General features: G+C 32.6%; 49 protein-coding genes, 6 tRNA genes, 1 pseudogene and 1 riboswitch (1 of these 57 running past the window's edge). Of the genes and pseudogenes, 15 read left to right on the forward strand and 41 right to left on the reverse strand.

The window, feature by feature from the left end; all coding sequences use genetic code 11:
• Positions 1–170 precede the first annotated feature (170 nt).
• The 5 genes from ACYSNM_RS05600 to ACYSNM_RS05620 form a co-directional block, all read right to left on the reverse strand.
• Entirely contained in the window at positions 171–575 is a 405-nt protein-coding gene (locus ACYSNM_RS05600) for a methylglyoxal synthase (protein ID WP_461755989.1), read from the reverse strand.
• A gap of 10 nt (positions 576–585) precedes the next feature.
• Positions 586–1,431 (reverse strand): N-acetylglucosamine kinase, encoded by an 846-nt coding sequence (locus ACYSNM_RS05605; RefSeq protein WP_461755990.1) that lies wholly within the window; start codon positions 1,429–1,431, stop codon positions 586–588.
• A gap of 15 nt (positions 1,432–1,446) precedes the next feature.
• Positions 1,447–2,448, reverse strand: a complete 1,002-nt coding sequence (gene gap / locus ACYSNM_RS05610) for a type I glyceraldehyde-3-phosphate dehydrogenase (RefSeq protein WP_461755991.1) — start codon at positions 2,446–2,448, stop codon at positions 1,447–1,449.
• Between the two features lie 46 nt (positions 2,449–2,494).
• Positions 2,495–3,481, reverse strand: coding sequence for a 6-phosphofructokinase (gene pfkA, locus ACYSNM_RS05615; protein WP_461755992.1), 987 nt, complete (start codon positions 3,479–3,481; stop codon positions 2,495–2,497).
• Positions 3,482–3,589: 108 nt separating this feature from the next.
• Positions 3,590–7,942 (reverse strand): translocation/assembly module TamB domain-containing protein, encoded by a 4,353-nt coding sequence (locus tag ACYSNM_RS05620; protein ID WP_461755993.1) that lies wholly within the window; start codon positions 7,940–7,942, stop codon positions 3,590–3,592.
• A 270-nt stretch (positions 7,943–8,212) separates the two neighbouring features.
• Between ACYSNM_RS05620 and tsaD the strand changes: the two genes are divergently transcribed.
• The 5 genes from tsaD to punC all read left to right on the forward strand — a co-directional run bounded on the left by tsaD (position 8,213) and on the right by punC (position 13,525).
• Positions 8,213–9,235: a tRNA (adenosine(37)-N6)-threonylcarbamoyltransferase complex transferase subunit TsaD gene (gene tsaD / locus ACYSNM_RS05625; protein WP_461755994.1), complete on the forward strand. Its 1,023-nt coding sequence runs from the start codon at positions 8,213–8,215 to the stop codon at positions 9,233–9,235.
• Positions 9,236–9,251: 16 nt separating this feature from the next.
• The gene (locus tag ACYSNM_RS05630; protein ID WP_461755995.1) at positions 9,252–9,959 is read left to right on the forward strand and encodes a 16S rRNA (uracil(1498)-N(3))-methyltransferase; all 708 of its coding nucleotides are present in this window, start codon (positions 9,252–9,254) and stop codon (positions 9,957–9,959) included.
• Positions 9,960–9,976: 17 nt separating this feature from the next.
• Complete coding sequence (locus ACYSNM_RS05635; protein ID WP_461755996.1) at positions 9,977–11,068, forward strand: AI-2E family transporter; 1,092 nt, start codon at positions 9,977–9,979, stop codon at positions 11,066–11,068.
• Positions 11,069–12,244 (forward strand): THUMP-like domain-containing protein, encoded by a 1,176-nt coding sequence (locus ACYSNM_RS05640; RefSeq protein ID WP_461755997.1) that lies wholly within the window; start codon positions 11,069–11,071, stop codon positions 12,242–12,244.
• Between the two features lie 111 nt (positions 12,245–12,355).
• Positions 12,356–13,525, forward strand: a complete 1,170-nt coding sequence (punC, locus tag ACYSNM_RS05645) for a purine nucleoside transporter PunC (RefSeq protein ID WP_461755998.1) — start codon at positions 12,356–12,358, stop codon at positions 13,523–13,525.
• 55 nt (positions 13,526–13,580) lie between these two features.
• Here the strand turns inward: punC and ACYSNM_RS05650 are convergent, their stop codons facing one another.
• From ACYSNM_RS05650 to ACYSNM_RS05665, 4 genes are all read right to left on the reverse strand, one after another.
• A complete protein-coding gene (locus ACYSNM_RS05650; protein WP_461755999.1) occupies positions 13,581–14,846 on the reverse strand; it encodes an aminotransferase class I/II-fold pyridoxal phosphate-dependent enzyme in 1,266 nt (421 codons plus the stop codon).
• Positions 14,847–15,094: 248 nt separating this feature from the next.
• Positions 15,095–17,500, reverse strand: coding sequence for an alpha-ketoacid dehydrogenase subunit alpha/beta (locus ACYSNM_RS05655; RefSeq protein WP_461756000.1), 2,406 nt, complete (start codon positions 17,498–17,500; stop codon positions 15,095–15,097).
• A 266-nt stretch (positions 17,501–17,766) separates the two neighbouring features.
• Positions 17,767–18,402 (reverse strand): nitroreductase family protein, encoded by a 636-nt coding sequence (locus ACYSNM_RS05660; protein WP_461756001.1) that lies wholly within the window; start codon positions 18,400–18,402, stop codon positions 17,767–17,769.
• A 19-nt stretch (positions 18,403–18,421) separates the two neighbouring features.
• The gene (locus ACYSNM_RS05665) at positions 18,422–19,387 is read right to left on the reverse strand and encodes a phosphoribosylaminoimidazolesuccinocarboxamide synthase (RefSeq protein WP_461756002.1); all 966 of its coding nucleotides are present in this window, start codon (positions 19,385–19,387) and stop codon (positions 18,422–18,424) included.
• Positions 19,388–19,863: 476 nt separating this feature from the next.
• Positions 19,864–19,959, forward strand: a riboswitch (adenosylcobalamin-variant (AdoCbl-variant) riboswitch).
• 147 nt (positions 19,960–20,106) lie between these two features.
• Here ACYSNM_RS05665 and ACYSNM_RS05670 point away from each other — a divergent pair.
• Complete coding sequence (locus tag ACYSNM_RS05670) at positions 20,107–20,529, forward strand: acyl-CoA thioesterase (RefSeq protein ID WP_461754520.1); 423 nt, start codon at positions 20,107–20,109, stop codon at positions 20,527–20,529.
• A 72-nt stretch (positions 20,530–20,601) separates the two neighbouring features.
• On the opposite strand, the gene ACYSNM_RS05675 is transcribed toward ACYSNM_RS05670, so the two are convergent.
• From ACYSNM_RS05675 to ACYSNM_RS05700, 6 genes are all read right to left on the reverse strand, one after another.
• The gene (locus ACYSNM_RS05675) at positions 20,602–21,534 is read right to left on the reverse strand and encodes a siderophore ABC transporter substrate-binding protein (protein ID WP_461756003.1); all 933 of its coding nucleotides are present in this window, start codon (positions 21,532–21,534) and stop codon (positions 20,602–20,604) included.
• A gap of 20 nt (positions 21,535–21,554) precedes the next feature.
• A complete protein-coding gene (locus tag ACYSNM_RS05680; RefSeq protein ID WP_461754518.1) occupies positions 21,555–22,313 on the reverse strand; it encodes an iron ABC transporter ATP-binding protein in 759 nt (252 codons plus the stop codon).
• A complete protein-coding gene (locus tag ACYSNM_RS05685; protein WP_461756004.1) occupies positions 22,310–23,257 on the reverse strand; it encodes an iron chelate uptake ABC transporter family permease subunit in 948 nt (315 codons plus the stop codon). The genes ACYSNM_RS05680 and ACYSNM_RS05685 overlap by 4 nt, the downstream gene beginning before the upstream one ends.
• Positions 23,250–24,200 (reverse strand): ABC transporter permease, encoded by a 951-nt coding sequence (locus tag ACYSNM_RS05690; RefSeq protein WP_461756005.1) that lies wholly within the window; start codon positions 24,198–24,200, stop codon positions 23,250–23,252. The genes ACYSNM_RS05685 and ACYSNM_RS05690 overlap by 8 nt, the downstream gene beginning before the upstream one ends.
• A 399-nt stretch (positions 24,201–24,599) precedes the next feature.
• Complete coding sequence (locus ACYSNM_RS05695; RefSeq protein WP_461756006.1) at positions 24,600–25,070, reverse strand: hypothetical protein; 471 nt, start codon at positions 25,068–25,070, stop codon at positions 24,600–24,602.
• Between the two features lie 254 nt (positions 25,071–25,324).
• Positions 25,325–27,178 carry a M1 family metallopeptidase gene (locus ACYSNM_RS05700; protein WP_461756007.1) on the reverse strand — a complete coding sequence of 618 codons (1,854 nt, stop codon included), beginning with the start codon at positions 27,176–27,178 and terminating at the stop codon, positions 25,325–25,327.
• A 422-nt stretch (positions 27,179–27,600) separates the two neighbouring features.
• On the opposite strand from ACYSNM_RS05700, the gene ACYSNM_RS05705 reads away from it, so the two are divergent.
• A complete protein-coding gene (locus ACYSNM_RS05705; RefSeq protein ID WP_461756008.1) occupies positions 27,601–28,164 on the forward strand; it encodes a Crp/Fnr family transcriptional regulator in 564 nt (187 codons plus the stop codon).
• Positions 28,165–28,266: 102 nt separating this feature from the next.
• Here the strand turns inward: ACYSNM_RS05705 and ACYSNM_RS05710 are convergent, their stop codons facing one another.
• The 4 genes from ACYSNM_RS05710 to ACYSNM_RS05725 form a co-directional block, all read right to left on the reverse strand.
• Positions 28,267–28,497, reverse strand: a complete 231-nt coding sequence (locus ACYSNM_RS05710; protein WP_461756009.1) for a hypothetical protein — start codon at positions 28,495–28,497, stop codon at positions 28,267–28,269.
• Positions 28,498–29,011: 514 nt separating this feature from the next.
• Entirely contained in the window at positions 29,012–29,536 is a 525-nt protein-coding gene (locus ACYSNM_RS05715; protein ID WP_461756010.1) for a hypothetical protein, read from the reverse strand.
• 408 nt (positions 29,537–29,944) lie between these two features.
• Positions 29,945–31,072, reverse strand: a complete 1,128-nt coding sequence (locus tag ACYSNM_RS05720; protein ID WP_461756011.1) for a GNAT family N-acetyltransferase — start codon at positions 31,070–31,072, stop codon at positions 29,945–29,947.
• A 62-nt stretch (positions 31,073–31,134) separates the two neighbouring features.
• Positions 31,135–31,665, reverse strand: coding sequence for a GNAT family N-acetyltransferase (locus tag ACYSNM_RS05725; RefSeq protein WP_461756012.1), 531 nt, complete (start codon positions 31,663–31,665; stop codon positions 31,135–31,137).
• Positions 31,666–32,065: 400 nt separating this feature from the next.
• On the opposite strand from ACYSNM_RS05725, the gene ACYSNM_RS05730 reads away from it, so the two are divergent.
• The 3 genes from ACYSNM_RS05730 to ACYSNM_RS05740 all read left to right on the forward strand — a co-directional run bounded on the left by ACYSNM_RS05730 (position 32,066) and on the right by ACYSNM_RS05740 (position 32,340).
• Positions 32,066–32,149, forward strand: a tRNA-Ser gene (locus tag ACYSNM_RS05730).
• Between the two features lie 7 nt (positions 32,150–32,156).
• Positions 32,157–32,231 (forward strand) — tRNA-Pro (locus ACYSNM_RS05735).
• A gap of 34 nt (positions 32,232–32,265) precedes the next feature.
• Positions 32,266–32,340 (forward strand) — tRNA-Pro (locus ACYSNM_RS05740).
• 539 nt (positions 32,341–32,879) lie between these two features.
• Here the strand turns inward: ACYSNM_RS05740 and ACYSNM_RS05745 are convergent.
• A complete protein-coding gene (locus tag ACYSNM_RS05745) occupies positions 32,880–33,344 on the reverse strand; it encodes a lipocalin family protein (RefSeq protein WP_461756013.1) in 465 nt (154 codons plus the stop codon).
• A 360-nt stretch (positions 33,345–33,704) separates the two neighbouring features.
• Here ACYSNM_RS05745 and ACYSNM_RS05750 point away from each other — a divergent pair, with 360 nt between their 5' ends.
• Entirely contained in the window at positions 33,705–34,388 is a 684-nt protein-coding gene (locus ACYSNM_RS05750; protein WP_461756014.1) for a hypothetical protein, read from the forward strand.
• A 227-nt stretch (positions 34,389–34,615) separates the two neighbouring features.
• Here the strand turns inward: ACYSNM_RS05750 and ACYSNM_RS05755 are convergent, their stop codons facing one another.
• The 7 genes and pseudogenes from ACYSNM_RS05755 to ACYSNM_RS05785 form a co-directional block, all read right to left on the reverse strand.
• On the reverse strand, positions 34,616–35,083 hold the full coding sequence (locus ACYSNM_RS05755) for a hypothetical protein (protein ID WP_461756015.1): 468 nt from the start codon (positions 35,081–35,083) through the stop codon (positions 34,616–34,618).
• 41 nt (positions 35,084–35,124) lie between these two features.
• On the reverse strand, positions 35,125–35,340 hold the full coding sequence (locus tag ACYSNM_RS05760) for a hypothetical protein (protein WP_461756016.1): 216 nt from the start codon (positions 35,338–35,340) through the stop codon (positions 35,125–35,127).
• Between the two features lie 922 nt (positions 35,341–36,262).
• Positions 36,263–36,469, reverse strand: coding sequence for a hypothetical protein (locus tag ACYSNM_RS05765; protein WP_461756017.1), 207 nt, complete (start codon positions 36,467–36,469; stop codon positions 36,263–36,265).
• A pseudogene (locus ACYSNM_RS05770) lies at positions 36,429–37,013 on the reverse strand (Panacea domain-containing protein). The gene ACYSNM_RS05765 and the pseudogene ACYSNM_RS05770 overlap by 41 nt, the downstream one beginning before the upstream one ends.
• 431 nt (positions 37,014–37,444) lie before the next feature.
• A tRNA-Arg gene (locus ACYSNM_RS05775) sits at positions 37,445–37,518 on the reverse strand.
• A gap of 636 nt (positions 37,519–38,154) precedes the next feature.
• Positions 38,155–38,228, reverse strand: a tRNA-Arg gene (locus ACYSNM_RS05780).
• 228 nt (positions 38,229–38,456) lie between these two features.
• Positions 38,457–39,008: a GNAT family N-acetyltransferase gene (locus ACYSNM_RS05785; protein WP_461756018.1), complete on the reverse strand. Its 552-nt coding sequence runs from the start codon at positions 39,006–39,008 to the stop codon at positions 38,457–38,459.
• Between the two features lie 340 nt (positions 39,009–39,348).
• On the opposite strand from ACYSNM_RS05785, the gene ACYSNM_RS05790 reads away from it, so the two are divergent.
• The 3 genes from ACYSNM_RS05790 (at position 39,349) to ACYSNM_RS05800 (ending at position 43,027) form a co-directional block, all read left to right on the forward strand.
• Complete coding sequence (locus tag ACYSNM_RS05790) at positions 39,349–41,370, forward strand: hypothetical protein (RefSeq protein ID WP_461756019.1); 2,022 nt, start codon at positions 39,349–39,351, stop codon at positions 41,368–41,370.
• Positions 41,371–41,630: 260 nt separating this feature from the next.
• Positions 41,631–41,715 (forward strand) — tRNA-Ser (locus tag ACYSNM_RS05795).
• 583 nt (positions 41,716–42,298) lie between these two features.
• Complete coding sequence (locus ACYSNM_RS05800) at positions 42,299–43,027, forward strand: PA3715 family protein (RefSeq protein ID WP_461756020.1); 729 nt, start codon at positions 42,299–42,301, stop codon at positions 43,025–43,027.
• Between the two features lie 80 nt (positions 43,028–43,107).
• On the opposite strand, the gene ACYSNM_RS05805 is transcribed toward ACYSNM_RS05800, so the two are convergent.
• The 9 genes from ACYSNM_RS05805 to ACYSNM_RS05845 all read right to left on the reverse strand — a co-directional run bounded on the left by ACYSNM_RS05805 (position 43,108) and on the right by ACYSNM_RS05845 (position 54,355).
• Positions 43,108–43,758 carry a helix-turn-helix domain-containing protein gene (locus ACYSNM_RS05805; RefSeq protein ID WP_461756021.1) on the reverse strand — a complete coding sequence of 217 codons (651 nt, stop codon included), beginning with the start codon at positions 43,756–43,758 and terminating at the stop codon, positions 43,108–43,110.
• Positions 43,759–43,983: 225 nt separating this feature from the next.
• Entirely contained in the window at positions 43,984–45,009 is a 1,026-nt protein-coding gene (galE, locus tag ACYSNM_RS05810; RefSeq protein ID WP_461756022.1) for a UDP-glucose 4-epimerase GalE, read from the reverse strand.
• A gap of 11 nt (positions 45,010–45,020) precedes the next feature.
• The gene (locus ACYSNM_RS05815; RefSeq protein WP_461756023.1) at positions 45,021–45,527 is read right to left on the reverse strand and encodes a DUF1573 domain-containing protein; all 507 of its coding nucleotides are present in this window, start codon (positions 45,525–45,527) and stop codon (positions 45,021–45,023) included.
• A 1-nt stretch (position 45,528) separates the two neighbouring features.
• Positions 45,529–47,616, reverse strand: a complete 2,088-nt coding sequence (locus ACYSNM_RS05820; RefSeq protein WP_461756024.1) for a DUF4838 domain-containing protein — start codon at positions 47,614–47,616, stop codon at positions 45,529–45,531.
• 40 nt (positions 47,617–47,656) lie between these two features.
• Positions 47,657–50,452, reverse strand: a complete 2,796-nt coding sequence (locus tag ACYSNM_RS05825) for a tetratricopeptide repeat protein (protein WP_461756025.1) — start codon at positions 50,450–50,452, stop codon at positions 47,657–47,659.
• Positions 50,453–50,483: 31 nt separating this feature from the next.
• Positions 50,484–51,929: a glycosyltransferase family 2 protein gene (locus ACYSNM_RS05830; protein ID WP_461756026.1), complete on the reverse strand. Its 1,446-nt coding sequence runs from the start codon at positions 51,927–51,929 to the stop codon at positions 50,484–50,486.
• A 3-nt stretch (positions 51,930–51,932) separates the two neighbouring features.
• Complete coding sequence (locus ACYSNM_RS05835; protein ID WP_461756027.1) at positions 51,933–52,748, reverse strand: HEAT repeat domain-containing protein; 816 nt, start codon at positions 52,746–52,748, stop codon at positions 51,933–51,935.
• A complete protein-coding gene (locus tag ACYSNM_RS05840) occupies positions 52,745–53,089 on the reverse strand; it encodes a hypothetical protein (protein ID WP_461756028.1) in 345 nt (114 codons plus the stop codon). Before ACYSNM_RS05840 ends, ACYSNM_RS05835 begins: the two co-directional genes overlap by 4 nt.
• Before the next feature lie 606 nt (positions 53,090–53,695).
• A complete protein-coding gene (locus ACYSNM_RS05845; protein WP_461756029.1) occupies positions 53,696–54,355 on the reverse strand; it encodes a TetR/AcrR family transcriptional regulator in 660 nt (219 codons plus the stop codon).
• 435 nt (positions 54,356–54,790) lie between these two features.
• Here ACYSNM_RS05845 and ACYSNM_RS05850 point away from each other — a divergent pair, with 435 nt between their 5' ends.
• Positions 54,791–55,174 carry a nuclear transport factor 2-like protein gene (locus ACYSNM_RS05850; RefSeq protein ID WP_461756030.1) on the forward strand — a complete coding sequence of 128 codons (384 nt, stop codon included), beginning with the start codon at positions 54,791–54,793 and terminating at the stop codon, positions 55,172–55,174.
• Between the two features lie 15 nt (positions 55,175–55,189).
• Here ACYSNM_RS05850 and ACYSNM_RS05855 read toward each other — a convergent pair whose 3' ends face one another.
• The 5 genes from ACYSNM_RS05855 to ACYSNM_RS05875 all read right to left on the reverse strand — a co-directional run.
• The gene (locus ACYSNM_RS05855; protein ID WP_461756031.1) at positions 55,190–55,795 is read right to left on the reverse strand and encodes a rhomboid family intramembrane serine protease; all 606 of its coding nucleotides are present in this window, start codon (positions 55,793–55,795) and stop codon (positions 55,190–55,192) included.
• Between the two features lie 10 nt (positions 55,796–55,805).
• The gene (locus ACYSNM_RS05860) at positions 55,806–56,258 is read right to left on the reverse strand and encodes a DUF7832 domain-containing protein (RefSeq protein ID WP_461756032.1); all 453 of its coding nucleotides are present in this window, start codon (positions 56,256–56,258) and stop codon (positions 55,806–55,808) included.
• 143 nt (positions 56,259–56,401) lie between these two features.
• Positions 56,402–56,920, reverse strand: coding sequence for a macro domain-containing protein (locus ACYSNM_RS05865; RefSeq protein ID WP_461756033.1), 519 nt, complete (start codon positions 56,918–56,920; stop codon positions 56,402–56,404).
• Between the two features lie 12 nt (positions 56,921–56,932).
• Positions 56,933–57,352: a hypothetical protein gene (locus ACYSNM_RS05870; RefSeq protein ID WP_461756034.1), complete on the reverse strand. Its 420-nt coding sequence runs from the start codon at positions 57,350–57,352 to the stop codon at positions 56,933–56,935.
• A gap of 156 nt (positions 57,353–57,508) precedes the next feature.
• Positions 57,509–57,671 carry the final stretch of a HutD family protein gene (locus ACYSNM_RS05875; protein ID WP_461756035.1) on the reverse strand. The gene runs 383 nt beyond the window's last position, so 163 of the gene's 546 nt are visible here — the last part of the coding sequence; its start codon lies beyond the right edge, outside the window — the gene reads right to left on this strand; its stop codon occupies positions 57,509–57,511.

The following is a 57,671-nucleotide window of genomic DNA, read 5'->3' on the forward strand; positions in this document are numbered from 1 at the left end:
CCCTTTTATACTATTCTCCCCATTTGAAATTATAGTTACTAAACGCAACTTAAATTCATAATTATATATCTGTTTTTTACTCATAAAAAATGCCCCAAAAAGTGTCTAACTTTTTGGGGCATGTCTAAATTGATAGGGTCTTTTTTTATAGGCTGTTTTTGCTCTTTAAACTATAGATTCTCTTTTGCTATTGCTTTATCCTCTAAACTACAAGCTAAAGCATCTAATAGCAATTGAGCTGTTGCTCTATTGGTACCTAAGGCGATATTGTGTACATCACATACCCTTAAAAGCATATTGATATCTGGCTCATGAGGATGCTTTCCAAGAGGATCCTTGAAAAACAAAACCATCTGGGTTTGTCCCTGTGCTACACGAGCTGCAATTTGAGCATCTCCTCCCAAGGGTCCAGATAACATACAATTTACCTCTAAACCTTGCTCTTGCACAAGTCCACCTGTGGTTCCTGTAGCCACTAGGGTAATTCCCTTACTAGCTAAGATCTGCTTATTTTGCACTACAAAACTCAGCATTTCTTTCTTTTTGGCATCATGGGCAATAATTGCTATTTCCATTATTCTAATTTTATTGGTGAAATTCAATAAGCCCATCCAAAGGCTTTTGGACAAACTTACCTATTTGAATTTGTTTTTGTTCTAGCGCTTTTTTAAACTCTTCTTGTAAGAGAAAAGCTACTGACCCTACAAAATTCACTTTACAATCTTTTGTAAACGGATGGTCTTTTAAGTAATCTTTTATAAAGTAATCCAATTCCTTTTCAATCATTTCTACAAAAAAAGGATGGTCCTTATGCTTTATTAAAAATGGCAAAAAACTAGCCATATAAGCATTTGGATTTTCTTGTTTATAGAAGTTATACTTCACTTTATCGGCATCTAACCCATACTCCTTATCAAAGTCCAAGGACAATTGTTTAGGCATTACTTCTAGAAAGTAACTCTTTAAGATTTGTCTACCAAAAGAGCTTCCACTACAATCATCCATAGCCATATAGCCTAAAGATTCAATTAGCGGAGTCACTTGATGACCGTCAAAATAACTCACATTAGAACCTGTACCATTTATACAAACAATCCCCTTGTCCCCTTTTCCAAGCAAAGCGTAGATAGCAGCATAAGTATCCTCGTGAACTTCTATTGTTTTACAATTAACAAAGAAGCTACTTAAAAGACGTTTAACCATCGACTTTGTTCGCAAAGAACCGCAACCAGCTCCATAGAAATAGATACTAGTGACCTTTGAGCTAATTTGCTCTAGTTGTTGATTTTGCTCTAAACGAGAAGTGAATTCGCGATCTGTGAGGACCTCAGGATTTAACCCTAAAGTTGCAATAGGTTCCGATACAAAGCCAACAGAATCTAATGCAATCCAGTCTGCTTTAGTAGAACCACTGTCTACAATTAATTTCATGTATTTTTAAACGTGTTATTTTACCTGGTTTAGAACAATTGCCATATCAATCATCTTTGCAGAATAACCGTACTCATTGTCATACCAACCAACAAATTTAAAAAAAGTATCATTTAATGCAATACCTGCCTTAGCATCTATTATACAAGTATGAGGATCCGATACAAAGTCTTGACTCACTACATCTTCTTCCACAAAAGCCAAAATTCCTTTTAAATGCGTCTGACTAGCTTGTTTGAAAACATCCATCACTTCTTGGTAAGATGTTTTCTTAGCCAATTTAACGGTTAAATCCACCACAGATACATCCGCAGTTGGAACCCTCATGGACATACCAGTCAATTTTCCTTCTATCTCAGGAATTACTTTACCTACAGCTTTTGCAGCTCCAGTGGAGGCAGGAATAATATTTACAAGAGCAGATCTTCCTCCTCTAAAATCTTTTTTAGAGGGTCCATCTACTGTATATTGAGTAGCAGTTGCAGCGTGAATAGTAGTCATCAATCCTTCTACAATTCCAAAGTTATCCTCTAATACCTTAGCCATTGGTGCTAAACAGTTTGTAGTACAAGAAGCATTAGATATAATAACATCCTTCGGAGTTATTTTATGCTCATTTACTCCCATTACAAACATTGGAGCATCTTGAGAAGGAGAAGATATCAGTACCTTTTTAGCTCCTGCATCTATATGGGCTTGGGCTGTGTCTAAGTCTTTAAATATTCCTGTACAATCTGCAACTACATCCGCCTTTACCTTATCCCATTGCAATTGTAAAGGATCCTTTAAGTTTGTCACTCGGATTCTATTTCCGTTGACAATCAAATCTCCGTTATCAATGTGTACTTCTCCTTGGAATCGTCCATGTACGGAATCGTATTTTAGCAAGTAAGCCAACTGCTCTACACTCATTAAATCATTTACAGCAACAATTTCAACATCTTGTCTTTTTACTGCTTCTCTTAACATTAAGCGTCCAATACGCCCAAATCCATTAATTCCTATTCTTGTTTTCATATATTTTTTATTTTTTTTTGGAAAATTGTCTATTTTACTCTTTACACTAGATGGTGATTATATCTGATACGCGAAGTAATTCTTGGTCAATAGGAGAATGTCCTTTTACTGCCTTTTTAAGTGGAGTTAAAGCTACTTGGTCATTGATAAGCCCGACCATTACATTAGCCTTTCCTTCTAGTAGAGTTTCTACGGCCTTCACGCTTAATCGAGAAGCCAATACTCTATCAAAACACGAAGGAGCTCCTCCCCTTTGCATATGACCTAAAACGGATACTCTCACCTCATAATCCGGTAGATTATCCTCTACATATTGTCCTAACTCAAAAACATTCTTACCCAGTTTTTCACCTTCGGCAACAATTACAATACTAGAGGATTTACCGCTCTTTTTACTTCGAGCTAAAGATTCTAATAAGCGCTCCATACCTAGGTTTTCTTCAGGAACAATAATTTCCTCTGCTCCAGCTCCTATACCGGCATTTAAAGCAATATGTCCAGCATCTCTTCCCATTACCTCTACAAAGAATAAACGTTTATGAGAACTAGCTGTATCGCGAATCTTATCCACTACATCCACCACTGTATTACAAGCTGTATCAAAACCAATGGTATGACTCGTTCCAAAAATATCATTATCTATAGTTCCTGGGATACCAATAACAGGTAAATCAAATTCCTTACTAAGCGCCATTCCTCCATTAAAGCTTCCATCTCCTCCTATGATAATTAAAGCATCTATTTGGGCAGCTTTTAAATTATCATATGCTTTTTGACGGCCTTCTTTTGTTCTGAATTCTTGGCAGCGGGCTGTTTTTAAAATAGTACCTCCCTTATTTAAGATATAATGCACATCTCTAGGTCCTAAAGGTTCAAAATCTGCATCAATCAAACCTTGGAAACCTCTATAGATTCCAGCACACTCCACATTATGGTAACTACAAGCTCTTACAATTGCTCTAATAGAAGCGTTCATACCTGGGGCATCCCCCCCGCTTGTTAATACACCTATCTTTTTAATTTCTTTACTCATACATTCATGCTTTTGAGTAAATTTAATAAAAAATACTTTCTTTAACAATAAAAGCCCTCTTAAATACCATGACTTAAGAGGGCTTTTATTGCATTTTCTGTAATATTTTTACCTAGAATTGTTTTTATTTCGATTTTCATAAAACTGAATGAAATCCCGATTAAATCCAGAATCCGGTAATTCTTGGGTTCGATTCTTTTCTGGCTCCTTTTTCTTAGATTTTTTATCCTTTTCTCTTTTATCAGCTTGCTTTAAAATCGTTGCCAATAGCTCCTTAAAGGTATCAAAGTCTACTTCATAAGTTAATCCGACCCCTTGGGTATAACCTATACCTTCTCCAATATAGTTAATATCATTTTCTCTATTGAAAAACCTAGCATTTAAGTTTCCTTCTTCGGTAATACGCAAAAGCACCTCTACATCCCCAACAATAACGGATTGTTCTTCTCCCCCAACAGGAACTCCAAGTTTTCCATTCACGCTAATGCGATCGTTTACCTTAGTGGAGAAAGTAACTCCTAAACGCCCTTCTGTTTGTGTATAAGGGTTTCTTTCCCCTTGAGCATAATTTAGCCCTACTTTAAACTTATCATCCTCATCACTAAATAAATCATCAAAGATACTAGAAGCTCTTTCAAATAAACTTCCTGCTAGTGCAGTAGAAGAATTATCCGAAGAGAAGAAAGAACCTGTAGCCAATAAGGCCATCGCTTGTCTTTCCCTCATATCTCTATCACTTAAACGGTAGTCTAGTTCTGATTTTACCACGGAGGTAACCGTTGGAAAATAAATCTCAAAATCTACCTCTGGATTACTTAAACTTCCATTTAGAACAATAGCTACATCGGTAGGTACTTTTCTATTGATAATGGAGTTATCAATAATTACACTAGGATTGGCCTCAGTATGATAAATGGCTTGTAAATCTAAAATGGCATTCATCGGGTCTCCATCCCAGCGTATAGTTCCATACCTTTTTACCACGAATTTCTTATCAATCAGTCCTCCGTATTTAAAATTATACTCTCCTTCATAGGCTTGGAAGTCACCCCACATATTGAACTTACCAAGAGTGTTGATTTCCATGGTGATAAATCCTGCTCCTCTACCCTTCATAGCATGACCTGATTCTCTGTCTAATATAATTTCGATTTCCGCATCAGGAGTAATTACAAACTCAAAGTCGAGTTCTATACCACTGTTTTGATATCTATAATAATCATTACCTCCTTCTTTTTTCCTTCTAGCTTTTTCCTGTGGAGAAATAAAATGAATATAATTATTCTCTCCATTGCTTTGAGCCTCTTTCAAAGGAATTTTAATAAAAGTTCCCTTATTAGAAGTAGCAGCAATATTAATACGAAGCATATTAACTGGCCCGGTTAAACTAGCGCTACCATTTATGTAAGCTGTTCCATAATAGATACTCCCTTGTGAAAAATTAGTATCTAAGGCTAAAAGGTTCGCAGAGGACATACTTAAGTTTAATACCCAGTCCTTAAACATTTTATGGCTCACATCTCCTTCAATAATTCCCTGGGTTTGAAATTTTGTATCGGAAATACGAGCTCGCCTGAAAATGAATTGTTTTTCTGTTATATCTAAAGGAGTATTCTGCTCAAAGGCATAATCTACTCCTGTAAACTTAGAAGTCATTCCCGCATTATTCAAATACACTCTACCATTGACCTCGGGATCAGAAGGTGTTCCTTGAATACTTATTTTACCTGAAGCATCTCCCCTTAGATTAGATAAAACACTAGACAATAAAGGTCCTATAGGTTGCATGGTAAAATCATCAAAACCAGCCTCTAAATTAAAATAGGTTTTCTTTTGAAATAAATTAATGTCCCCTCTTAAAAAGAAATGCTCTTTATCTTTATGCAAGATATTGGCATCCACCACAAAGTTATCCAAGCGTTGATTTCCATCGACATTAAAGTTCATATCCCCTAAAAGAAACTTATTGATAGCTAAAGAGTCTATTTGCAGGTTTACACTTGGGTGATAAAGTTCTTTTTGCTGAGAGAAATGAACCTCTCCATCGATTTTACCAGAGAAAGCAATGTTTTCTATCTCCGGAGTAATCTTAGCTAAATCTACTTTATCAAAGGCTAAATCCAAATGCTTATAAGTGGAATCTCTCATCACTCCAGCAAAACTAACTTTTTGATTACCATGGGAGAAATTAATTTCCTCAATGGTAAAGTCGGTTAATTTTTTATTGAAGACCACTTTATTTAAAGTGTCTTGATGCTGATTTATAGTCCATAAAAAGTCTTTAAAAACTACTTGACTCTCTTTGAATCCAACCACAGATAAATTCTGATCATTAATGGTGTGGTATAAGTTTAACTTATAGTCATCCTTACTGTTTTTACCTCCTTTAAACTCAGAACGAACAAATAAAGTATCGTTATAGGTTACATTTAATAAATTAAAGTCAGCAATTTTATAAGAACTATTCCTAACACTATCGATGCTGATAAAAGTATTGTATAAAGGATTATTGTTGTTGACATTTAGGTTGGTATTATAAAAGGTAATACCGCTTAAGGCAAAATTAGACGAGTTGAATTTTAATTTAAATTGCTTTAAATCATTATTGATTACCCCCTCTAAATGACTCTTATCTGCCACTGTTAACTGAGGTAAGAAAACTTCGATTAAACTATTATGTACAGAAATATCAAAATCAATATACTGTCCTTGAGCGATAGGATAAGGGTTGTAGTTTGTATACAAACTACCTAGTGCATTGGTAAACAATGCCTTTAAATCTTTAAACTTATACTTTCCTATAATATATCCTTCAATTGCCTTAGTAGAATGTATAGAAATACTTCTTTCTTGATTTTCATTAAAAAAGGAGTTTACCTTAAAATTGTCAAATACATAATTATCTTTAGTATTGTTGTAAAGGGCAGAGTTTACACTAAACTCCCCTTGTAGATCATCTATGGTATTTCCACTAGCCTTTAATTTAAAGTCTCCCCTAAACATAGAAATACTGTCATTTACTAGCTTTAAGGCAAATAAGTCCGCATACTTTACATCTGCAACAAAATCATAATTCTTCTCAAGAGTACTAAGGTCAATTTTACCATTAAAATCCATTTGTAGATTTGGATCACTTAAATGTAATAACCCGTGAAAGGTTGGCATTTTCATGGTCCCATCTACTGCTATCTTGGTATAGCGATAATCTCCAAATTGAAACGAATACACATCTCCTTTTACACTAGTATTTAAAGCCTCTTGGTTAAAGCCTACTCCATCTACTAAAAGGTCTAAAGAAGTTAATCCTACCTGTTTCTGCTGTAAAAACGTACCTAAATCAAATTTATCTAATATAATATTACCTTTATACTGAGCAGTATAAGGATCATCTAAATTTACAATATCCAACACTGCCGAGGCCTTACCAATATTACTTAAGATGCGAATATCTGACTCTAAAGTTCGCTTGGTAAGGGTTATATCTCCTCTTAGATCCACTAGTCCCATATGTTGTAATTGCTCTGGGAGTAAACCACTTAAAGTTTTAGGCATTAGAGTCACTAAGTTACTCCTTGTAGTTTGTAGGCGGTCCAGGCTAGTAGTCATCCAAAATGGTGCAATAGGATCAAAGACATTTTTAAAGGCGAAATAACCTTGAATCTGAGAGTTATTTTGATCAATTACCCTAGCATTAGATAAAGTGAAATTATTCATTGGACCTTTCATGGTTCCACTGATATATAACATCTTATTTGGAGAAAACTCATTGGCGAAAACGTTGATATCCGAAGTATTTACGTTGGCTTTTTCAATGTAAAAATCCCAATTCACCTTATCGGTGAAATACTTCATATCTCCTGGATTAAAGCTAAATAGCAAATCTCCTTTAATAAAGGATTTATCGGTTTGAATAAACATATTATCCACTGAAATCGAGGTCTTACTCAGACCAAAGTCTCCTTTAAGATCTCTAATATTCATTCCCCAATTATCCTTAAAATCCCCCGAATCAATATGAGCATAAATATTAGGACCATGGATTTTAAAGTCTTTTACTAAACCATCTAAAGACTGAAAATCAATAGCTACTACCTCCTTGGCATTATCATCCGATATAATCAGATGTCCATTTTTTAAAGCAATACTCTTAGCCTCTAACTTAAAACTTCCATCTCCAGGCTTTCCATTATCAAAAGCATTGATTAAATAATCAATATTGGAAAATTCTTCTTCTTTATATTTATGGATATTTAAAAATAAATCTTCAATACTAGAATCATCTAAGAAAATTTGCCCAGTCTTTAAAGCCTCGTAGTTGGCAATTTTGGTAGATACTTTTCCAATCTCAATAAATTTCAAATCGTGATTATCCGTAGCACTCACCCCTTTTAAAGTGATATTTCCAAACAAGTCTATAGCGATTCCATCAATTCCTATATTGGTAGAAAAGGTAGTATTCACTTTTTCAACTGCAATTCGAGCTAAAAAACTTTGTACCCAAGGCAAAGTTAGCCCCAGGGATAAAACCACCGCTAAAGTTAGAATAGCAAGTATAGTGCGAAAAACTATTTTTTTAAATTTTTTGATAACGTATAATGTTTTAAATTTGCGCTTAAAATGCGCCCAATTTTCTGGGGTCTGCAATTAGCAAATTTAGTTATTTTAAAGACTTGTATGCAATAATTCAGCAGATATAATTTTTCATTACAAACAATTACATTACCATATAAAATGTCCACAAAACCTACTTATATTCTAGCCATTGAAAGCTCTTGCGATGATACATCGGCAGCTGTGATGCAAGATAACAAAGTTCTTTCAAATGTAGTAGCACAACAACAAATCCATGAGCAATATGGAGGAGTAGTTCCTGAGCTAGCCTCTAGAGCTCACCAGCAAAACATTGTACCTGTGGTAGATGTAGCTTTACAAAAGGCAGGAATAACTAAAAATGATTTAAGTGGTATTGCCTTTACCCAAGGTCCAGGACTAATGGGTTCTTTATTAGTAGGAGGCTCTTTTGCTAAGTCCATGTCCCTAGCACTAGGTATTCCTTTACTTGCTGTAAATCATATGCATGCTCATATTTTATGCCACTTTATAGAAGAAGAAGAATTTGACAAGCCAACTTTTCCTTTTTTAGCTCTTACTATCTCAGGTGGACATACCCAAATTGTTCAAGTAAATAGTTTCTTTGATTTAGAAATATTAGGACAAACAACAGATGATGCTGTAGGAGAAGCTTTTGATAAAACAGCTAAAATCCTTGGTTTTCCTTACCCTGGAGGTCCGCTTATCGACAAATGGGCGCAACAAGGAAATCCTAAGGCCTTTACTTTTACAAAGCCAAAAGTGGATGGTTTAAACTTTAGTTTTAGCGGACTAAAGACACAAATCCTATACTTCATTCAGAAAAACCAAGCAGCTAACCCAGATTTTATTGAGCAAAACAAAGCCGATATCTGCGCAAGTATTCAACATACCATAGTTGAGATCCTTATGGATAAGGTGAAATTAGCTATAAAGCAAACTGGCATTAAGCAAGTTGCCATAGGCGGAGGAGTTTCAGCAAACTCAGGAATTAGACAAGCCTTACTTTTAGCACAAAAAAAGCACCATTGGAAAGTGTATATCCCTAAATTTGAATATACCACCGACAATGCTGCAATGATTGGAATTGTAGGATATTACCGTTTTAAAGAATCTCTATTTGCAGATTCTTCCGTAGTATCTAAAGCTAGAATTGAATTTTAACAAAAAAAGCCTGATTATGCAATTATTTTATTCCCCTGATATAAGTCAAGACCAAGATACTTTTACTTTTGACAAAGAAGAAAGCAAACATATTGTTCGTGTATTGAGAAAGAAAAGTGGCGACATCCTACACGTAAGTGATGGAAAAGGAACCTTATTCACTACTCAAATTACCCTTGAATCGGATAAAAAATGTGTTACGAAAATCATTGATTTTCAAAAGGACCCCCTTACAAAACACCGTATTCACATTGCTGTAGCTCCTACAAAAATGAATGAAAGGTATGAGTGGTTCTTAGAAAAAGCTACAGAAATTGGCGTAAATGAAATAACACCAATTATTTGTGAGCATTCGGAAAGAAAGATAGTGAAAATGGAAAGGTTTGAAAAGATAGTACAATCGGCAATGAAACAATCTTTGCAGAATTACCTACCAAAACTCAATGAACCAATTTCCTTAAAAGATTTTCTAAACCAAGAATTTTCAGGCGATTTATATATTGCACACTGCGAAGAGGATAAAGAAAAAACTTTATTGAAAAACGCTATCACACCAGATAAAAATTACTTACTTTTAATAGGTCCAGAGGGAGACTTCTCGACAAAGGAAATTAAACAAGCAATAGAAAAAGGTTTTACACCTGTTTCTCTTGGACACACGCGATTAAGAACTGAAACAGCAGCCGTTGTAGGTGTGCACAGTTTTGTTTTCGCTAACCAATAAATTTATTTTTAAACACTATGGTAACTTCCAAAATTATTTCTAAAGGTATTGTAAGGGCGGTATTAGTCCTTTTTGCAATTGCAGCTCTGGGCTGTTTACTTTACGTAATAACACCTTTATTTATATACATGGGATTTGCCTTTGTACTGGCTTTAATTGGAAACCCAATTGTAGTATTACTAAGGAAAAGATGTAAATTCTCCAAAATATTATCCGTAAGTATTACTATACTTATTTTTCTGGCCTTTTTTGTTGGATTTATTTTTATGTTTATCCCACTGTTTACTACCCAGGCACATAATTTATCGGTACTAAACAACTCTCACCTTCAAGAAGACTTTAATGGTCTAGTTAGTAAAATAGACTTTTACTTCTCTACCAAGGGAGTAAATCTGAATCAGGTTATAGAAAATAGTAATTTGCGATCTCCTTTTAAATTGGATTTCGTACCTGATTTATTTAATACCCTTTTAGGAGCTATTAGCCAGTTTGGAATCGGTGTATTTGCTATTTTATTTATTGCTTTCTTTTTCCTAAAAGACAAAGTAGTACTAGAATACCAATTCAAAAAAGCCTTCCCCTTAAAGCATGAGAACAAAGTGATTAGCTCCATAGATAAGATAAACACTTTATTATCTAGGTACTTTATTGGGTTATTAACCCAAACCTGTATAATTTTCATTTTATCTTTTATCCTACTGGCATCCGTTGGGGTGAATGGCTCTTTAATGATTGCCTTTTTATGTGCACTTTTAAATCTAATACCTTATATAGGCCCTTTAATTGGAAATGGTCTAGCCATTATATTTACCATGTTGAGTTTCTTGGGAGATAACTTCACAGAAGTTACTTTACCAAAAGCACTAACGGTATTGATTGGCTTTTTAATTATTCAATTAATTGACAATGTCATCAACCAACCTTTAATATTCTCGAATAGCGTAAAATCACACCCTCTAGAAATTTTCTTTGTGATTTTAGCCTGTGGTATGCTTGGTGGAATATTTGGAATGATAGCCGCAGTTCCTTTTTATACTTGTCTAAAGGTGATTGGAAAAGAATTCCTGCCCAATGTGCGCTTTATACAAATACTAACAAAAAAATTATAATTGAAAACAGCACTTTTACAACAAGAAGTACAAGAATTTATAGAGCAAAATTTAGCCTCGAATGTGCAGAAATTGGCTTTAAAAAAAAGCCCTTTCTCCCATCTATCTATGGCAGATTTACTGCCACAAATAGAGTCTAAACAAAGAGCTAAAAATAAGCTACCATTATGGTATGCTACCAAAAATATTTTATTTCCAAGTAAATTATCTATCGAACAAACCTCCTCTGAACCATGTGCTCAATACAAAGCTAGCTTAGTAAAGGGAGATTCATTAGTTGATTTAACAGGAGGATTTGGTATAGATAGTTACTATTTCTCTAAAAACATACAAAAGCTAACCCATATTGAAATGCAAGAGGAGTTAAGTCAAATTGCTCAGCATAACTTTAAGGAGTTTGTCCAAACAAACATTGAATGTATCTGTGCAAATAGCATAGAATACATCCGAGATGCAGATCAAAAATGGGATTATATTTACCTGGATCCAGCACGAAGAAATGATGCAAAACAAAAGGTTTTTCTTCTAAGTGACTGTACTCCTAATGTAGTAGAACATCTAGATCTATTGTTTTCTAAAACCAATACTATACTGGTAAAAACCGCGCCTCTTTTAGATATACAAGCCGGTTTAAAAGAACTTTCTAATGTAAAGCAAGTACATATAGTTGCCTTAAACAACGAAGTAAAAGAACTACTTTGGGTAATAGAAAAAGACTACACACAAGAAGTAGAATTAATCGCTGTAAATATTCAAAAGGACAAAACAGATAGTTTCACAGTTAGCCTTTCCCAAGAGTGTAATGCAAAATTTAGAGATCTGTCCCTTTATCTTTATGAGCCTAATGCTGCTTTATTAAAAACAGGGAAGTTTGATTGTATTTCAGCAATTTTCGACATTGGCAAACTACACCAACACTCCCATTTATATACCAGTAGTGAGTTAATATCCTTTCCAGGTAGAAGTTTTAAAGTTCTTTCCACTCACCTTTATAATAAAGCAAATACAAAAGAACACTTACAGGGAATCAAAGCAAATTTAACCACGCGTAACTTCCCTTTAAAAGTAGAGGAAATACGAAAAAAATGGAAAGTAAAAGAAGGTGGAGATATCTATATCTTTTTCACCACCTTGCGTAATGAACAGAAAGTTTTCATTATTTGTCAAAAAATATAATGTACAAAAGGCTAAAGAAAACTCTTTAGCTTTTTTGTTTACACAACATTAGGTAAGTCCTTTAACACAAAGCTTATCAAAACATATTATCCAATTAAAATTATAAACTAAATGAATAAAATTAAAAATAATACATTTTTTTTAATCTACTTAACCGGACTAAGTATTATAGGCTTCCTTGCCACAGATATGTACTTACCTGCCTTTGATACCATGAAAAATGACCTTGGTACAGAAAAGTCGCTTATTGGGGCAAGTTTAACCTTATTTTTAGGAGGGTATGCTTTAGCCCAATTATTCTGGGGACCTCTTTCGGATAAAATAGGGAAACCAAGAGTTATCTTAATTGGCCTTAGTATCTTTGCCATAGCTAGTATTGCTATCTTTTTCAGCACTAACATCTATACTTTATTAATCTTTAGATTATTACAGGCCTTTGGAGTTTGTGCAGGAGCTGTTTCCTGGCAAGCATTGGTTATAGAAAAATACCCAAAGGAACAAACCAATAGGGTATTTGCTACTATTATGCCACTTGTAGCATTATCACCTGCTTTAGCACCTCTATTAGGAGTGTATATATTACAGTATTTTGGTTGGGAGTATATCTTTATATTTTTAGCTATACTTGCTATTGCCCTAATGTTTTACACATTAACTCTAGGGAATGACACCCCAAAACAACAACCAAAAGACACCCAACAGGGCTACTACCCTATCTTAAAAAATACTGATTTTTTGGGTAATGTTCTAATTTATGCAGTTTGTTCAGGTACCTTTTTTGCATGGCTTACCGGTTCTCCTTTCTTTTTAAAAGAATTAGGTTATAACGAAGCTGAAATAGGTCTTAGTTTTATTCCACAAACAATTGCATTCTTACTAGGAGGATATGGATATAGAAGTATTTCTCAAAAGGTAGAAGCAAAAAAGCTAATGCCTTATTTACTAACCACCTACAGTCTGTGTGTTATTGCTCTTTTAGCCCTAGCCTTATTTACCACACCAACTTTACTTACCCTTATGATTCCATTTTGTTTAATGGCCTTGGTAAATGGAGCTAGCTACCCCATTGCAGTTGCTCAGGCATTACAACCCTTTAAACAAAACTCAGGAAAAGCCTCTGCATTACAAAATACCATTCAACTTGGAACTTGTTTCATTGCCAGTGCGATAGTGTCTGTATTCTCTCAAAATGCCCTGCTAACAACGTGTATTGTAATGGCTAGTACAGTCTTTTTCGTTTATCTAGGCTATAAAATATCCAATAAGAATTCTACATTATAAACAAAAAAAGGAGCCATTAAAAATGGCTCCTTCTTATTTTTGTATCATCTATAAATTATGCATTAGAAACATCTACTGTTGTAGCTTCTGCAATTCTTTTATATTCTCCACTTACTAATTTTTCACGAATTCCTTCGTAAGCTTTAAGTGTTTGATCAATATCTTCTTTAGTATGCATCGCTGTAGGGATCATACGTAGTAAGATGATTCCTTTAGGAATTACTGGATAAACAACAATTGATAAGAAAATATTGTAATTCTCTCTTAAGTCGTTTACCATTACCATTGCCTCTGGAATACTTCCTTTTAAATAAACAGGAGTAACACAAGTGTTTGTATCACCAATATCAAATCCTCTTTCTTTAAGACCATCTTGAAGCATGTTTACGTTTTCCCATAATTTTGCTTTCATTGAAGGATTCTCTCTTAAAAGCTCTAATCTTTTTAAAGCTCCTAATGTGAAAATCATTGGCAATGATTTAGCAAACATCTGAGAACGTAGGTTGTACTTTAAGTAATCAATGATATCTTGATCAGCTGCCACAAAAGCACCGATAGAAGCCATTGATTTTGCAAAAGTTGAGAAGTACACATCAATTCCATCTTGACATCCTTGCTCTTCTCCAGCACCAGCACCAGTAGCACCTAATGTACCGAATCCATGAGCATCATCCACTAAAAGACGGAAGTTATACTTTTCTTTTAAAGCAACTATTTCTTTTAATTTCCCTTGCTGTCCTCTCATCCCGAAAACACCTTCTGTGATCACTAAAATACCTCCACCTGTAGTTTCAGCCATTTTAGTTGCACGCTCTAAGTTTTTCTCAAGACTCTCAATGTCATTGTGCATATAAGTAAAACGTTTACCCATATGTAAACGAACACCATCAATAATACAAGCGTGTGAATCTACATCATATACAATTACATCATTCTTTGTAACTAATGCATCGATGATAGAAACCATTCCTTGATAACCGAAATTTAAAAGGTAAGCTGCTTCTTTGTGTACAAAAGCCGCTAACTCATCTTGTAATTGTTCGTGCATTGTTGTGTGCCCAGACATCATACGTGCTCCCATTGGGTAAGCCGCTCCATACTCTTGCGCCGCCTCAGCATCTGCTCTTCTCACCTCTGGGTGATTTGACAAACCTAAATAGTCATTGATACTCCAGTTAATAACTTCTTTTCCATGAAACATCATACGATTTGACAAAGGTCCTTCTAATTTAGGAAACACATAATATCCCTCCGCTTGTGAAGCCCATTTTCCTAAAGGTCCTTTATTTTTCTGTATTCTGTCAAATAAATCGTTTACCATAATATAACTATGTTTAAAAAACAAATGCAAAATTAATCATATTTTGTATGCTTTCATAATAAAAGCGAAACATTTATTTGCATAAATCTATCTAAAATTAAAATAAAAAATTAATTTTCACAAGAATTTTACTTATATTCTGTGTGAAGACTACTAAATAGACCGAGCCGTTGATCAACTTGGTCAGTAAAATACCTTATTGGTATAAAAGCAGAAACCTTCCATAATTGGAAGGTTCCTATGTATCTTTAATACAAACTTGGATATAAACTAGGGTTTACTTCATGCATCATTGCGTATACCTTTTCAAAGATATCTTCGCTAGATGGTTTACAGAAGTAATCTCCATCAGTTCCATATGCAGGACGGTGAGCTTTAGCACTTAATGTACTTGGTTCACTATCTAAATGCATATATGCTCCTTGTTCTTCTAAAATTTTCTGTAATAAGTAAGCTGAAGCACCGCCTGGAACATCCTCATCTACTACTAGTAAACGATTTGTTTTAGCAATACTCTTTACTGTATCGTGATTAATATCAAAAGGAAGTAAACTTTGAGCATCAATAATCTCTACTTCAATTCCTACCTCTGCTAATTCATTTGCTGCTTGTTCTACTAAACGCAAAGTAGATCCGTAAGAAACAATAGTTAAATCACTTCCTTGGCGAATAGTTTCCACTACACCAATAGGTGTTTGTAATTCCCCTAAGTTATTTGGTAATTTTTCTTTTAAACGGTATCCATTTAAACATTCAATTAATAAAGCAGGCTCGTCTGATTTTAATAAAGTGTTGTAAAAACCTGCTGCCTTAGTCATATTACGAGGTACTAAAACATGCATACCACGAAGAGCATTAATGATCATTCCCATTGGAGAACCTGAATGCCAAATCCCCTCTAAACGGTGTCCTCTTGTACGAACAATTAGTGGAGCTTTTTGACGTCCTACTGTTCTGTACTGTAATGTAGCCAAATCATCACTCATGATTTGAATAGCATATAAAAGATAATCTAAGTATTGGATTTCTGCAATTGGACGTAATCCTCTCATAGCCATTCCAATTCCTTGACCTAAAATGGTAGCCTCGCGAATACCCGCGTCACTTACTCTATTTAAACCGTGTTTATCTTGAAGACCTTCTAGACCTTGGTTAACATCTCCAATGTTTCCACTGTCTTCTCCGAAGATCATCACATTTTTATTATTAGTAAAGATATGATCGAAGTTATCTTTTAAAATAACTCTTGCATCTACCTCAGGTGCATCTTGATCATATTGTGGCTTAACCTCCTCAATAGTAAGAGCACTTAAATCGGATTCACTCATTAAGTTCGAGCTGAATCTAGGTTGATTTGTTAAGAAATAATCTTTAATAAAATCTACTAAAGGCGCTTTATTACCTTGTTTTATAACCATGCGAAGAACCTTTCTTGCAACTGATAAAACATCTTTGCGAATTGGCTCTTTAATTTGACTTAGATCTTGAGCTATCTTTTCAATTGCTTGTTGTTGCTCACTAGAAGCTGCAACTTGCTTTAATACCTCTACCAAGGTATTTCTCTCTGCAATAATTGGATTGATATAAGCTTGCCAAGCAGCTTTTTTACCATCTAAAACTTCTTTTTTAAGCTGTTTATCCAACTCATCTAATTCTTGCTCTGTAGAAAAACCTTGTTCGATAATCCACTTTCTCATCTGAAGTAAACAATCCATCTCTCTTTCCCATTCTAAGCGCTCTTTGCTCTTATATCTTTCATGAGATCCAGAAGTGGAATGTCCTTGTGGTTGGGTTAACTCATCCACGTGAATTAAAACAGGAACGTGCTCATCTCTTGCGATTTTAGATGCTTTTTCATAGGTTTTAATTAACTCTACATAATCCCATCCTTTAACGCGAAGAATTTCGTATCCTTTGCCATTTTTATCTCTTTGAAATCCTTTTAAGATTTCCGATATATTTTCTTTGGTTGTTTGGTATCTAGCATGTACAGATATTCCATATTGGTCATCCCATACACTCATTACCATAGGAACTTGTAATACACCTGCTGCGTTGATTGTTTCAAAAAACAATCCTTCCGAAGTGGAAGCGTTTCCAATTGTACCCCAAGCAATTTCGTTTCCGTTTACAGAAAAATTATTAGCTTTATCAGCCTCTGGAAATTCTCTATAATATTTAGAAGCTTGTGCTAATCCTAATAATCGAGGCATTTGTCCTGCTGTAGGAGAAATATCTGCACTCGAATTCTTTTGCTGTGTTAGATTTTTCCAATTCCCGTCTTTATCCAAACTGTGTGTAGCAAAATGCCCACCCATTTGTCTACCACCACTCATTGGATCATGCTCAATATTTGCATCTCCAAATAATCCAGCAAAAAACTGTTGAATTGACAATTGGCCAATAGCCATCATAAAAGTTTGATCACGGTAGTATCCTGAACGAAAATCACCATTTTGAAATGCTTTAGCTAAAGCTAATTGTGGCACTTCTTTTCCATCACCAAAAATACCGAATTTAGCTTTCCCAGTAAGTACTTCTCGCCTACCAAGTAAACTACATTCTCTACTGATTCTTGCTATTTTATAATCTTCTAATGCCTGCTCTTTAGTTACTACTAAAGGAAGGGTTTTGTTTTTTTGCTTTTGACTCATCGTAAAATTATCTTATTTACCGGTTACGAATATAGAATATTAAAGATAAAAAAGCTAACATTTAACACACCATTATTTAGAATAAAAAGAAAGGAGATTTACACATTAGATAATTTTACAAATAAAAAATTACACTTTTGATAATTTATGCCAATTTTTTAACTACCCAATAGGAATCTATCAATGTGGTTTTTTAAAAACTCCTTATATACTCTATAGGTAAACATAAAAAAAGCCCTTCTTGAAAGGAGGGCTTTTCATTGTTATTATCGAATAATAGTTAAGAAGTTTTCCATAGATTTTCTAACCTTTTTTAAAGGTAAAAGCCAATCATTTGCAGTATCTCGTTTACCTAAAGCTAGCACACTAACACTTTTCAAGCCTTTACTCTGTAAATTTAAATAAGCATCTAATTGATCATTGTGAAACCCTTCCATAGGAGAAGCATCTATTTTCAATTCAGCCGCTGCTGCAACAGCCATCCCTAATCCAATATAAGATTGACGTGCTGCATGATCAAATTGCTGGTCTGCATTTAGGGAAGAAAAATGAGCTTTTAAACTATTCTTATAGTCTAACATACTGTCTTTTTCCAATTCACGAGTCTTTTCCATATGATCAAAAACTTGATCTATACGTTCAGAACTATAGGTATCCCAAGCAACAAACACTAGTAAATCAGAACATTCCACTACTTGAGCTTGATTCATTATAATAGGAGACAACTCTTGTTTTACTTGTTGACTCTCGATCCAAATAACTTCAAAGGGTTGAAGTCCAGAAGAAGTCGGCGCTAAACGAGCTGCTTCGATGATATCCATTACCTGAGCCTTATCTAATTTCACATTAGCATCGTATCTCTTAGTTGCATATCGCCATTTTAAGGCTTGTAATAATTCCATATAAAAATATTTTTAGGGATTACTCCTCCCTATGTTCTTTAAAAAAGGTTTCAACATTATGTTGTATTCTAGCTAATGGGTCGCTATCGTCTGTTTTAACAAACTCACTGCCCATAATATGTTTGTATAACTCCATATACCTATGGGAAACAGATTCCACATATTCCTGACTCATAAAAGGCACCTTTTGACCAGGTTTACCACTAAATCCCTGCTCTAAAAGCCACTCGCGAACAAATTCTTTGGATAATTGTTTTTGAGGTAGATTATTTTCCTGACACTCTGTATAAGTATCTGCATAAAAATATCTGGAAGAGTCCGGAGTGTGAATTTCATCTATTAAAACAATTTCTCCATCGATTGTCTTACCAAATTCATACTTAGTATCTACTAAAAGCAATCCTTGTTTTAAAGCAATTTCTGAACCTCTCTCAAATAAAGCTCTAGTGTACTTTTCTAGTATAGCATAATCACTTTGACTTACAATCCCTTTTTGAATAATCTGCTCTGCAGAAATATCCATATCATGTAGTCCTAGGTCTTCTTTAGTAGAAGGAGTGATAATGGGAAATGGAAGTTTGTCATTTGGCTTTAAACCATTTGGCAACTCTACCCCACAAATAACTCTGTTACCACTTTGATATTCCCTAGCGGCATGACCTGCTAAATAACCTCGAATAACCATTTCTACTTTAAAAGGAGTACAAGCCTTTCCTACGATCACATTTGGATCTGGACACCCAATAAGCCAATTAGGAACTATATCCTTGGTTAACTCCATAAATCGAGTGGCAATTTGATTTAAAATCTGCCCTTTATAAGGAATTCCTTTAGGTAAAACCACATCAAAAGCAGAAAGTCTATCGGTTGCAACCATCACCAAATACTTATGGTCAATAGTGTAAACATCTCTTACTTTACCTTTGTAAACCGAAGTTTGATTTTCAAAAGAAAAATCAGTCTGTGTTATTGTGTTTTGTGTCATATGTAAAAATTGTGTAGTTCTTTTATTATTCCCTGTCTTTACAAGAATACTGCCTAAAAAAAGCCAGCAAAGCAAAGCTTTCACAAATCGAGTTGTACTAAGATAAGAAGTATTCCATAAAATACTACTATAAATAGAGAATACCCCCTACTTCTACCAAGCACCTTTGTAATTCAATACTACAAATTTAATAATTAAACTCTTTTATAGCTTTAGTAATTTATCTTTTTTTCACTACTTATATTAAAAAAATAAATTTTATATACTTTCCCTTACCTAAAACAAAATCAACAATCCTCCCCTTGTAGGGTAATTATCCAATTAACAGTACATAGAAACTTGATACAACAGCAGTAAAACCAATGAAAAAGAATGCTGATAAATAAAAATCAGCGATTTTATGATAAATAAAACATAAAAAACATTTTTTTTGCCTTTAGTTACTATCTTTGCACCAATAAAGTGACAAAACAACATTACTTTATTAGTTTGGGGAATCGTGTGAAACTCACGAACTGTCGCGCAACTGTGAATTAGAATTATATTTTAATAGTCAGACCACCAAAAAATCAAATACAAACCACCTGACTTTCGCGAATCAAAGTAACAGGATAGCTTCAACCTACACCATAGGTGGAAATTTGTTATCTATTGTTAGAATCTTTGACTAGCCTATTAAGACAGTGGGGTAAAAACTCAAAAAAAAACATTTAATTACTATGGAAAGTCAATTAACAAATAGAGAACAAAGAATCGCAAAAAAAATCAAAGATTCTCAAACCCATGTTTTCCGTGCAGTTTTCCCAGGACAAACTAATCACCACAATACTATGTTCGGTGGAGCGGTACTTTACATCATGGATGAAATTGCCTTTATGACAGCAACTCGCTTTTGTCGCAAGCCAATTGTAACAGTATCTAGTGATAAGGTAGATTTCAACCACCCTATTCCTGCAGGTACTCTAGTGGAGCTAATCGGAACAGTTACCAGAGTAGGAAGAACTAGTTTAGATGTTCGCGTGGATGTCTTTGTAGAAAGCATGTATAGAGAAGGACGTGAAAAAGCGATCACAGGAAACTTTACTCTAGTTGCTATTAACGAAAGTAAACGTCCAGTTCCTGTTATAGACGAAATAGATTAATTCTACCCAAAATATAGCACAAAAAAAAGCTTGTCTTTATAAGACAAGCTTTTTTTTATACTTAAGCTATAATTAGTTTACAGCATCTTCTATTTCTTCTACCATCATTTTAATAGACTTAAGTCCACCACCTGATAAGTACCAAACTTCTGCGTCTAAGAAAATAATTTTATCATTTTTATAAGCATTAGTTTGTTTAATAAGTTCGTTTGCAAATTCCTCTTTTGTCATTTTAGCACGCTTAACTGCAGCTCCTCTATCAATTACAAATAAGTAATCTGGGTTTACTTCTTTAATAAATTCATTAGAGATTGCTTGTCCATGGCTAGCAGCTTGAATATTAGTATCTGCAGGTTTTAAACCAAACACATCGTGAATAATTCCAAAACGAGACCCTTGTCCATAAACACTAAAACGACCTTCGTTTACTAGCACCATTAAAGCAGTTTTATCAGAGTCTTTAGTCAATTCATTAATATGAGCAATTCTTTTGTCAATATCCTCTAGTTCTTTCTCAACTTGGTCTTGTTTACCATAAAGCTCACCAATAATACGTTGATTGGCTTTAAAGGATTCCATATAATTCGCTGGATCAATCTCAAGATTGATAGTTGGAGCAATTTGGCTTAATTCATCATATAATGGAGCTTGTCTACCAGAAATAATAATAATCTCTGGATCCAATTCATTTACTTTCTCCAGGTTTGGATCTTTAATCCCACCAACATCTACAATAGAAGCATCTTTGCTATACTCTTGTAAATAAGAAGGTAAATTAGTTTTTGGAAGTCCTTTAACAGGAATATCTAATTCATCAAATGTATCTAAAGCACCATAGTTTAAAACTACTGCATTTTTAGGATCTTCTTTTACTTTAGTTTCTCCTGATAAGTGAGATACCGTAATTTGTTTTACATTAGGATCCTCTTGTTGGGTTTTAGTGTCTTTACAAGAAACCATAAGCCCTATTGATGCTGCTAAACAGCTTATTAAAAATTTATTCATGTTTGTATAGTATTGATAGTTTACTTAAAGTATATACATATTTTATTATCACAATTATCCACAATAGTCATATCGATATCGAAAACTTCTTTCATAATGTCTTCCGTAATTATATCTTGAGTAGGTCCAAAATGAATGATCTTATGGTCTTTTACAGCCGCAATATAATCCGCATAAGACGAAGCATAGTTAATATCGTGTACCACAATAATAATGGTCTTTCCATATTGATCAGCTAAAACACGTAAAATCTTCATGATCTCCACTGAATGCTTCATATCTAAGTTATTCAAAGGCTCATCTAATAGAATATACTCCGTATCTTGAGCTAGTACCATGGCTAAGAAAGTACGCTGTTTTTGCCCACCACTTAACTCATCAATATACTGGTCCTTCATTGAGGTAAGTCCCATAAAGTCCAAACTCTCATCGATTTTCTCCATATCATAGCCCGTTAACCTACCTTGACTGTGAGGAAAACGACCAAAGGATACTAATTCTTTTACTGTTAATCGAACATTAGGGTTATTGGCTTGCTTTAAAATAGATAAACGCTTTGCAAAATCTCTACTTGTAAAACCAGTAACGTCTTGATCTAATAAATTAATCTCTCCAGAATCTCTAGCTACCAATCTACTTATTATAGATAGAAGTGTACTCTTACCAGTTCCATTACCTCCAACCAAGCAGGTAATTTTTCCCTTTGGGAAGTTAACCGACACATCATCCAATATCATCTTCTCTCCGTAAGCCTTACGAATATTCTTAACTTCTATCATGATCTATTGCTCTTTAATAATAAATAAATAAAATAAATACCTCCCACAAAGTTAATAATAATACTAATTGTGGTAGACATATTAAATAAATGTTCTACTAAGTACTGCCCTCCAATTACGGTAACCGAAGTTAAAAGACAACATGTACTTACCATGTATATATGTTTACTACTCTTACAAATCTCATAAGTTAAATTTGCTACCAAGACACCTAAGAAAGTAATAGGTCCTACCAAGGCAGTAGAAATGGCAACCATTACTGAAATAAGCATTAAATTGGCGCGAATAACCCCATGGTAATCTACTCCCAAAGAAATAGCGTTCTCTCTACCTAGACTCATTACATCTAAAGATCTAAAATAGCGTACCCCCCATAGCATAACAGCCACAAGAATTACAGCAGAGACACCTAATAAATGAAGATTAATTTTATCAAAAGAAGCGAACATCGCATTTTGAATAATCAAAAACTCATTGGGATCAATTAACATTACTATAAAGGAGGAGAAGCTTCTAAAAAGCGTTCCCATTAAAAGTCCTACTAATAACAAGAGATACATACTCTTACTTTGCCTGCGAAATATGGCATAATACATTGCCAGGGCGAAAAGCAACATTAAAGCTACTGAAACAAAGAAGTTAGCCTGGGTATTAAGCACTTGAAAGGTTCTGTCCCCATAAGCAAAAACAAGTAAGCTCTGTAAAAGCAAATAAAAAGAATCAAACCCCATAATGGAAGGTGTTAAGATTCTATTGGCTGCAATGGTTTGAAAAACAATACTAGAGTACCCAATAGCAAAAGAAATAAGTAGCATAGCCAATACCTTATACCCTCTTCTTGGTAAAACGTAATCTAATTTAGTCCCCGTAAAGGTGAACATATAAATAGCGATACAAAACAGTAGAGCTACAAATAAAATGGTGATAACCTTATTCTTAAACATTTTTAGTCTTTTTAAAGATTAATACCAAGAAAATAACCCCTCCAATAATACTTACTGTAAGACCGATAGGAATTTCATATGGAGCAATAATTAAACGGCTAATCATATCACAAATCAATAAGAAAATCGCTCCAATTAAAGCAGTATAGCTAATGGTTTTCTTAAGATTATCCCCAAACATTAAGCTTACGATATTGGGTATAATAAGCCCAAGAAAAGGTATAACACCAGCGGTTAAAACAACTACTGTAGAGGTGATAGCTACAAAAAACAATCCTAAATAGGTGATTTTTTTATAATCCAACCCCAAAGAACTAGCTGTATCTTCTCCTAGACCTATAATGGTAAACTTATTGGCGTATAAATAGCTTAAAAAGACAATTGGCACACCAAGGTATAATATCTCGTAATTTCCTTTTAAAATAGCTGAAAAGTCTCCAATTAGCCACCCTTCCATATTTTGCACCAAATTGTATTTATAGGCAAAGAAAGTCGAAATAGCACTTAGGATATTACCAAAAACAATACCTACTAATGGTACAAAAATAATATTCCTCATTTTTATTTTTGAGGATATTTTTAAAAACACCATACTAGCTAAAAGTGCAATAACAAAGGATAGAGTCATTTTTACAAAAATCCCACCACTAGGAAATAATAGTATACTAAAGAGTATACCCATTTTACAGGCATCCAAGGTCCCCATTGTAGTAGGAGACACAAATTTATTCAAGGAAATTTGTTGCACGATTAAACCTGAAATACTCATACCCACCCCAGCAATCAATACGGCAATCATCCTTGGGATTCTACTCACCAAAATAACCATTACCTCATCTTGAGTAAGCTGATGGATATTGAAAATAGATATATCCTTAACTCCAATAAAAATGGAGATAAAGGAAAGTATTAGGAGTATAAGAACTAGTAAAATTCTTATCATTTTAAAGCTTGTTTTTATTTAGAATAAAATTAAATAATGGCAAATATATAAAAGTATGACAAGTGTAACAAAACAAAAATCAAACTAAATATTCCCTAACAAGCCTATTACAAACAAACAAATTCAACAATCCTAATATAGAATTAAACATTTATCACAAAAATACAACATAAGACACTAAATAAACAAAATAACAACCAATACGCAAAACATAATATAATTCGACACTTTGTTTTATAAAGCAATATTTAAATCCCACTTATAGCTAAAATGCCCTAATAAATTCAAAAAAAGTCTGTTTTGAAATACTATCACTACTATAAAGGCTTCTAAAAAAAAGCAGCCATTAACACCTTATGGTATTAATGGCTGCTTACAACTACAAACTCTCAAATTATATTAAGGTGTTACTAACTCTATAGATTCTACTATAGCACTATCTATAGGTTTAAGTAGCATAGTGCGTCTACGCAATTCGCTAACTTTAAATTTATAGATAGAGCCATCCTCTAATTCTACTTTAATAACTCCTGCTTCTAACTCGAAACTCCCTTTGTATTTTTCTAAATCATAGTTATTAATTCCCTCAAGACCTCCTTCTTTTAATAAGGAAATGATGAAAACGGATTTTTGCAATAAACTCTTCTCCAGTTTATAGTCATTGGCCGTACTAGAAAAATTGAAATGAGCTGCGGTCCACTTTTTACTTATATTATGTAGATTCACCTCCATAACTGGATTTGGATCACGATCATTATTACTGTCATCCGTGGAGCACCCCGCTAAACCTCCGAATAATAAACCTAAGCTTACTACAACAATTACTAAACACCTCTTACTCATAGCTCTACATTTAAATTTTAAACTCATTATACTTAAAAGTTTTAAATTAACTTAAAACATTTATCAAAACTCAATTAAAGCTACAAAATAATAAGTTAATTTCAGTAATTATGATAAAATATTAATTTCATTAACTTTAAAAATACCATACAAAAAGTAAAATATACCAAATAAGCTACTATTTACCCTCTTTGAGGTATTACAAATGTTAAGCTTAGTTAAACTAAACAAAAAAAGCAAAAAGGATTCCTTTTTGCTTTTTCTCTAATGGTCTTTATGTTTTATTGCTCCACAGAATAATTCAAGTAATTATCAATGGTTTGCCTAGCTATAAAGTGATAGTTCTCTCTTGCTTGGGCGTAAATTTGATTTGCCAGGTCTATTTGTCCAGAATTGACTAAAGCCAAATACAAAGGCTCTAAAAATTTTCTCCTACCAACTGTAGACATAAATGCTGTAGCATTATCGTTAACAGTGTCGTATTGTAATAAAAAAGATTTCTCAAACCAAGCGCACTGTATTTCTGCGTTATTACTGTTTGTAAAATCGTATAATTGATCCATTTTAGCTAAATCCTCTTTACTTAGGCTTTTGGTATCAATGGATCTAATATAATGTACAAATTGATTGGTAGACCAATCCGTTGGCCTTTTTTCAAAAGATTCCTTTTCACTAAAAGACGCTACATCTTGTTTGTATTGCATATCTACTTGATCTAACAAGGAAGAATTTGGTTTTTGAAATTCGATTGGCCAACCTGTATCGTAAATCCAGTTTTGAACAAAATCATCCTCTCCATGGGTTAAATTTTCCTTTAGATACTCTACAAAACTAGTTGTAGTCATCGTTTGAAAAGCATTGTCCGCAAAGTACTTTTGCACAAAAACATCAAAAGTATCTCGAGTATAGCGGTCCTCTAGCATTTTTAAGAACAAATAACCTTTATCATAAGGAACATCAGAGAAAGCATCATCGGGATTTCTATCTTGTAAATCTACATATAAAGAAGTAAAGTGATTATCTATAAGATTCATAGAGGTTTGTAAATCTTGGTAACCATTTACACTAATCATATCAGCGTAATCCTTACCAAATACCTTCTCCATAATACGTCTTTCAAAGTACACTGTAAAGCCTTCGTTTAACCAAAAATCATCCCATGTGGCATTTGTAACTAAGTTACCAGACCAAGAATGTGCAAGCTCATGTGCAATTAAATTGGTTAAAGATCTATCGCCAACTAGGATAGTTGGAGTAGCGAAAGTTAAACGGGGATTTTCCATTCCTCCAAAAGGAAAACTAGGCGGTAAAATAAGCACATCATATTGCTTCCATGGATAAGGTCCATAAAGCTCTTCTGCAGCCTGTAGCATAGTATCTAATTGAGCTAATTCCCAAGAAGCTTGAGAAAGTAACCCCTGCTCTGCATAAACTCCTGTACGCTGATCAATTTCCTTATAATGTAAATCCCCAACAGCTAATGCAATTAAATATGGAGCTATAGGCTGGTCCATTTCTAAATGATACACTCCCGACTCATTTTTCTCTTTGGCATTAGTAGCACTCATTACAGCCATCAAATCCTTAGGAACTTTCACCTTCGCATTATACGTAAGGCGAATACTTGGGGTGTCTTGTATAGGAATATAAGATCTTGTCAAAATTGGCTGACCTTGGGTTAATAAAAATGGATACTTTTTATCATGAGTTTGGGAAGGCTCTAGCCATTGTAAGGCACTAGCCTTTGGCGTTGTTTGATAAAAAATCTTAACCAAAGTATCTGCATCACTTATAAAAACCCTTAAAGCAGATCCTTTAATAGAGTCTCTTTGAGCAAGCTCCCATTTGGCACTATGTCCTTGAACTTGTACAGAGTCAATTATCAAGTGATCTGTATCAAAGACAATACTTGTGGCATTATTGTTTTTAAAATCATACTCTGCGCTTCCTTTTATTATTTTTTGATTAAAGTCTACCTCAACATCCCATAGTAAATGGGTTATTTTAGCACTATTAATTTCTGCAAAACTTTGATTATCTACAAGAATAGGCGAAGTAGATTCGGACTTACTTTGGCAAGAAACAACAGCCGTAGCTGCGCACAAAGCCAAGAATACTTTAAAAGGTGTTTTCATAAGGTCAATAAAAAATACATTTTGAAGTTACAAATATATAAATATCCACTTAAGGGGTCTTATCTATTGCTTTTTTATCTATCCTTTGCCTTATATTACTAAAGCGTTAATTGAAAACTACTGTTCCATGATTTAAAACAAAATCATTACTTTTGTACTTTATTTTAAAAAGTAATAAATAAAAAATGGGAGAAACTCCACTTACTTAGTTCTCCCATTTTTTGAAAATACACATTATCACTTTTATTGTGATGTACACAATTATATCACACAACACTTAAGTAATATCTATAAACACTAAACTTATAAAAACACATACACTAACTGTATATTATAATAGATATTTCCTTAATTTTGATAGTGCAAATCTCTAAATAATTATGTAACCTTTATAGGACATTTGTCCTTAAGCAGATAAAAAAATGTTAAGAAAAAATATTGAATTCCTATCTTATATAGAAAGCCTTGCGCAAAGTGAGGTTTTTAGTGACAAAATTTTGCTGAAGACTTTTAAACCGAAAGAAGAAATTTTAAACCAAGGAGATGCTGTAACTAAAGTTATTGTAATCAAGGAAGGTATTACAAAATGCTATATCACAGAAGAAAATGGAAAAGAGTACATTCCTGAGTTTTTGAGCACTGGTGAAATTATGGGAGAAATTGAAATGATTTCAAAACGAAATTGCCTTTGTTCAGTTCAAGCAATTACTCCAGTACAAGCCTATATTATTCCAGCATCGGTTTTTGAACACCTTTTGCAAACCGACTTAACTTTTAATCACACTTTATTGCATATAGAAGCCCTTCGACTATACGATACAAGTAGCAAAGCTTCTTTTCAACAGCTTTATACGGTTGAACATGCTCTGGAGAAACTCTTAGAGCTTCAAAAGCTCCAAAATGTCAATTTAACTAAAGAAGATATTGCCTCATATTTAGGAATAACTACTAGAACGCTAAATAGAGCCTTAAAAAAACAAGAATAAAAAAAGGGAGCTTATAACTTATATAAACTCCCTTACTATCATTTTAAATCTATTTATTATTTCTTTTTGGAAATAACTTTTGTCAAATAATCTTTGCTATTTTTAGTTATAGCAAAAATCAACGGTGGATAAATTCATTTCTTTTAAGAATTCATTGGGCATATTTTCCAACTTTATAACTTGTTGCTGACTTAAAATAAAGTTGTGGCTAACCCAACTTTTAGTATTATAAATCATTTCAAAGAGCTGGAATCTAAAATCCTCCACACTTAATTGGCTCAACTCAGATTTTTTGGCTTCAAAACCTGCTTGATTAAATGCTACTTTTTTCATTTATTTATTGTTTTGTTTGTTGCTTGTTGTTTTTCACAGTAATTAAACTAAATCTCCCTGATAAATCCTTCTTAAAATAAAAACATATTACATAGAAAAGATTATCAAAAAACTATTGGCACAGCTGATTTGGCTAAAATCCGCTCGTTAATTTAGTTAAATTAAAGAAAGACCTTAATTATTTTTTGGCAATTTATTACAAAATAAATTATATATCAACACCTTATCGTTGAAATTCGTAAAATTCAAAAAAAACACAAATTTTACTTCTCAATCCAAACAATATTCAATTTTTAAGTATAAAACAATAACAATATTCCAATATTATCTGAAATCAGATAGCGTATTACATCTAATAATTAACACTATATTAGGAAAAGAATGCCAAAAAAAGGCGAGAAAGGCATAGCAAGACGACTAAAAAAATCAAAAACTATATTAAATTAACCTTTAAATAGAAGTAAAATCTACAAAATTTAGAACATCCTGCATAAAACAATCTATAATAGTGAGATTATCCATTAACTTTTTTATTAGCAAAAAGTAAAAGAGACTGGGTATAATCTCCATCGAAATCAATTTTATATATTTTAGATATATCAAATTCATCGATTTCTTCAATCCACTCCCCATTTGGGGCTAGTTCCTCAAAGGCAAAACAGCTTTGATCATCATTACCCATAAACCTACCTACTAGACAGCTATTTTGATCCTTGAATTCCAAACAAAAGGCACCGTATTTTAATGAAATAGTCTCTAGAGTAATAAAAATATTAGAATGTAATTCCACGGGGGAATCTTCAAAGTTTACATGTTTAGCTTTTAACACTTCTTGAATAAACAATAAATCTGCATCTGTTGTGATGGAAATTACCTTTTTACGATTTATAAGCTCATAGCCATCCATTAAGTAATCCACTAGATTTTTTTTGATAAGAATCCAGTTTGATGTATATGCAAGTAAGATCCCTACAATAGGCGAGTTACTTCTACCTTGAAGTTGTATACGGACTAATTGATTCAAATTATCTTTGACCATAAGGATGTAACTTAAAGTTTAAAACTAGCACTAAGTAATGGACTATTGTTTTGGCTTTACAATAATTAAATAACTATACATAGTGACTCATCCTAAAATTAGTAAAAATAACCCAACATTTCTACTTTTTATGCAAAAATAAATATACAGGCCCAAGAATAACACAATCCTTTAGTAACCAACATAATAAGTTATTCCCCATACAAAGGCATTGCCTAATACACCAGCAACTTACTCCTACTACCTGTCTAAAATAGTATAAAACAAAGGTTAATTGTAATTACCTTTTAAAATAAAGGACATGACTTCATTATATTACCCAAGAGCCATTTCTTTTTATTATACAAAATATAAACGCCTATCTATTCTATAGATAGGCGCTTATGATAATGTGTTTTTATAATGGGATTAAATTTCTTTTGAAAAGTAACTCATATGACGTAGTTTATTTTTTAAAACGGTTGGTTCTATAATAAAATCATACTTTTTAGTAAAACCAAACTTCTGACAAAGTCCGATACTAGCTTTATTCTCTTGTTCAAGACAATAAATAACCGATTTACTTAATGTATGCTCTTTACATATTTGCAAGAGAGTTTCTACAATTTGGCTTCCATACCCCTTTGCTTGAGCGGATTCTTTTAACCAAAGTCCCAACTCAGCATTACGCTCATTAATATCGTGAATACCACAAGAACCCAAAAACTCTTTAGTATTTTTATCTAATACAGCCATAACCAAACAAGTTCCTCTTTGCTGCTCTATTTGAGAAATACGAATAAACTCCTTTAGGATTCTATCATTTTTCATGCTATCAAAACTTAAATACTTTGCAACATTTGGAGTTAAGCTTTCAAAGTAATCTTTTAAGTGCTTTGGATCTATACATTCAAAGAGTAAATCTTCACTCTGCCAGGTAGAATCTAAACTAAAAGGAATTCTTTTTTGATCTCTAACCATGTTTAATATAGTAGAGATTTCGTAAATCAAACCTTTATCAATCAAATCCTTAGTTTCCGTACTTTCTATATTACCCTGGTATTCTAACAAAATTTGCTTGGTATAAAACCAAGGATCATCAAAAAGTAGATTGGTAGGGGTTTGAGCCCAAAGTAACTGATCTGCTTGTTCGCTTTCAAATTCTGGCCATAAATAAATAGAATCATCCTCCCAAATCCATGAACCAAAATCCTTATTGTCAAACTGATCACTATCTAAGAAAAGCTCCCATTGTAAACCAACAGCTTTGGCAAGCTTAAGAAAGATTCTCAAATACAAACTAATATTTTCAGAATCTTGTTGGAAAAACTTTATTAGATAAATAAGCACAATAGGACTAGTAATGGTTAATCCTCCCTTGTTTTCAATAGCATTAGCCAAGGTGATAAGACTCATTCGTTTATTGTGAGAATTACCTGTTTCAACAATATGTAAAAGAGCTCCTGTATCATTAGCTCGTCCATTAAAGTGCATTAATTGATCCCAAGGCACATCTCTATAATGCATTTTTATTAACTCCTCTATACTTTGTTTCATATCTATCTTTGCTTTTATCCATTAAAAAAGGGCTCTAAATAAATTAAAACCCTTCTTATATCTTATTTCTTACCGTCTTTGCGGTATTGTAACATATTTAAAATCTTTGTTTGCTCAATATTACGAACAAATTCATGATCGAAAACATAGCCTAATTTTTCCGCAATCTTAATGCTTCCGCTATTGTTTTTCTCCACATTGTAAATAATAAAGTCCACTGTTAAGTTATCATAGATAAACTGCTCTAGAGCCTTTATTAACTCTGTTCCATACCCTTTACCAAATGCTGCTTCTTTTAACCAAATTCCCAAAGAAACGCTTTCTTTTGAAATATCATGAATACCACAACAACCAATAAACTCACCACTTTGTTTATCTGAGGCAACTAAAGTAATATCTAAGCCTTTTTCTAACTGTCCAAGACTATAATCAATAAATCCTTGTGTGTCCTCTATTTTACCTGTAGGGATAAATGGTAAGAATTTTGCTACTGTTGGAGTTAATGCCTCAAAAATAGCTTCTTTAAATTTATCATTTACTATTTCAAAATGCAAACGATCGGAATCAAATGCAATGGAAGTATCCATTCTCATAATGTCTATGTTTAATTTTGCTCTTTTGAGCAATTATAATGCTTCTGTAATCTTTTCTTTTGATAAGATAAAGTGCAAATGTACGAAAAACACTAAATATGGACAGTGAAAGTGGGAAGTAATTTGACGAAAAATTCCAAGGCACCCCTGATTCTACAAGAAAAAAAGGAACATTTTACAATCTTGCGCCTTCTATGAAACCTGAAAAAACCTATTTTTTACACAAAACGTATTTATATTACACAATTGGCAAAAAAAACTTACTCTCTTATCCTATTAACAATGAATGCTTTAAAAGAAAAGAGCAAAAAAAGTATAAAAAAAAACATAAATGCATTTGCACAAATGGAAAACTCGCAGTATGTTTGCCATGCAATTAAGAGGAAAACTTATAAGCAAAGGAGAGGTGCCGGAGTGGTAACGGAGCAGATTGCTAATCTGTCATCGGGTAACCGATGCCAGGGTTCGAGTCCCTGTCTCTCCGCAACTTTCGGGGTGTAGCGTAGCCCGGTCATCGCGCCTGGTTTGGGACCAGGAGGTCGCAGGTTCGAATCCTGCCACCCCGACGAAAGTTTAAGTTTTTATCTGATATTGCAACCTCGGGGTGTAGCGTAGCCCGGTCATCGCGCCTGGTTTGGGACCAGGAGGTCGCAGGTTCGAATCCTGCCACCCCGACAAAATACAGAATCCGTAAATAGTTTTATTTACGGATTTTTTTGTTTTACAAATGAGCTATCATTTCTAGTATTTTTTAAAACACTTACACTACCCTTTGTTTTACTTGTTCGCATAGTTATATTAATTACCCTACTCCGTAGATATTATAAGATTTCCAATCCGATAATAAAAAGATATCTTTTGGACTAATTAAATATTTTTCACTAGATATTTAATTAAATCATTTTCACTAACTTAGCTTTCAAAATAGAAAATTTACAGTTTAGATAGAGCGAATATTAAAACTAATTACCATGAATGAGTTATTTTTAAAAAAAGTATTAGCATATATTCTTAACAACAAACTAGCCTTATACCTAGCTTTAGTAATGGCCATTTTTTTCATATACAAAGCTGGAAAAATAACTGGTCATATTATAAAATCTTTCTACTAGCACTTTAGCTTCTAAAACAAAGCGTTAAGTAGCTGGATTACCCTCTAAGACCCTATAGAACGGATACATATTAAAAGTAAAGCTGCAAAAGAAGCCTTACCCCTATTTCTCTAAAGTGTATATTATCTCTTCACCATATTTATATTGGTTTATTGTTCCCCCAGCCTCATAAGAATATTGAACCCCTAAATAGATCGTATTTTCATCTACATGTACATATTTCATACGCACTTCTGTTTGGTCATTTACACCATAAAGGCAAAGATGTCCACCTGAAATTTCGTAGTTATACTCCTGTTCAACAACACTACAATGCTCATTGTCATCTAATTCCCCTTTTTGCTTTTTCACTTTATTATCTTGCATAAAAATAAACTTCCCCTTCTCTAACTCACACTTATCCAAATCATAATAATGTCCATCTTTGTAAATAGAAACAACATCCCATGTTCCTATAATCTGCTCCCGCATATGTTGATCTTGTAAACTCTGCTTATGAGTTCCAATACATGAAAACACAAAAAGGCTAAGTATTAGCAGGATAAGTAAAGGATTTCTTCTGTTCATTTTTACTGTATATTTTATTAATAAAATCAAATGTTTATTTACTTTCAAGTACTTAAAAAGCTTTTCACTATAAATACTTATCTAAGATAACTATAAGAATAATGATATTAGTACTACTAACGCTGATATAATTTCCAACACACTACAACAATAAGAAAGTTAATAACCACAACAACGTATTTATTTTAACAAAAAAGGTAATTATTAGAGTTTTAGATTAAATTAGCATTTAAATAGCTTTGGGGGTAGCTTTAGCTTCATTGAAGCAAAAAAATCTTTTCTTTCACTATCCATAAAGATATGACCATGATCCTTGTACCATCTAGTAAATCAATAAACTAAAATTATAAAATCAACCTGATGAAAGCATTTCCAACTATTGAAGAGGTTTTTGACAACCCTCCTGAAATTTTCAAAGCAATATTTTTCCCATTATTAACCATAGACCTACCTGAATTAAACAAAGGAGATGGAAAAGTACATTTTGTGAGTGTTTGGGGAGACGGCAACCCTGAATTAAAATATAAGGATGACTTATTTAACTATGACTTCATTAAATTCGATTGGACAGGTGAAAAATATATCTTTAATGGAGATTTAAGCATTATTGAAACCTATGACCAAGTATATGAATGGTACTTAGAGGCTGAAAAAGAATATAAAGAGAATAAGGAAGATTATCTTACTAAGAAAAAATATTCTGAAATCAAAAATAGTCATTTTGCTATAGAAAATCGCCGTAGAAAAGAAATCTCTTTCGAATATTACAACTATGTACAAGGAGTTATCAATTACTGGATAACTAGAGATAAATACCTAGAAACGGGCTTATTTATTCAAGGTAGTGCCTATACGGGTGACTATAGTGATCATGAAAGAAAAATTCACGAAACACTAAGTAAAACAGGCATAACAAACCGAAGTAACGAATTAATAGGCAAAGTAATTGGCTACAACTACATTGACGGATTTGGAGAGGACCAAATTTCCTTATACATAGATCGCAAAAAACAGCAGGTATTTCAAAAATTCAGCTGGTCGTAGTAGTGCATGTTTCTAAATGGATACCTAAAAAGACTAAAAAACGCATATATGAGGTAAATACAGCATTAATCATAAGACAAGCAGACAAAGTAGCCTTAACTAAACATAAAGCAAGTAAAGACGATCTAAAACACCTCTTGTGTCTTGACAAGCAGCATTTACATCTTAAAAAGCTACATAGTTAGATATGTAGACAGAAAAAGCCACTTTATAAGTGGCTTTTTCTATTATTTATCTCTAGAATAAATATATGTTTCTCTTCTTCCTTCTGGCACATCCTCTACTCCTATTCCTTCTTCTCTAACCCTAATTAAAGTCATCTTCAAAGTATTGTCATCTAAAAAGGTTATTTTCCAAAAAAGATCTCTTTTTTCATATTCTCTACTTATTTTTAAAACATCCATATCAAGATCATAAGACGCAGGTAGAGATGTTTGCCTACAGCTATAATTACCACTTTGCCCATATTGTTCAAGCATCTGACTATTTGGATAAAATACGTTTTTTTCATATTGTAAAGCACATTCAGAAACAGTCTCAGGCCTATCACCTACCATGACAGCTTGAATCGACCAAGTTCCTATTAGTAGACTTTGCAGTTCACTATTTGTACCACTCGAATTATCATCACTACTACAAGAGAATAAAATTAAACATCCTATTACGAATCCTATTTTATTAATAATTTCTTTCATTTTCTAAATTTTTTTTTCTTATTAAATAATATACACCCCATTTAATACTCAATTTTACATGGGGTTCTACCTAATTTTTTAGCCTCTGCTACACTAACTTTATATATACTAGTAGAGCAATTGTTTAATCCTCTACATCTATTTGACTTATGGTATCTTGCACTCGACTTTCCTTTACAAACATAAACAGCTTGCTGACTAGAGAACGACAGTAAAAAAACTGAAAGTAGCCCAACGACCAATGTTTTCTTTCCCATATTTTTAATCTATTTTTCTTTTACACCTTCTTTTTAAAACAATTAAATTCAGTGTTTTTCCAAGTCCTAATGAACCTTTTTTAAAATAACTTAATTATACCATGAGGATACATCATCACGTATCAAATCATAATATTCATATATAACCAAGGCTAACTCGGAAGTAGCTCGTTTAGACTTGGACTTATTTATGGTAAAATACCCATAAAAATTACCATCCATATCCACAACTACAGAAGGATTACCACCATAGGAATTCCATGGAGACTCAGAATTATACTCATTTCCAAATTTCCCATATTTATTCCAAATAGAGTTTGGATTATAATTATCACAATTTAAGCAACCTTAATAAATATCATGATTGCTCCCTCCAAATAAATGCAATGTTTGAGAATAGCAGGATAAACAAATAACAGAAAATAATATACACAACATCATTTTTCTATACATACTACCATATTTTAATAATAATAATAATAATAATAATAATAACCTGCAAGATAAACTATCTTTTCCCCCTTTAGAGAATGGCTTACTAAGCATTTCAAGCACATTACAAACTTAATAAGCAAAGGGTCAAATAATTCATTAAAAACCTACACACTTCAATGTGCTGACAAAAAAAGCCACTTTACAAGTGGCTTATATACTTTTATAATAATTTTTTTATTCTTCTAGGAACTTTAGATGACTCTTTAAAACACTGCAATACTTTATCAAAAACTCTCTTTTTTAATTTTCCTTTATGTTCATAATGAATTCCCTCTAAAGGATATTGCATTACAAACTCAGTTATGGCCTTTATAGTCACATATTGTCCATATAGATAAGTACGCTTCTCAAACGAAAAGTTTTTATTTGTAATAATTTCATTCTCTTTAAAAATAAAAGCTGACTGATTCGCTGAAGGAATATCAATTCAGTCATATTCATGGGAAGACATAAAATCTTGACTTGAAGGCAAACTAATTATTATTTTTTGATCATTATCTATTTCTTTCAAGACCAAAAAGTATTTATTCTTAGATTTTCCATCCTCGAAAACATAATCCCTTACAGACAACAAAGCCCCAGCTTCCATAAAACTAAAAAGCGTACGAATTAGCAAATTTCTCCATTTGCTCATATTCTTTTAATAAGTGACTTTTAAGTTCATCACCTTCAACTAACTTATGTAAATCCAACAAATAGTTACTAGTATTTCTCACCCCATTATCAAAATCTTCTTTTAGACTTTTTTCATTGACTAATTTAAACCACAAACCATCTTTTTTATGAGTGTACTCTACTAATTCATCAGCATTAAAGTTTTTATATTCTTTAGTGATCTTTTCCAACAAAATAATATTATTATCGGAAAATTCGTCATCATTAAATTCTGCTTTTGCGGATATAAAAGACATTTTTCCCCTTTTTTTAATGGATATATAATCCTTTAATGATGCTAAACTTGAATCGTCATTTAGCTACGAAAACAATTCTTGGTTTACTGGTCCTAATTTCCAAGCTTCGTATTGTAGATTAAAAAAAGCAATACCAGTTGACTGAATAGAAAATTCATCTAGTAAATAGATCAATTTTAATGCTTTGGTTTTTAACAAAGAAGGCATATTTTCAGAAAAGTAAATTAATGTATTACCTACTTTATCAATTATTTCTTCTTTTCTCATGTATAAATATTTTTTTGCTATGCAAATTTATTGATTAAAAAAATACAATTTATTTTGACTATTTAACTACTTTACATATAGCAATTTAATATTAAACAACTGCATATTAGCGAGTAATTTATTTCAGATAATACTAAAACCATAAGACAGTTCGACACTATATTAAATACTTTTAATATACATTACAATAATATCCTAAATTACTTTGACTAAAAGAAGTACAAACACTCCTGCTAAATCTTTTAATACTAAACCAAAACACTTTAGACGATGCATAGAAATGTTAGAGATAAGGCTTTTTCATTTGTCAGATTAACGCAACTTTCTGCTTAGTTTTCAAGTTTTGCACTTACTCCGTAATTATTATCAAAATAGCACTCTAGAAAACACCTAAAAACAAAAAAAGCTCCAACATATTGTTGAAGCTTTTGTGATCCAATCAGGATTCGAACCTGAGACCTACTGCTTAGAAGGCAGTTGCTCTATCCAGCTGAGCTATTGGACCAACTCTTTGTAAAAAAACCATCCTTTTACAAGGACTTATTTCCTTATTTTGAGAGTGCAAATATATAAAATTATATAATACAAAAACAAGTATTTTAAATATTTTTTCAATTTATTTTAAAAATAAACACATACGTATGATTTCCAATAACTTACATTAATTCAACAGCTAAAAAACCTAAATAAAACCCTATCCTTTTGGGTACTAACACATTATACTGTTAGTAATAAAATGCTAAGTAAAGCAGTTACAGTAAGTAAATCTCTCTCTTATCCTATAACATTTTCATTAGTGAAATACATAAGGTATTAGCTAATAGACTCTTATTATACAACCCTAGGTGTTAGTATAGCAAATTACCCAATAAGGTAATTTCTTTCACAGTATAATCCGCCTAGATTGCATCTTAAAGAACAAAAAGATTTATGCCTATTATATAAGTATTTCACTAAGGTCAATAATCTATATTCTAAAATATAGAGTTTATACCAAGGGGCTAAAATCAAAAAAGGCCACTAAATAATTAGTGGCCTTTTTTATAAGTTTTAAATAGCTAATTTGCCTTTTTAAAAACAATATTTCTACTGTATTTATCTAGCGAACTATCTAGAAATCAACGCTCTTTAAAACGCTAAGTGATCCAATCAGGATTCGAACCTGAGACCTACTGCTTAGAAGGCAGTTGCTCTATCCAGCTGAGCTATTGGACCTCATTTTGATACTCAAAATTTTCCCGTTCAATCCGTAAACATGGTTATGTTTTTGTTTTGAACACTGCAAATATATTGCTTTTTATAAGCACAAAACAAATAAAAAGAATGATTTTTTTATAAAAAAAAACAACTACCTGAAAGGTAGTTTGTTATAGGTGAACTTTTTTTTATTCTTCCTATCCATTCTAAGTATTAAAGGCGCTTTTAGGTAAAAAGCCTTCAAAATTATTGTTTAGACAATCCTGTTTTTTGCCAATCCTCCTTAGTAATTTGGTAAATACAATTGAGTCTAGGCTCTTCATTGGGGTAATCTACTAATTCTTGAGCTACTTTTTTGGCTCCTATTTTCTCAATAGCCATTTGAGAGCGTATATTATTTGCTCCAATATGGAAAATAACCTTATCTACAATAGTGAAGATATAATCCAGCATTAATTGCTTTACAAGGGCATTATATCCTTTTCCCCAGTATTCTCTACTAAAGAAAGTAAACCCAATCATTATGGAGTTTTCAATAAGATCATAATTATAAAATCTAGTGCTGCCTATTATCTGCTGCGTAGCATTATCTACAATCTTAAAGGCTCCTTTGCTTAAAAGAGCATTTTCAAAGAAAACAATAAAATTGGAATACTCCCATCTATCTTTGTTGGGATGCTGTTCCCATATTTTAGGATCTTTGGCCACCTCATACAGTCCCATAAGGTCTTGGATAGATAAAGGAATAAGAGTTACCTGCTCATTGGATAAAGCAGGTTGTAAAGAAATTGTTTCCATGTGAAAATAATATTGGTTTATATACAAGCCTTTTTAAGGGAATACTAAAGTTAAAATAAAAAAACAACTAACAAGGCTTTTGTCGATTTTAAAGTTCTTCAAAGCTAAGCCCTTTATATACTATATACTAATTCCCTAACCTATACATTGGAAAAGTATTTCTTTTTTTATTTTGCAAATAAACACCAATCCAAATAACTACATTTCAACAACTTAACCCAATTAAAAAGAAGTCTTTACACGAAAAAACCTACTCCCTGTTTTCAGGTATTTTTAAAAATCGCCTTGTTTTGCACTAAATTCTTAAATAGTTTTGTCTTGTAATTTAAACTCAAAAAGCATGAATTTCTCTCAAATACAACAGGCACTAAAAGACGGTACATTGCAAAATGCAGAGCAAACCATTAAAGAATTTGCTTATAGTAATCCAGGGCATCTTGAATCTCGTTTATTATTAAGCGAACTACTTAATCAACTAATTAGTGATTTAATTGATCATGATCTAGATCCATTGGCAAAGCAAATCGAACTACTCACTTTAGTAGAGCAAATTCTAGATATTGATGAGAAAAACCCACAAGCTATCATCGATTGGCTATTTCTTCAAGTTACATTTAACTTTGAACAAACCGATATAGAACGTTTTACAAATTACTTTGAATTCCTTAAAAAGGATAAAAACTATTTTTTAAAAGGAAATCTTTTTAACATAGACCTTTGCCTATACCAAGGCAATAAGTTTAAAGCCATTGAACTATACTTAACCAATATTGATTTCGCACAAACTATAGAGCACCGCATAGAAAGGGACTTCTACGTAAGCCTTTACTTATACCACTGTGTGTACTACTTATGTGATGAGGAAGTAAACCAGTTAGAAAATGCTTTAGACCTAATTCGAAAACACGTTTCTAGACTAGCCTATAAAGACACCTACCCTATCTTCTTTTTCATGTCTGTTGCAATGGATCAGCAAGATTTAGAATTAGTAGATCAATTGGCATTACAAATTATACCAGTTATTCAAAATGAGCACCAACCACAAAGTTATGATCAAAACTTAGAAGAGCTATTGCGCTTTTTAATAGACAACCACCCTATTACTACTGCTATTGCCCACGCTTACTTATCTTTGCAATACTGCATGTACGGAGATAGAAAGTGGCAACAAGAAGCAGAAAGCCTTTACCTACAGAATCCTAAAGACCCTTACTTAATGTGTGCCTATGCAAGTTTACTTGTAGAGGATAGTAAAAACAAAAAAGCATTAAGTCTACTAAAAGAAACTATGTTTTTACCAGTTGTAGAAACAGCTTTTATACCTTTATACGTAGCCACTTACATTAGAGAGTACAATGAGGTACCTACATTAGATTTATCAAAATCTAAAGGTAATCCAGTGAAACTTCTGGATAATATGTATCATTTAGATCAATTAGAGAATGAACTAGATAAAGGACCATTATACGACCAATACTTAAATATACGATTAGAGCTATATGCTAAAGGAGCAGAATTAATTGATAACTACTTACATAAAGATATGTATGCTACATCTTCTTTAATGGAAAACCATCAATTAGCCCAATGCTATCATAACATTGTATGTTTTATCTTAAACAATGAGATTGAGCATATGTATGAAAAAGCAATAGAATATAGTAAAGCCAGCCAAGAGCTATCTTTCTTCTATTACCAATTAAGTGTAAAATGTAACTTATATAAAATACTTGGGAAAGACCAGGAATTTGCTCAAGCTATACAAGAGTACTTATCCTACCCTATGAAAGAGGCAGATCCTTCCGATTACTTTAGATTTAAGCTGCAACTAGTAACAACCTTAACAAAGCTTGGAGAAATAGCAAAAGCTATTGAGGTATATACCGAGGTAAAACCTGAATTAATGCAGTACTTTAGAGACAATGGAACTTCTAGTTTTGAACAAAGCTATTTAGTACACGCCTTTGAAGCTGATGATACAATCGCTGAGCATTTACAAGAAAGTCAGCGAGAACCTATCTATACACCATTTGAATACTATCAGTTTTACCCTCAAAGTGATGATGTATTATTCCGTTTAGCAAAAGCTTATTATGAAAACGGCCAAATGGACTTATTTGAGCATTATGCTGATTTGTATTTTGACGCGTATGCAGCTATGGATTATATGTGGGGTACTGAATTCTATTATATTATGGAAAGATATCTACCTGTTTGCTACCCAACCAACGCAGAGCATGTAAACGAATGGTTAGAAACTTTAGTCAGAAATAATGCGGATGTACCATGGCTAGACCAATATGTAGCTCAATTTGGAGGTAAGACTTCTAGTAAAGGATTTTTCTCAAAATTATTTAAATAACAGTATAAATAAAGCCATAGAAGTAGTTTTAAGTAAAACTACTTCTATGGCTTTATCAAATTTTAGCATCAATCACTAAACTTTTACTGTAATAAGATAAAAAACAACTTTTTAAAAATAAATATTTCTAAAACTAACACCTTAACTTAAAAGGCTTTACAAAACAACAAAGGAAAAGAGGTTCTTTTTTTATCAAAAAGACTTGTATTATCTTATTTTTATAGTAAATTTGCACTCAGTTAGACCGAAGGAATAACCTTGGAGAAATGGCAGAGTGGTCGATTGCGGTAGTCTTGAAAACTATTGACTGTAACAGGTCCGGGGGTTCGAATCCCTCTTTCTCCGCAAAGAAAAACCGATAACAATTGTTATCGGTTTTTTTTATTTATGTACTTACTCCCAAGAAGACCTACCCCCACTTCTATCATTTAAAAAAAATTTCATAGCTGAAATTTTCATTTCCTTCGAAGTTTCTTTATAAAAACTTTCAACCTATTTAACTAACCTTGGACAGACTTGTAAAGATTTTACCAATGATTGCATAAAATTCTATTTTAGCGCTTTTTTCGAAGTAAAAATAGCATTGCTAAAGTCAAGATTTTCGGGAGGTGGAATTTATTTATATCCTTGTATGTTCATTTCTAAAGTTTCAAGGTGTTAAAACACTAAATTGACGATCAGTAAATTACTGAGCTCTACTTTCTTTTTAAGAACGAATCAGAGACTCTATCCTAGTAGCATGAATTAGCAAGTTAAAAATGTACAGTTATTTTTTTGTCTTGTTACTTAATGGTAAATTCCTTATTTGCACTTTTACAAAAACGAATGATTTTATTTTTTTCAAATTTAATCTATTACCTTTACCTCTAGATCTCTCGAGGTTAGCTCATGTGCTAACAAGAGAAAAGGCTAACATAAAAAGTTAAGTATGAGATTAAATATTATTGTTATTTTTCTGTTTTTTTCAACATTTTCTTTTTCACAAATAAAGGATCCATCTCTTTTGGAAAAAGTATTAACTGAATTACAGTTAAAGGAAAATGAAATCCACATAGACTTAGTTGTAGACAAAGTTCTACCTTATTCTAAAGACAAAACGGTTATCGCAATTCCCAAATACAGGTCAATTGAAGTAAGTTATTCTGGAAATGAATCTTATCAATTTGATGCACTAATAGTTGTAGTTGAAAATAAAAGCGGAAAAATATTAAATAAATTTTACGATTCTAATGCCTGGTTTTCGGGCGCTATAACCTTAGAAAGCATAGAAATTGACACAGGCCTATATTTATTAAATGAGCAAACAAGAGCTTTTGGAATAAGAATTAATCTACAAGGAAGCAGTAGAGTAACCCCTTATAGCACAACAGAATTATCTTTATTTATCCCAGAAGACAATCAACTTAAAAGAGTACTTAAAAATTATCCAGTGAAAAATTATAGAGGAGACTGGGATATGAATTGTAGAGGAGAATTTGAGTCTACTACTTCATATATTGATATAGGCAAGACAAAAAGCAATGGACTTTACAATTTAATAGTAAAGGGAAAAACTAATATAATAAAAAACATTCCTACCGAAGATGATTGTATCGAAGAATCATATAGTAGTCAACAAGTAACAACCCTAAAGTATAATGGAGATATTTATCAATAAATTAAAACTTTACATTTTTTTCTAAAAAGACACTTAATAAATGTATCCTACCATAAAATACTCTAGTAAATCATTGATACTTAAGATTGATTTCTTTTACTTTTTAATCTTTTCACATAAGAGATATAAGCAGAAGGAGAATGTCCCGTTACTTTTTTAAAGCTAATAGTAAAGCGGTTATGAGAAGAAAAGCCGCTTTGTTCTGCTAAATAACTTATTTTATACTGTAGATACTTAGGATCGTTTTGTAAACAATCGACAATATGCTTAATTCTAAGTTCATTAATATAAGCATTAAAACTCCTATTCTTATGGGTATTAATCACATAGGATAAATAACGGTGATTAACCCCTACTTGCAGAGATAGTTCATTTAAAGAAAAACCGTTTTTTAAGAATAAAGTAGACTTCTCAAATTCTTCAATTTTATCGAGAATTTCTAGTTCTTTTTCCTTGGGGATATAGTCTTTTTTTAATAGATCTTCCCCTTGGGCTTGGGCTAAATTGTTAGGTAATTTTTGGTGGGCTATCTTGGGCTTTAAGATAGAACTACTCTTGCTGTCAAGTACAGTAAGAGTTTTATTTTGTTTAAGTTTTTTTGCATTTCTACTTACCATTATTAACATGATCAACAGCAAAAAAGCCGCCCCAATAAGCATATAATAATACCCAAAATTGTCCATTGTCTCTGGATCCATCTCATGGGAAATAATTGTAAAAAAACTCATCATATTTAATTTCTATCCAAATGTCTTTTGAATACATTTTTCTGTAAGTAAATCTAACTTCCCCTCTACTACATAATAGCTTAATTAGATGTTACTTAACCCTTTATTATTGCATAAATCAGGCTTTCCAAATATAGCACTTTTCTGTTCTATGAACAAATTTCAAGGACTACCAACATAACTCAAACACACTAAGAAAAATGCGGTAGTCCTTTGTGAAATAAGTTATTAAACTAGTTCTACCTTACTATTGTTTAATTGCCATGTCCAAGCACTTTTTAAAGACTCTTCTAAGGAAGTCTGTGCTATCCATTGTAACTCTTTTTTAGCCTTATCACAATTTGCATAAGCACTGGTGATATCCCCAGGTCTACGATCACATATCGTATAAGGCACATTTATATTATTAATTTTTTCAAATCCTTTTACAATCTCTAGAACGCTACTTCCTTTACCAGTACCTAAATTGTATATTTTCAAGGCTTTATCTAAAGAAGTTTGCCAAAGGTTTTCTAAAGCAGCAAGGTGAGCCTTAGCTAAATCCCCTACATAAATATAATCTCTTATGGCTGTACCGTCAGGTGTAGGATAATCATCTCCCCATATATTCAAATGGGTTCTTATACCAGCGGCTGTTTGCATTACATAAGGAAGAAGATTATTTGGAATTCCATTAGGTAACTCACCAATAAGACCAGAAGCATGAGCCCCGATAGGATTAAAGTAACGTAATAAAGTAGCTTTCTTTTTGTAAGACTCTACGAAATCCTCTATGATTTGTTCTCCCATTTGTTTGGTTGTTCCATAACTAGACTCACACTTTTTAAGTGGCGTATTTTCATCAATAGGCATAAAATCGGCTTGTCCATATACAGTACAAGAGGAGCTAAAAATAATGTTATTCACATTGTGCTGTTTCATAGCAAAAAGCACGTTAACAAGACTATTTAGGTTATTATCGTAATAATCTAATGGAGAACTTTGACTCTCACTAACTGATTTATAAGCAGCAAAGTGAATTACTCCATCCAATTTATGGCAAGAGAATACTTTAAAAACAAGTTCTCTATCTCTTAAATCGTAAGGGTAAAAGTCAATTTTTTTACCGGTTATTTTTTCAATTCTATCCAGTACTTGTATTTGGGTATTACATAAATTATCCACTACAACTACCGAATAATTGTTATTCAATAATTCCACTACGGTATGTGAGCCAATATAGCCTAATCCACCTGTTACAAGTATTTTTTTCATATTCTTTTGATTTAATTATCTAAATAATAGCTTCTATGATTGTCTCCATCGACCATAGATTTGATTAAAGATTCATTTTTCAATTGATACAATTGCTCATAATCTTTGGTATAATGGGCATCGGGTACCACATTTAAATCAAAGACAACATCGATAAACTCTGTATCTTTAAAATTTCCATAAATGCTAATAATGTGTTGTACATAACCTATGTTCTTATTACTATCATAGGTTAAAGTGAGTTTCCCATTACCATTTGCTGGGATTGTCTTAATATTGTTTCTACTAAAACTAAGGCAACCACAAGTAGCAATTATATCTTTCAATTCAAAGGCAGTGTCTCCAGTGTTCTTAATGGTAAAGACCATATCTAATTCTTTTCCTTGCTCTATAGGGTAATAATGTCTATGGTTATCTACTATTTCTAGAGTGGTTAGCTTTTGTTCTTTTTTACCACAACCCACAATTTGGGTTAAGCAGATAAGTAAAAAACTTATAAAAAATCTATGCTTTATCATATTATACTTCTGTTAATAAAATTTGATCTATAGCAACACTATGGGTTGCACCTTTGTTATTATAGATCTTTATTGTTAATGGCTGTTTTGTCTGTAAGTCCAATGGGATTTCAAGGGTAACCCTTCCCTGATCACTTATATCTGTTAATGACTCTTTTTGATAAACAATTTGATTTCCAAGGAGAACCTCAATTTTATCTGGTAGAGTAAAACGGTGCCTTTTTTGGTAGAGAAAATCAATAATTAATATTTTTTCACCTTCCACTTGGTCAATATCTACTTGCAAGTCTAGGGTATCTCCTGTGTGAATAAACCATCCCATATGATAATCCATTGTATGTCCAATTAGACCATCACTTAACAAACTCAGCTTAGCATCAGAGTTACCGTTTTGCAATGAGAAGCTACTTTGGTACAAATAATTAGGCCTTTCTCTAGCCTTTAAAAGCTCTTGCCAGAATTGTATATAATCCTTTATACTACCTTGGCTTTCTTTATAATTTAAGATATTCAAATCTTGGGCTTTTTCTAGCTGTGCTAAATCCTTAAGAATCTGGTTTTCCATATCTAAACTCAAAAGATCTGGATCGTTTTGTAACTCTATGTACTTTAATTGCAGCTTAGTAAAAGTTAAACTAACTAAAAGAGCTTGTAATTTTTCTTTCTCATTGCCATCTGCCTTTTCTAGGCAAGCTTCTAAAGAAGTAATAAACTCCATAAACTCCTTTTTTTGAAAATACGTCTCTATGTTAGAGGCCATACCACCATACATATCATAAGGTATCTCTTTTAAAGCATAGGCTTTTTCAAGACCTAAGTAATAGCTGGTTAAAACAGTAGAGCTCTTTGGATAAAACTGTTTAAAATAAGCACTTACAAGGCTGTCTATATCTAAAGTAGTATCTTTTAAAAGAGCGGATATTACAAAAGTTTGCACATCGTTAAAAGGGGAATAATCATATCCTTGTGCATTGTAAAACACCCCAGTTATACCAAGTGATTTAAAATACTGCAGTTGTTTTTTAATAGAATATAAAACGGGTATTGGAGTTAAATAATCATCAAAATTTGCACTGTAATCCCACAGATAAATCTTTTGTGTTTTTGTCTCCCACTGGCTCACTAATTCCTTAAAATCCTCTACTGCCTTTTGCTTACTTCCCTTATCTATACCAATGCCTTTTGGCAAGTCTATTGTGGAAATAAACACTCCTGTATTTTTAGCTAACTTTTCTTTAGGAAGATCCTTTGTCGTTAGATAAGAGCCCATAAAAAAGGAATGCCAAGTAAAATCACCTGCTATTTTATTGAGTAAATAAACTACTGCACTAGTAGCGCTTTGGGCTGTATTTCCAAGGCTTACACATGTTTGACAAAGGCAAACCACTGTATTGTCTTGGGGCATAATCACAAAATTGCTTTGATTATCTTGGTCCCCAAACCCTTGATTCTCTATAATATATTCCTTCAGTAACAAATAGTTCTCTGGAGAAGAAAAACACAATTGATCTGTATTTTGCTCTTGGTTTACACTTGCATAAACTACTCTATTTTTATCGACACTTTCCAGAGCTTTCTGCAAATTATGCCCCCATATCCCCCAATCTATTTCTACATTATTAGTCCCAAGAACACCCGAGTTATCTATTTGTAAATTACTCAAGTAGTAAGGCTCTTGGTAGCTAAAATCAAAGTTTTTACAACCAGAGGTAAAATCTACACTACTTGGAGGTAAAAAATCTGCTTTTAAACGATCATCTCTTTGAGCAATCTTCTGGATTAACTCATAACTCATCCATGTGGCAATCCTTTTGTTTTTCACGCTAATCGATAAAGAGTTATCCTTTCTAGATATACAGTACGTCTGGTCTAATAGGGGATCAACTCTTAAATCTATATATAAATTTTGCTTTTTTTTATGTAAAGCAAAATCCTTATCCGATAGACTAACAATTTGTTTTTCAGTAGATAGCTTATTAAAATGATTAAAGAGATAATTGGCCCAGTTTTCACTTTGCTGGTCCTTGTGATAGCTTAGAACATAATGCTTCCCCTGTAATTCTATGACCTGCTTGGATTGACAACCCATAGTACTAAAAAGTAAAGCAACAATTAGTAATTTACAGTACTTAAAAAGCAACATTCACACTCAAATAAAAGTTATATAAATTTTTATATACATCGTCTCCTGCTTTAAAATTACTCCAAGTTCCCATAGCCTTAGCGGATACATTCTTGTATAAAAGTACCCCAAAGCCCAAACCTGCATTTGTATTTAAAATAGATAGACCATCATATAAACTATAATCTAAATTCTCCATCTCAGGAGCTGAACCTATACCAGCTACAGCAGTAAGGAAATTCTTAGAAGAGCCTAAGTAATAATTTGCACCAAAGGATAAATTATACAACCAAGAGTCATCGTAGAAGAAATTGTTTAACTTCACACTTAAACGAAACTCATCGGTTTGCTTATTGGCCCCTATAGCTAGGTTAAAAAGGTGATTGTCCATTAACTTCACATCTGCATTCTCCTTGAATTTTCTATATCCCACTCCTAGTTCTAACTCGGTAGAATCCCAAAAATTAATTTCTCTAAAAACAGTAGCACCCAATAAAAAGCTAGGAAAAAACTCATTGGCAATTCCAACATCTAATAAAGTAGAAGTTCTATTTGTCCAAGCTTTATTCCAATGTCCACTAAACTGTACTCCATGACCTAAATCACGTCCTGTATAACTTAATTTACCCATATAAGTATTAGTGTCTTCAATACGCATATAATGCAGTTCTGTCACGGCAACTTTGGCAATATTCTCATTATAACGAGAGGACATATAATCAATCCCAACAACGTTTTTCATGGATTTTATCTCTAACTCATTGATTTTTAACTGATGCTGCTTGAAATCCATAAAACTTGGCTCATAGAAAGAGTAATAATAGCGCGCCTTGTCATAATCCTTCAGCTTTTCCATTACCATACCTTTGGTATAATTTAAAGGCTTACTTGTTGGGTAATAAGACAAAGACTGATCGATTACTTCAAGGGCTAAAGCAGTATTTTTTTGCTTTAATAATTCTATGGTATACTCCTGGCCCACTTGTTCTAATGCATTTAAAAGCTCTTGATGATATGGCGATTCCTGAATATCTTTTAGTAAAATAGCATATTTTTGTTCCAAAGTATTGGCATAGATATCTTCTTGAACAACTGCTTTTACCTTAAAAAATACATCATCTGGATAAAGTTTCATTCCTCTGTCATTCCAAACTAATGCCTGGTCAGAAAATCCTAGTTGGCTACCTAGGTTTACTCCATACTTTAAAGCTTGTAGGCTATTAGGGTTTTGCTCTAACCATAATTTCACATAGTTATAGCTTTTTTCAAAGGCAAAATCTTCATTTAAAGTCTTTACAATTTGCAAAAGCATCTGGTCGTAACTATCTAAGTAAGAAGGGTATTGCCAGTGGGTTTTATCTTGCAAAATATTTTGATAAACTGCCAATGCCCTAGGGTAATTACCTTGCTCAAAATATAATTGTGCTTTTTTAAACTGCAGATCATTGTCTTGAGGGAATTCATAAATCAAATTATCTAAAGTATTTAGTGCATTGGTATAATCTCCAAGCTCGTACAAAGCAGTATAGATACCTCTTTGAGCTAGAATATCCATCTCATAATCTCCATACTGACTAACTTGGTACCAATAATCAATAGCCTTAGCATACTCCATTTGCTGCATACTTGCTCTTGCTAACTCCAATTGGTTTTGTAAATAATCCATCTTTAATTGCTCATCTTGCTGATAAGCCATAAAAAGCTGATTACTTAAAGCCCTAGCTTTAGAAGTATTTCCACTTTTCTTATAAATGTCTAATTCTTTTACTAATAACTCTTTGCTATTCCCTTGAATACCTCTAAATTGATTCAGGTAAAATAGAGCAGTATCATACTGCTGTCTTTGCATATAGGTATTAAACACATAGGTAAAAGCCTCCTCATTACCATAATTGCCATCCAATACTTTTAAATACAATTCAAAAGGATCTTTATTTTTAGCATTACGAGCAGCTTCTAATAAATAATGTTTATACTGAGCATTTAAGTTATTTTGCTTAAGAAACCCCAATAACTCCTCAAACCTGTTTTCCTGTTCCAAAAGAGCGATCTTCTTTTGCACTAATTCGGTAGTGTTTCCAAATTGTATTAAACCACGATTGGTGTACATTAATGCATTTGCATAATCCCCTGCTTTGATATAATTGTTAATCAATTCCAGGTAATAGCTTTCATTTTGTGGAGAGTTAGAAAGTAATTCTTTATTTTGATCAATTACTCTATCTATGTTTCCATTTTTCTTATCCTCTACAATCTGATTTTCAATACTATATAAATAAGCATCTTTTACACTTTGGCTATTTGGATAGATTTGGGCTAAACGCTTTCTTAATCTATTAACCTCTACATGATTCCCTTGAATATCATATAGATGTATCTTTTTTTGCCAAAGAGATTCTAGGTAAGGAGAAGTTTCCAATAATTCATTCACATAACAAATAGCGCTTGAATATCTTTGGGTTTCTATTTCAACATTCAACAAAATCTGCTTTGCATCATTATTATCCGACTTTAACTCTAAAGCCTTTACTAATTCATATCTAGCCTTATCGTATTGTTTGTGATGATAATAATATTTACCTAAAAGCATCTTGATATCTGAATCCCTTGGGGATTCCTCTACTGCTATATCCAGTATACCTTTACCTTTTTCCCAATTACCATTATTAAACTCTCTATTAGCGTTAGTTACGTAGTCATCCGGATTAAACATTACCTTTTCTTGGGCAAAAACCAGACTATTGAACATAAAGACGGGTAATACAAACAATAGTGTTTTTATAGAGATGGAGTATTTTTTCATTGTGTTTTTTAATAATTGAACCTATTATGTGTTAAGAATCGGTGGGTAGTTTTTCCTCTGTATTTTCCCCAGAGAAGCCCTGTCTTGTCATAGCTCCCCAAGTAAAATCCCTTTTTAATAAAAACTCCCAATACCCCTTTATGCTGAAAAAGACAATAAATGGGTGATAGATAATAGCCTCTAAAGAAGAGAATAGCACTAATTTTAAATACTCTCTAAATGATTTATATTGTTTTTTTACAATTAAGTCTAAGGAAATAGTAACCAAACTCATAGTTATACCAATCATATAAACAAAGACTAGCATTAGCCAAAACGTATCGGAATTAAGCTGGTTTTTAAAAAGTAATACAATCAAAAATATAATACCTATTAATTCAATCATAGGAGCTAAGAATTCAAAAAACAAGGCATAAGGCAATACTATCATACCTAAACGACCATATTTACGATTGAATAATAAGTTTCTATGTACGATAAAAATTTGTAAAAGTCCTCTACCCCATCTTGTGCGTTGTCTTGCTAGAACCTTTAAGTTAGGAGGTCCCTCTGTCCAACAGCATGTATCAGGTATTTGTACAATTTTATATTTTTTCCCTTGGTTACGCATATAAGTAACCATGCGAATTGTCATATCCATATCCTCGGCGTGACTATCTGAGTCGTATCCACCGGCGTGAATAACAATCCTAGTATCAAAAAGACCGAATCCTCCTGATACGTTAGGAATTAAATTGAAAAAGGACCACCCCATCTTAGCCAATAAATAAGACCTTAAATACTCGGTCTCTTGGAATAAAGGAGTAGCTCTCTTTGGAGGTCTTACCCTGGTAATTTTACCTTTTTCTACCTCACAACCATTTACCATACGCATAACTGCACCAACTGCAATTACAGGAATATTGGAATCTAATACAGGTAAAATTACTTTACTTAAAGTATCAGAGGCCAAAATACAGTCTACATCAGTATTAATAAAATAGTCGTATTTAGCCACATTAATACCCGCATTCATGGCATCGGCTTTTGTTCCACCATTTTCCTTATCCACAATGGTTAATCGGTGGTATAATGGGTTAGTGGATCGGTATAAACCTTTGACAGGCTGGCAATGCACCTTGTGGATATAAGGATAGGCAATTTTCTGTAAGTCGAACTCCTCAATAAGTAGTTCCAAGGTTTTATCCTTACTCCCATCATTGACAATAATTACCTCAAAGTTGGGATAGTCTAAACTTAATAATGAAGTAACGTTTTCAATAATAATAACTTCCTCATTATAAGCTGGGGCCACCACGGAAATCGGTGGGGCTATCTCGGGATGTTGTTTTAATTTGAGTTCTTCCTCTGTGGTATACCTAGCTTTATACCTTCTAATATTGAAATATCCTGCGAGTGCCAAACACAAATAAATTACTGTAACACTACAGGCATAAAAATATACTAAGTATTGGTAGGTGAAAAAGATTTGATCCATGTTTTATTCGATGTTCTCTGTATTATATTGGTGAGATTCCACGTAAGCAATCAAAGATTTCTCAAAGGTTGTACTTGCATTATTCTTGATTTTCGTAAAAGCTCCTCTATCGATAGGAGAAACAAGGTGAATCTGCGTTAAAATATGCACTAAGAATTCTTTATCCTGAGTGTTATGGTAAATAGTATCTAAAAAAGAAATGGCTTTGTCGCCTTTTACCTGTCCCATATAGCTAATAATAGCTGTTTGAAGCTCTTTTTCACTATAAGGATAGTCTTCCATAAAAAGTTCAATAGCATCTAGGTATTCTAATTCTCCAAGAGTAAGTACTATTTGAGTTTTTACAAGTAGACTAGAACTTTGGGTATATATCTCTACTAATCGCTCACTACTTTGCTCTTGTTTGAAAAAACCAATTTCCTTGACTAAAAATGCTTGATACTTTTCATTCTGAGCCATAGAAACCCATCTAATTAAAGAAGGCAACTTCTCAGTTTTTGCCTTATTACATAAAGAAGTATGTATTCTAACTTGATCTAAGGCGTTAAAGTCACTATCAAAATCATTGTCTAAAAACTGATAGGCATTATTAGAATTAAATTTAATAAAAACGCTTTTTGCCTGCTTTCTCACGTTTTTATTACCAGAATATAGTTTGTGAGATACAGCACTACCTGATATGTTTTCACCAAGGCTATCCAAAACGCGTAAAGTATCCGCATTAGAACGCTTATCTTTTGTTGTTAAACGCTCTTGCCAGAACTCAGGAAGGCGTAACACTTTTAAGACTTTCTTGTAATTTTCAGTATTTACTTTCATTTATTCTCTTTTATCATGTTCACTAACATTTCTGTAAGATAGGTTTTCTCCCAAGTTTTTAATTTGTGAGCTTCTATAGATAAGGATTGCTCTACTTGTTGGGTACTTAATATGTCATCACAAAAAAGTACAGTCTTTAATTGTTCCCCATATTTATCATATACTTGGTCTCTACGTTTTTTTTGCTGCCTTAACTTATATGCAGTCCAAAAAATCCTCGTCAATGAAATCAGGTATAATACAGCCATTACCATAATGAGTAAAACTGTAATTCTTATAATTGGAGCGTAACCATTAAAGTGAGAGCTCAGATAGAAAAAGTAATAAGAAATCGTATCCATTTGCAGTAATTTTTATATGTCTACAAATATTAACAGAAAAAACAAGAGATAGTTCTGTACTAGTATATGTCTTACGTAAAAAGACAAAGCAGAACGGTTTCAAAAAATAGGGAGTAATAAACACCACTGTAAATCAGAACTTTACAGTGTAAAAAAGAAAAGTGAAAATAATAAAATGCTCAGCCTATAGAATTTATTGAAACAAGATTCATCAAAAAAAGACAAGGATTAGACTTTTGAAACACTTAAAAAAATCTTTTAAATCTCTTAAAAATAAGCTAAAAAGCTTATCACCTCCAAGGGAAGGTTAACAAAAAATAAAGTATATAATCTTTTATACTAAAACACTCGTTATATACTTATGGATATTTATAAATAATAGTACATAAACAACAAAAACTGTTATTTATATAAATATAATTAAAGATAGTATAAAAAGCAAGTAATTCTCTAAAAATCTATCTAAAATTAAAACCTCAAGATTTAAACTGTTCCTGGTAAAATAAATATCTAAACTAGGTGCTATAGCTTTTATAATTATACTATTGCATATTAAATAATATCTCTATAAAAGCTAAAAATTACTTCGCTAAAAAAGCCTCTGTATTAAGGATTAAAAATTAGGGAAACCAGTGATTCAACTGCATCGTTAATCCTCTCTTTACCTTGATCGCTTGAAATGTCTACTCCACAAAAAGTACTACCATTACTAGAGGAATGCAAAGACAAATAATATAATCCCGCTACTTGAATCGCTAGTATGGCCCTTAAGTCTTTTTTAGAATCTCCAAACTGATCCTCTACTTTTTGTAGAATACCAACAGATAACTCCTCTCTGCTTTTAGCTAGTTTCTTTAAGGTCGGATTATCGTCTCCCAATTCCCAATGGATTAGTTTACGTAAAATCTCGTGCTCATTTAGTGTATTGAACTGTCCTTGAAGTAATGAAGTAACAGCAGTTTTATCCATAGAGGGTAACTCTTCTACTAAGGCTTCTATTTGCTGTTTTCCTTTATTTTGCCAATAATCATTTTGTTTTAAAAATGCAGTAATAAGATTGTCTACATCTCCAAAATAAAAAGAAATTAAGCGTCTATCCACCCCAGCTTCCTTAGTGATATTAGTAATGCTTAAACCTTGGTATCCTTCTCTTTTTAAAACCCTGCCTACGGCATCAATCATATAACTCATGGTTCTTGCTTTATCACGAATTGGACCAGAGGTAACCTTTCTCGGCTTATTTGAATTGTTCTTTTTTGACTCCATACTAATATAAATAAAACGCTTAAGAATTTTTCTTGTCTTCCTCTTATAAAGGCCTGGAAAACACAAGTAGTAAGATAAAGTTTTTTTTTTCGCTGAACAAAGAACAAAAGTTAAACTTAGCATCCCTTTTACAGCAAAAGACCTGCAAAAACAATTGTGTTAAATTACCATCCAAATCTTGAGATATAACAAAAATTAATATTCTTATCCTATTATATTATCATTTGGTTTCCAATAAATTAAAGGAAAACAAAACATCAAAGAGGCTACTTTTTTCAAAACAACTCAAATATGCCTTTTTAGGCATATTCCAATCTTACAGAAAAAGCATAATTTTTCATTTCTGCTATAATAAAATTTATTTTATAGCTGGTTTTTTTATAACTTTAATACCTAAACCAAGGTATTTATAACAACAAAACACCTGTATTTTCTATGCCAAATAAAGAACAAATTATTAAGGAGTATATAAATGGGTATAACCATTTTGATTTAGAGAAAATGCTAGAACACCTCAGTGAGGATATTGAGTTTATGGATATACACGAACATAGACTAGTAATCCACCTTATAGGATTACAGGCCTTTAAAAAGCAAGCTTGTCTGAACAAGGAGTACTTTAGCTCTAGGGAACAGATTATCCAAAAAATAACAAAGCAAAGCCACAATACCTACTTAGTAGATATTCAATTTAAAGCAACGCTTTGTCAAGACTTACCTAATGGTCTTAAAAAAGGAGAGAATATTCATCTTAAAGGACAAAGTACTTTTGAGTTTAAAGATGCCAAAATCATCAAATTAACCGATAATAGCCTATAGTATTGTTTACTATGTCTATTTGGAGTTTTGTTTTTTTAAGGTTTTACAAAAGTATCTAGCCAATACTAAACCAGCTATAGCTCCACAAAGGTGAGCTTGCCAAGAAATATTCTGGGCTAATTGATCATTGGGAAATAGCCCAAAGACCAAACTGTAATAAATAAGTCCTATGCCAAGAGAGACAATTAAGCTAATTATTTTTTTGGTATATAGTCCTGCAAAAAATAAAAAACTAACGAGCATATAAATTAAACCACTAGCCCCTATATGACAAGAAGCAGTTCCTGTTATAAATTCAGGCCAAAGCCATAAAAAAAGTCCACTTAATAACCATCCAAAAAAAAGGACCTTCCAAGCCAAAAAACGATAAAATAGCAATAAGGCCAAACAAAGTGGCGCAAGAGCCACCGAATTGGATAAAAGATGAGCAAAATCACCATGTAAAACTGGAGCCAATAATATACCCTTTAATCCACTTAAGTGGTAAGGAATTACACCATAACATCCTGAGAAAAGACCTATTTTCTGAAGTATGAAAAATAGCCATAACACCCCTACTAATACTAAGGTGTTTATCAAATCCCTCTTTGTCAAAAAAAGTTTTCTAGCTTTATCTTTCATAAGATAGGTTTTAATTGCGCAATACCTGGTATTGCTTAAAACGATGATCTAATACATCTTCTATTAAAAAATAGTTTTCCCATGTATCTAAAACATAGTATAAATCTTGGTCTGCACCTAGGTGGTAACTTTGGGAATAGTCACTAAAATAGTTAGCTATAGAAGTGGAGAACTCTCCATCTTCCTCATAATACTGCAAAGTAAAGGCATTGCCAAGCTCATTGAGTAGATCACTTGTTAAAACTCCTCTATAATGAAAAAGCAAAAACTGACTACCAGTTAGTTTTCTTTTCTTGATATCTTCTAATTCCTTTTGATGATCTTCCCATATTTTAGAAGACAACAAATTATTATCTAAACACCAAGTAAAATAAATTCCAATATGAGTAGCACCATTTTCAGGAGGTAGATCAATGGGATATTCACCCTTACAATGCCATATATAATCGTCGTATTTTATCATACACATAAGTTGTAAGACTAAAAATAAAAAACTTCCATAGGATTTGGGGTTCCTTTAGCTCACAGCCTACAAAAATACTTATTTTTTATTTAAATTTAAGAAATAACTAAACAATAAGGATAAAAACTCCCATATAAAAGAAATTACTCCATTAATTCATTATAAATAACATAGTTTTCAAAATCCGCGCAAACAAATAATACCTCGAATTTAGTACACCTATCTTTTAGAAATTCTCTCACGGTATCCAAGGCAATTTGTGCAGCAAGCCTCTTATCTACCCCATAGCAATAGGTAGAGATACTACTAAAGGCAATACTTTTATATCCTTTAGCGCAACACAATTCCATGGCATTATAATAGCACAAAGCCAATAATTTCTCAAAATCCTTATGTCCAGCAGAATAAAGTGGTACAACGGCGTGAAAAATACTTTTAAAATCCAAATTTCCAGCTTGCGTTTGCACTACAAATCCTATAGGTATTTTTGGATATTTAGCCAAAAATTGCAAGCTTTGTAGATAAACTTGCTTACCTGCTTGTTGATGAATTTGCTCATTCACCCCTTTTGCTGGTAATAATTTAGTGTTAGCTCCAATAACAATTATCTGAGCCTTAACTTGAGAAATATCTCCTTGAAGTACCTTAATTGCTTTATCCATTATTTAAAATTCTTATAAGAATTTCTTGCACAAGTCCTTAAAAAAATCCTCCTCTATGGGAAGAATTTTTTGTAAAAGGACTAGGTAGGCATCCTTTGTTCCACTGTTTTGAATTATTTTTTTTCTATTTTTTAAAACAAATCCCTCACTAAAGACCATTGATCTACATCCAATTGCATAGACGTAAACAAGCTCCAAATAGGGATACTTATTAGAAAACTCCACTACTCCACTCTCTAAAGCATAAGCTATTTCTTCCTGGCATAAGTTTTGGTCTAAGAAGGATTTAATATCATTATAAAGTACTAATATTTTTTTATCTTTCAAAGTCAAAATATCAATCACCGCTAGTGGAAACAAATACTGTAGTTGTTGAGTGAATTCACTTGGATTGTTTTGAGAAACTTCTAAAAAAAGAAAAGCTGCTTCCATAATTAAAGATTTGTCATATACTACAATATAGTATAAACAAGTACTTTAATGAAATAAACTAGATTATTAAACCTCAATGACAATGTTAATTCTACTTTAATAAACCTCTTCATTTTATCAATACAAAGCCCCAAATAAAATCGAAAACACTTTATTTTAAGGTAGTTTCCAATGTGCTATAATCGCCTTCTTATCGCAAAATAAGCTCCTTAACTCCTCTTTAGACAAATCAAACAACAATAGCTCTTGTTCCTTTAGATAATAGCTATTAAGATTAGTCACCACAGTGGTAGGCTCAAGGGAGAATACCATTACAAAG

The sequence above is a fragment of the Myroides sp. LJL116 genome (assembly GCF_054871685.1).

Coding starts and splice junctions, on each gene's coding strand:
- ACYSNM_RS05600 (WP_461755989.1), bottom strand. CDS start 575: ATGGAAATAGCAATTATTGCCCATGATGCCAAAAAGAAAGAAATGCTG.
- ACYSNM_RS05605 (WP_461755990.1), bottom strand. CDS start 1,431: ATGAAATTAATTGTAGACAGTGGTTCTACTAAAGCAGACTGGATTGCA.
- gap (WP_461755991.1), bottom strand. CDS start 2,448: ATGAAAACAAGAATAGGAATTAATGGATTTGGGCGTATTGGACGCTTA.
- pfkA (WP_461755992.1), bottom strand. CDS start 3,481: ATGAGTAAAGAAATTAAAAAGATAGGTGTATTAACAAGCGGGGGGGAT.
- tsaD (WP_461755994.1), top strand. CDS start 8,213: ATGTCCACAAAACCTACTTATATTCTAGCCATTGAAAGCTCTTGCGAT.
- ACYSNM_RS05630 (WP_461755995.1), top strand. CDS start 9,252: ATGCAATTATTTTATTCCCCTGATATAAGTCAAGACCAAGATACTTTT.
- ACYSNM_RS05635 (WP_461755996.1), top strand. CDS start 9,977: ATGGTAACTTCCAAAATTATTTCTAAAGGTATTGTAAGGGCGGTATTA.
- punC (WP_461755998.1), top strand. CDS start 12,356: ATGAATAAAATTAAAAATAATACATTTTTTTTAATCTACTTAACCGGA.
- ACYSNM_RS05650 (WP_461755999.1), bottom strand. CDS start 14,846: ATGGTAAACGATTTATTTGACAGAATACAGAAAAATAAAGGACCTTTA.
- ACYSNM_RS05655 (WP_461756000.1), bottom strand. CDS start 17,500: ATGAGTCAAAAGCAAAAAAACAAAACCCTTCCTTTAGTAGTAACTAAA.
- ACYSNM_RS05660 (WP_461756001.1), bottom strand. CDS start 18,402: ATGGAATTATTACAAGCCTTAAAATGGCGATATGCAACTAAGAGATAC.
- ACYSNM_RS05665 (WP_461756002.1), bottom strand. CDS start 19,387: ATGACACAAAACACAATAACACAGACTGATTTTTCTTTTGAAAATCAA.
- ACYSNM_RS05670 (WP_461754520.1), top strand. CDS start 20,107: ATGGAAAGTCAATTAACAAATAGAGAACAAAGAATCGCAAAAAAAATC.
- ACYSNM_RS05675 (WP_461756003.1), bottom strand. CDS start 21,534: ATGAATAAATTTTTAATAAGCTGTTTAGCAGCATCAATAGGGCTTATG.
- ACYSNM_RS05680 (WP_461754518.1), bottom strand. CDS start 22,313: ATGATAGAAGTTAAGAATATTCGTAAGGCTTACGGAGAGAAGATGATA.
- ACYSNM_RS05685 (WP_461756004.1), bottom strand. CDS start 23,257: ATGTTTAAGAATAAGGTTATCACCATTTTATTTGTAGCTCTACTGTTT.
- ACYSNM_RS05690 (WP_461756005.1), bottom strand. CDS start 24,200: ATGATAAGAATTTTACTAGTTCTTATACTCCTAATACTTTCCTTTATC.
- ACYSNM_RS05695 (WP_461756006.1), bottom strand. CDS start 25,070: ATGAGTTTAAAATTTAAATGTAGAGCTATGAGTAAGAGGTGTTTAGTA.
- ACYSNM_RS05700 (WP_461756007.1), bottom strand. CDS start 27,178: ATGAAAACACCTTTTAAAGTATTCTTGGCTTTGTGCGCAGCTACGGCT.
- ACYSNM_RS05705 (WP_461756008.1), top strand. CDS start 27,601: ATGTTAAGAAAAAATATTGAATTCCTATCTTATATAGAAAGCCTTGCG.
- ACYSNM_RS05710 (WP_461756009.1), bottom strand. CDS start 28,497: ATGAAAAAAGTAGCATTTAATCAAGCAGGTTTTGAAGCCAAAAAATCT.
- ACYSNM_RS05715 (WP_461756010.1), bottom strand. CDS start 29,536: ATGGTCAAAGATAATTTGAATCAATTAGTCCGTATACAACTTCAAGGT.
- ACYSNM_RS05720 (WP_461756011.1), bottom strand. CDS start 31,072: ATGAAACAAAGTATAGAGGAGTTAATAAAAATGCATTATAGAGATGTG.
- ACYSNM_RS05725 (WP_461756012.1), bottom strand. CDS start 31,665: ATGAGAATGGATACTTCCATTGCATTTGATTCCGATCGTTTGCATTTT.
- ACYSNM_RS05745 (WP_461756013.1), bottom strand. CDS start 33,344: ATGAACAGAAGAAATCCTTTACTTATCCTGCTAATACTTAGCCTTTTT.
- ACYSNM_RS05750 (WP_461756014.1), top strand. CDS start 33,705: ATGAAAGCATTTCCAACTATTGAAGAGGTTTTTGACAACCCTCCTGAA.
- ACYSNM_RS05755 (WP_461756015.1), bottom strand. CDS start 35,083: ATGAAAGAAATTATTAATAAAATAGGATTCGTAATAGGATGTTTAATT.
- ACYSNM_RS05760 (WP_461756016.1), bottom strand. CDS start 35,340: ATGGGAAAGAAAACATTGGTCGTTGGGCTACTTTCAGTTTTTTTACTG.
- ACYSNM_RS05765 (WP_461756017.1), bottom strand. CDS start 36,469: ATGAGCAAATGGAGAAATTTGCTAATTCGTACGCTTTTTAGTTTTATG.
- ACYSNM_RS05785 (WP_461756018.1), bottom strand. CDS start 39,008: ATGGAAACAATTTCTTTACAACCTGCTTTATCCAATGAGCAGGTAACT.
- ACYSNM_RS05790 (WP_461756019.1), top strand. CDS start 39,349: ATGAATTTCTCTCAAATACAACAGGCACTAAAAGACGGTACATTGCAA.
- ACYSNM_RS05800 (WP_461756020.1), top strand. CDS start 42,299: ATGAGATTAAATATTATTGTTATTTTTCTGTTTTTTTCAACATTTTCT.
- ACYSNM_RS05805 (WP_461756021.1), bottom strand. CDS start 43,758: ATGATGAGTTTTTTTACAATTATTTCCCATGAGATGGATCCAGAGACA.
- galE (WP_461756022.1), bottom strand. CDS start 45,009: ATGAAAAAAATACTTGTAACAGGTGGATTAGGCTATATTGGCTCACAT.
- ACYSNM_RS05815 (WP_461756023.1), bottom strand. CDS start 45,527: ATGATAAAGCATAGATTTTTTATAAGTTTTTTACTTATCTGCTTAACC.
- ACYSNM_RS05820 (WP_461756024.1), bottom strand. CDS start 47,616: ATGGGTTGTCAATCCAAGCAGGTCATAGAATTACAGGGGAAGCATTAT.
- ACYSNM_RS05825 (WP_461756025.1), bottom strand. CDS start 50,452: ATGAAAAAATACTCCATCTCTATAAAAACACTATTGTTTGTATTACCC.
- ACYSNM_RS05830 (WP_461756026.1), bottom strand. CDS start 51,929: ATGGATCAAATCTTTTTCACCTACCAATACTTAGTATATTTTTATGCC.
- ACYSNM_RS05835 (WP_461756027.1), bottom strand. CDS start 52,748: ATGAAAGTAAATACTGAAAATTACAAGAAAGTCTTAAAAGTGTTACGC.
- ACYSNM_RS05840 (WP_461756028.1), bottom strand. CDS start 53,089: ATGGATACGATTTCTTATTACTTTTTCTATCTGAGCTCTCACTTTAAT.
- ACYSNM_RS05845 (WP_461756029.1), bottom strand. CDS start 54,355: ATGGAGTCAAAAAAGAACAATTCAAATAAGCCGAGAAAGGTTACCTCT.
- ACYSNM_RS05850 (WP_461756030.1), top strand. CDS start 54,791: ATGCCAAATAAAGAACAAATTATTAAGGAGTATATAAATGGGTATAAC.
- ACYSNM_RS05855 (WP_461756031.1), bottom strand. CDS start 55,795: ATGAAAGATAAAGCTAGAAAACTTTTTTTGACAAAGAGGGATTTGATA.
- ACYSNM_RS05860 (WP_461756032.1), bottom strand. CDS start 56,258: ATGATAAAATACGACGATTATATATGGCATTGTAAGGGTGAATATCCC.
- ACYSNM_RS05865 (WP_461756033.1), bottom strand. CDS start 56,920: ATGGATAAAGCAATTAAGGTACTTCAAGGAGATATTTCTCAAGTTAAG.
- ACYSNM_RS05870 (WP_461756034.1), bottom strand. CDS start 57,352: ATGGAAGCAGCTTTTCTTTTTTTAGAAGTTTCTCAAAACAATCCAAGT.